General features: G+C 68.7%; 34 protein-coding genes and 3 pseudogenes. 16 read left to right on the top strand and 21 right to left on the bottom strand.

The annotated features are described in order from the left end of the window. Positions 1-40: 40 nt before the first annotated feature. Positions 41-1,549, top strand: a complete 1,509-nt coding sequence (locus ACFWN1_RS09120) for an MFS transporter (RefSeq protein WP_384359474.1) — start codon at positions 41-43, stop codon at positions 1,547-1,549. Positions 1,550-1,565: 16 nt separating this feature from the next. On the opposite strand, the gene ACFWN1_RS09115 is transcribed toward ACFWN1_RS09120, so the two are convergent. From ACFWN1_RS09115 to ACFWN1_RS09100, 4 genes are all read right to left on the bottom strand, one after another. Further along, positions 1,566-2,411: a calcium-binding protein gene (locus ACFWN1_RS09115; protein ID WP_384359471.1), complete on the bottom strand. Its 846-nt coding sequence runs from the start codon at positions 2,409-2,411 to the stop codon at positions 1,566-1,568. 426 nt (positions 2,412-2,837) lie between these two features. After that, on the bottom strand, positions 2,838-3,485 hold the full coding sequence (locus ACFWN1_RS09110) for a YitT family protein (protein ID WP_384359470.1): 648 nt from the start codon (positions 3,483-3,485) through the stop codon (positions 2,838-2,840). Further along, positions 3,472-4,062 carry a TetR/AcrR family transcriptional regulator gene (locus ACFWN1_RS09105; RefSeq protein WP_384359469.1) on the bottom strand — a complete coding sequence of 197 codons (591 nt, stop codon included), beginning with the start codon at positions 4,060-4,062 and terminating at the stop codon, positions 3,472-3,474. Before ACFWN1_RS09105 ends, ACFWN1_RS09110 begins: the two co-directional genes overlap by 14 nt. Positions 4,063-4,308: 246 nt before the next feature. Beyond that, entirely contained in the window at positions 4,309-5,796 is a 1,488-nt protein-coding gene (locus tag ACFWN1_RS09100) for an alpha/beta hydrolase (RefSeq protein ID WP_384359473.1), read from the bottom strand. 375 nt (positions 5,797-6,171) lie between these two features. On the opposite strand from ACFWN1_RS09100, the pseudogene ACFWN1_RS09095 reads away from it, so the two are divergent. Beyond that, positions 6,172-6,299, top strand: a pseudogene (locus ACFWN1_RS09095) (IS5/IS1182 family transposase); the annotation flags it as partial. 55 nt (positions 6,300-6,354) lie between these two features. Here ACFWN1_RS09095 and ACFWN1_RS09090 read toward each other — a convergent pair. Continuing rightward, positions 6,355-7,248, bottom strand: coding sequence for a LysR family transcriptional regulator (locus ACFWN1_RS09090; protein WP_384359468.1), 894 nt, complete (start codon positions 7,246-7,248; stop codon positions 6,355-6,357). Between the two features lie 100 nt (positions 7,249-7,348). Between ACFWN1_RS09090 and ACFWN1_RS09085 the strand changes: the two genes are divergently transcribed. Both ACFWN1_RS09085 and ACFWN1_RS09080 read left to right on the top strand, forming a co-directional pair. After that, positions 7,349-8,437, top strand: coding sequence for an alcohol dehydrogenase catalytic domain-containing protein (locus tag ACFWN1_RS09085; RefSeq protein ID WP_384359467.1), 1,089 nt, complete (start codon positions 7,349-7,351; stop codon positions 8,435-8,437). A 212-nt stretch (positions 8,438-8,649) separates the two neighbouring features. Beyond that, positions 8,650-8,781: pseudogene (locus ACFWN1_RS09080) on the top strand (IS5/IS1182 family transposase); the annotation flags it as partial. Between the two features lie 26 nt (positions 8,782-8,807). On the opposite strand, the gene ACFWN1_RS09075 reads toward ACFWN1_RS09080, so the two are convergent. Next, positions 8,808-9,386, bottom strand: coding sequence for a TetR/AcrR family transcriptional regulator (locus ACFWN1_RS09075; RefSeq protein ID WP_384359466.1), 579 nt, complete (start codon positions 9,384-9,386; stop codon positions 8,808-8,810). A gap of 70 nt (positions 9,387-9,456) precedes the next feature. Between ACFWN1_RS09075 and ACFWN1_RS09070 the strand changes: the two genes are divergently transcribed. Further along, a complete protein-coding gene (locus tag ACFWN1_RS09070; protein ID WP_384359465.1) occupies positions 9,457-10,074 on the top strand; it encodes an NAD(P)H-dependent oxidoreductase in 618 nt (205 codons plus the stop codon). 18 nt (positions 10,075-10,092) lie between these two features. On the opposite strand, the gene ACFWN1_RS09065 is transcribed toward ACFWN1_RS09070, so the two are convergent. Further along, a complete protein-coding gene (locus ACFWN1_RS09065; protein WP_384359464.1) occupies positions 10,093-11,046 on the bottom strand; it encodes a cupin domain-containing protein in 954 nt (317 codons plus the stop codon). Positions 11,047-11,234: 188 nt separating this feature from the next. On the opposite strand from ACFWN1_RS09065, the gene ACFWN1_RS09060 reads away from it, so the two are divergent. From ACFWN1_RS09060 to ACFWN1_RS09050, 3 genes are all read left to right on the top strand, one after another. Beyond that, a complete protein-coding gene (locus tag ACFWN1_RS09060) occupies positions 11,235-12,260 on the top strand; it encodes an ankyrin repeat domain-containing protein (RefSeq protein WP_384359463.1) in 1,026 nt (341 codons plus the stop codon). A 100-nt stretch (positions 12,261-12,360) separates the two neighbouring features. Then, positions 12,361-13,500: an epoxide hydrolase family protein gene (locus ACFWN1_RS09055; RefSeq protein ID WP_384359462.1), complete on the top strand. Its 1,140-nt coding sequence runs from the start codon at positions 12,361-12,363 to the stop codon at positions 13,498-13,500. Positions 13,501-13,847: 347 nt separating this feature from the next. Then, on the top strand, positions 13,848-14,777 hold the full coding sequence (locus tag ACFWN1_RS09050) for a zinc-binding dehydrogenase (protein ID WP_384359461.1): 930 nt from the start codon (positions 13,848-13,850) through the stop codon (positions 14,775-14,777). A gap of 270 nt (positions 14,778-15,047) precedes the next feature. Here the strand turns inward: ACFWN1_RS09050 and ACFWN1_RS09045 are convergent, their stop codons facing one another. Beyond that, positions 15,048-16,016, bottom strand: coding sequence for a helix-turn-helix domain-containing protein (locus ACFWN1_RS09045; protein ID WP_384359460.1), 969 nt, complete (start codon positions 16,014-16,016; stop codon positions 15,048-15,050). 275 nt (positions 16,017-16,291) lie between these two features. Here ACFWN1_RS09045 and ACFWN1_RS09040 point away from each other — a divergent pair, with 275 nt between their 5' ends. After that, positions 16,292-20,032 (top strand): S8 family serine peptidase, encoded by a 3,741-nt coding sequence (locus ACFWN1_RS09040; RefSeq protein WP_384359459.1) that lies wholly within the window; start codon positions 16,292-16,294, stop codon positions 20,030-20,032. 494 nt (positions 20,033-20,526) lie between these two features. Here the strand turns inward: ACFWN1_RS09040 and ACFWN1_RS09035 are convergent, their stop codons facing one another. From ACFWN1_RS09035 to ACFWN1_RS09005, 7 genes are all read right to left on the bottom strand, one after another. Further along, positions 20,527-22,434, bottom strand: coding sequence for a family 20 glycosylhydrolase (locus tag ACFWN1_RS09035; protein WP_384359458.1), 1,908 nt, complete (start codon positions 22,432-22,434; stop codon positions 20,527-20,529). Between the two features lie 400 nt (positions 22,435-22,834). Further along, on the bottom strand, positions 22,835-24,277 hold the full coding sequence (locus ACFWN1_RS09030) for a glycoside hydrolase family 3 protein (protein WP_384359457.1): 1,443 nt from the start codon (positions 24,275-24,277) through the stop codon (positions 22,835-22,837). Beyond that, the gene (locus ACFWN1_RS09025) at positions 24,274-25,119 is read right to left on the bottom strand and encodes a carbohydrate ABC transporter permease (RefSeq protein ID WP_384359456.1); all 846 of its coding nucleotides are present in this window, start codon (positions 25,117-25,119) and stop codon (positions 24,274-24,276) included. The genes ACFWN1_RS09030 and ACFWN1_RS09025 overlap by 4 nt, the downstream gene beginning before the upstream one ends. Then, a complete protein-coding gene (locus ACFWN1_RS09020; protein WP_384359455.1) occupies positions 25,116-25,955 on the bottom strand; it encodes a carbohydrate ABC transporter permease in 840 nt (279 codons plus the stop codon). The genes ACFWN1_RS09025 and ACFWN1_RS09020 overlap by 4 nt, the downstream gene beginning before the upstream one ends. 77 nt (positions 25,956-26,032) lie before the next feature. After that, positions 26,033-27,322, bottom strand: coding sequence for an extracellular solute-binding protein (locus ACFWN1_RS09015; protein ID WP_384359454.1), 1,290 nt, complete (start codon positions 27,320-27,322; stop codon positions 26,033-26,035). A gap of 133 nt (positions 27,323-27,455) precedes the next feature. Beyond that, positions 27,456-28,607: an ROK family transcriptional regulator gene (locus ACFWN1_RS09010; protein WP_384359453.1), complete on the bottom strand. Its 1,152-nt coding sequence runs from the start codon at positions 28,605-28,607 to the stop codon at positions 27,456-27,458. 801 nt (positions 28,608-29,408) lie between these two features. Continuing rightward, positions 29,409-29,915: a YceI family protein gene (locus ACFWN1_RS09005; protein WP_384359452.1), complete on the bottom strand. Its 507-nt coding sequence runs from the start codon at positions 29,913-29,915 to the stop codon at positions 29,409-29,411. A gap of 121 nt (positions 29,916-30,036) precedes the next feature. Between ACFWN1_RS09005 and ACFWN1_RS09000 the strand changes: the two genes are divergently transcribed. The 4 genes from ACFWN1_RS09000 to ACFWN1_RS08985 all read left to right on the top strand — a co-directional run bounded on the left by ACFWN1_RS09000 (position 30,037) and on the right by ACFWN1_RS08985 (position 33,941). Then, entirely contained in the window at positions 30,037-30,552 is a 516-nt protein-coding gene (locus ACFWN1_RS09000) for a MarR family winged helix-turn-helix transcriptional regulator (RefSeq protein WP_384359451.1), read from the top strand. Positions 30,553-31,484: 932 nt separating this feature from the next. Then, positions 31,485-32,150 (top strand): winged helix-turn-helix transcriptional regulator, encoded by a 666-nt coding sequence (locus ACFWN1_RS08995; RefSeq protein WP_384359450.1) that lies wholly within the window; start codon positions 31,485-31,487, stop codon positions 32,148-32,150. Positions 32,151-32,218: 68 nt separating this feature from the next. Further along, the gene (locus ACFWN1_RS08990; RefSeq protein ID WP_384359449.1) at positions 32,219-33,094 is read left to right on the top strand and encodes an NmrA family NAD(P)-binding protein; all 876 of its coding nucleotides are present in this window, start codon (positions 32,219-32,221) and stop codon (positions 33,092-33,094) included. A gap of 16 nt (positions 33,095-33,110) precedes the next feature. Next, complete coding sequence (locus ACFWN1_RS08985) at positions 33,111-33,941, top strand: oxidoreductase (RefSeq protein WP_384359448.1); 831 nt, start codon at positions 33,111-33,113, stop codon at positions 33,939-33,941. A 271-nt stretch (positions 33,942-34,212) separates the two neighbouring features. Here the strand turns inward: ACFWN1_RS08985 and ACFWN1_RS08980 are convergent, their stop codons facing one another. Next, the gene (locus ACFWN1_RS08980; protein WP_384359447.1) at positions 34,213-35,160 is read right to left on the bottom strand and encodes an SDR family NAD(P)-dependent oxidoreductase; all 948 of its coding nucleotides are present in this window, start codon (positions 35,158-35,160) and stop codon (positions 34,213-34,215) included. A 108-nt stretch (positions 35,161-35,268) separates the two neighbouring features. Here ACFWN1_RS08980 and ACFWN1_RS08975 point away from each other — a divergent pair, with 108 nt between their 5' ends. After that, positions 35,269-35,934: a TetR/AcrR family transcriptional regulator gene (locus ACFWN1_RS08975; RefSeq protein ID WP_384359472.1), complete on the top strand. Its 666-nt coding sequence runs from the start codon at positions 35,269-35,271 to the stop codon at positions 35,932-35,934. A gap of 165 nt (positions 35,935-36,099) precedes the next feature. Here ACFWN1_RS08975 and ACFWN1_RS08970 read toward each other — a convergent pair whose 3' ends face one another. Further along, positions 36,100-36,702 carry a response regulator gene (locus tag ACFWN1_RS08970; RefSeq protein ID WP_384359446.1) on the bottom strand — a complete coding sequence of 201 codons (603 nt, stop codon included), beginning with the start codon at positions 36,700-36,702 and terminating at the stop codon, positions 36,100-36,102. Further along, the gene (locus ACFWN1_RS08965) at positions 36,699-37,754 is read right to left on the bottom strand and encodes a sensor histidine kinase (RefSeq protein WP_384359445.1); all 1,056 of its coding nucleotides are present in this window, start codon (positions 37,752-37,754) and stop codon (positions 36,699-36,701) included. Before ACFWN1_RS08965 ends, ACFWN1_RS08970 begins: the two co-directional genes overlap by 4 nt. Positions 37,755-38,222: 468 nt before the next feature. Here ACFWN1_RS08965 and ACFWN1_RS08960 point away from each other — a divergent pair, with 468 nt between their 5' ends. Both ACFWN1_RS08960 and ACFWN1_RS08955 read left to right on the top strand, forming a co-directional pair. Continuing rightward, positions 38,223-39,110 (top strand): ABC transporter ATP-binding protein, encoded by an 888-nt coding sequence (locus ACFWN1_RS08960; protein ID WP_384359444.1) that lies wholly within the window; start codon positions 38,223-38,225, stop codon positions 39,108-39,110. Between the two features lie 100 nt (positions 39,111-39,210). Beyond that, positions 39,211-39,930 (top strand): ABC transporter permease, encoded by a 720-nt coding sequence (locus ACFWN1_RS08955; RefSeq protein WP_384359443.1) that lies wholly within the window; start codon positions 39,211-39,213, stop codon positions 39,928-39,930. A 71-nt stretch (positions 39,931-40,001) separates the two neighbouring features. On the opposite strand, the pseudogene ACFWN1_RS08950 reads toward ACFWN1_RS08955, so the two are convergent. The 3 genes and pseudogenes from ACFWN1_RS08950 to ACFWN1_RS08940 form a co-directional block, all read right to left on the bottom strand. Beyond that, positions 40,002-40,379: pseudogene (locus tag ACFWN1_RS08950) on the bottom strand (transposase family protein); the annotation flags it as partial. Between the two features lie 359 nt (positions 40,380-40,738). Next, positions 40,739-42,112, bottom strand: a complete 1,374-nt coding sequence (locus ACFWN1_RS08945; protein ID WP_384359442.1) for a tryptophanase — start codon at positions 42,110-42,112, stop codon at positions 40,739-40,741. Then, on the bottom strand, positions 42,085-43,344 hold the full coding sequence (locus ACFWN1_RS08940) for a tryptophan dimethylallyltransferase family protein (RefSeq protein WP_384359441.1): 1,260 nt from the start codon (positions 43,342-43,344) through the stop codon (positions 42,085-42,087). Before ACFWN1_RS08940 ends, ACFWN1_RS08945 begins: the two co-directional genes overlap by 28 nt. Between the last annotated feature and the right edge of the window lie 79 nt (positions 43,345-43,423).

The raw sequence follows: 43,423 nt of genomic DNA, 5'->3' as shown, positions 1-43,423 counted from the left end.
GCACGGAACCACCCACCCCTCGGCCTGGAGGCTGTTCCTCATGACGCACACGTCGACCGACCGGCCTACGTCCAGAGCGAGCGGAGCCCTCGTCCCGGTGCTCGCCTTCGTGGGCATCGTGGTCGCGGCGATGCAGACCCTGCTCGTCCCGGTGATCAAGGATCTGCCGCAGTTGCTGGGCACCGAGCCCGGCAACGCGACCTGGGTCATCACCTCGACCCTGCTGTCCGGCGCCGTCGCCACGCCGATCATGGGCCGCCTCGGCGACCTCTACGGCAAGCGCGGCATGCTGATCCTCAGCCTCATGGTGATGGTCGTCGGCGCGCTGGTCAGCGCCCTGACCAGCGACCTGCTCACCATGACAGCGGGCCGGGCCCTCCAGGGCTTCGCCATGAGCGCGATACCCCTCGGCATCGGCCTGATGCGCGACGTGCTCCCCCGCGAGAAGCTCGGCTCGGCGATGGCCCTGATGAGCTCCTCCATGGGCGTCGGCGGCAGCCTCGCCCTGCCCGCCGCGGCCCTGGTCGCCCAGCGCACCGACTGGCACGTCCTCTTCTACGGGGCCGCCGGCCTCGGCGTCCTCTGCATCGCCCTCACCCTCCTCGTCGTCCCCGAGTCCCCGACCCGCACGCAGGGCACCTTCGATGTCCTCGGTGCGACCGGGCTGTCCGCCGGTCTCGTCCTCTTCCTGCTGCCGATCACCAAGGCCGGCGACTGGGGCTGGACCTCCGGCACCACCCTGGCACTGTTCGCCGCGGCGGCCGTCGTACTCGTCCTGTGGGCCGTGACGGAGCTACGGCGTGAGGCACCGCTGGTGGACCTGCGCACCACGGTCCGCCCCGCGGTGCTCTTCACCAACCTCGCCTCGATCATGGTCGGCGTCTCCTATCTGGTCGTCTCGCTGGTCCTGCCCCAGTTGCTCCAGCTGCCCGAGTCCACCGGCTACGGCCTCGGCCAGTCCATGGTGGTCGCGGGTCTGTTCATGGCGCCGCTCGGCCTGACCATGATGTTCGTGGCCCCCGTCTACGCCCGGCTGTCCGCGCGGCACGGTCCCAAGGCCACCCTGGTCCTCGGCATGGTGATCACCGCGATCGGCTACGGCGCGGGCCTCGGCCTGATGAGCGCTCCCTGGCAGAGCCTCGTCGTCGTGGTGATCCTGGGCGCGGGCATCGGCCTCACCTACTCCTCCCTCCCGGCCCTGATCGTCGGCTCGGTACCCCCGTCGGAGACAGGCGCGGCCAGTGGCCTCAACACCTTGATGCGCTCGATCGGCGCCTCGATCTCCAGCGCTGTCATAGGCGGGGTCCTCGCCGACACCGCGCATCATGGGAACGGCGTCACCGTCCCGACCATGCATGGTTTCCGCGTCTCCTTCCTGATCGCGACCAGCGCGATGGCGATCGGCCTGCTCCTGGCCCTCTTCCTGCCCCGAGCCCGCCCGCGTCGCCACCTCCCGCGACAACTGCCCGGCGGACCCGACCGGACGCCCCCACAAGGGAGTCAGGGTGACGCCGCCCGTGCCCGCCGCGAAACGACCACAGGACATTAAGTCACCAGCATCGGGGCTAGTCCTGGTGGACCTTGTTGCGGCCGGGGCCGCCGGAGAGCTTGTCGGTGCCGGGGCCGCCCCACAGGACGTCGTCGCCGCTGTTGCCCCACAGCACGTCGTCGCCCGCCTCGCCGTACAGCGTGTCGTCGCCCTTGCCGCCGTAGAGGACGTCGGCGCCGCCACCGCCGTGCAGGATGTCGGCGCCGTCGTCGCCGTGCAGGGTGTTCTCCTCGTCGGTGCCGGTCAGGGAGTCGTTCCCGGCCCCGCCGAAGCAGTCCTGCCCGCAGTGGGTGAGAACGTCGTTCCCGGCGTCGCCGTACGAGCCGAAGCCGAACGGCCCGCCGCCGCCGTCGAGCCGGTCGTCACCGTCGCCGCCGTGGAGGATGGCGGACGCGGAACCCCGGAGCACGTCATTGCCCGGACCGCCGCTGACCCGGGCGTACGCGTCGCTGTCCGGGCCGAGCGTGGCCGTGTCGTCCAGGTCGCCGAGGTCGACGTCGTAGTCGTCCGAGTCGTCGGAGTTCACCGGGATGTGTACCGCGCAGCGGACGGTGGTGTGGTCGGCCTGCGCCGGGTACGCGCACTCGTTGTACTTCACCGCGCTCGCGTCCAGCGCGATGTCGTACCGGTCATGGAAGGTGAGGACGTAGTACGAGTCGGACTCGCCCCGCCGCTCGATCTCTTCGCCGACCGTCAGCGCGTTGCGCTGCCCGGGAGCGGCCTTGTACCAGAGTTCGCTGTCCTCGTGGACGATGGTCGCCGTGGACACCGCCGCGTGCGCGGCCGGCAACGCTAGGGCGCTGCCGCCGAGGGCGAGCGTGAGGGTGCCGGCGGCCGCGGCGAGGGTGCGGAACGTGTGCATGCGAGGTGCCTCTCCGGTGTCGGCGCGCGTGGTGCGCGCTGTCATCCGGTCAGACCGAGGCGCGAGTCGCCGAGTTGTACCGTCGATCATGAACAGTGGCGTAACGGGCGGGGCCGGGACGGAGCACAGCGGGCGGGGGAGGGGCGCCGGCACCGTTGCCCGCGCCTGGCGGACGCCGAGCCCTTCGACGGCTGACGGCACCTCTCCCGAGCGGGGTGGCGCTCGACCCGACGCCGGACTTGGTCGTCACGACGGGGCCTCAAGCAGGTGAACAGCTCCGGCGTGTTCGACCCCCGCTGCTCTGTCCGCGGGCCGATGCGGACTGTCCGGGCGGCTTGTTTTCTGCGGGCCGTTCGGCAGGGCGGCTCGGTCGGGACAGGTGCGATGACATCGTGATCGAGCGGGGCGCCCGGCGGCAGGCAGGTTTCACCGTGGACCGCCGGACAGGTGTGTGCCGATGTGATCGCTGTCGCCTCGCGGCGTGGACGGCAGTGTGAGCCTGGGCAGTGCGTAGCCGACCAGTGGTCCGATGCTGACGGCGAAGATGATGGTGGCCACGCCCACGCTGCCGCCGAGCAGCCAGCCGACGGCCAGCACGGTCATCTCTATGCCGGCGCGGGCCGCGATCAAGGGGATACCGTGGCGCGCGAGCCCGGTCATCAGCCCGTCGCGGGGCCCGGGACCCCAGCCGGCTCCGACGTACAGTCCCGTCGCCACAGCGATACCGGACAAGGACACAGCCACGAACGCGAACCGCGGGCCCCAGTGCTCAGGGGCGGGAATCAAGGTGATTCCCAGGTCCACGAACGGGCCAACCATCAGCGCGTTCGCGGCAGTTCCGAGTCCAGGCCGCTCGCGCAGCGGTACCCACAGAAGCAGTAGAGCCAACGACAGGATGACGGTGGTCTGACCGAGGGTCAGCTCCATGACCTTCGCAAGACCTTGTGTGAATACAGTCCACGGGTCGGTGCCGAGGCGGGCTTTCACGAGCAGCGCCTGGCTCATCCCGAACAGCGCCAGACCGACCACGATTCGCAGCGAGCGCTGTCCGGGACGGTCGTCAGGGCGCGCCATGGCCGTCGATGGCAGACGCGAGGAGGACTGCGGCGGCGTTCGCCGCGGCGGACGTGGCCGCGCCGGCTTCACCGCTGCCGTGCACGAGGACCCGAGCGGCAACTCCGTCGATCAGTAGGAGCAGCTGGGAGGCGAGCTGGTCCGGTCGATCGCACCCGGCCTCCACGCACAGTTCCCGCAACGCCCGCAGCAGCCACAGTTTCTCGGCCCGTACGGCAGCGGCCACCTCCTCGTCGGCCGCGGACTCGGCGGCGGCGTTGAGGAAGGCACAGCCTCGGCCGTTGCCGTCCTGGTACCAGGAGCCAAGCCAGTCGAAGAGAGCGATCAAACGCGGCGCTCCAGGTTGCACCTCCGCAAGGCGAGCGTCGAGGCCGGCGGTGATGCGCCGCTGTCGCGCTTCCAGCGCGCCGGCGGCAAGCGCGGACTTGGAGGCGAAGTGCGCGTAGACGGTCGGCTTGGTCACGTTGGCCGCTTGAGCGATGGCATCGATGTTCGTGCGTGCGATGCCACGCTCGTAGAAGACCTGCTCTGCGGCGGCCAGCACCCGAGCTTGTGAGGTCGTGTTGCGTCTTCCCATTATTTTAACTTACCAGACAGTTAAAATAAGGTGGTGGCGGCGTGTGTGGTGACAGCACGGCGCCCGGTGGCCTGAAGGCGAGACGAGGCGAGGCGGGGCCGGGGGAGAGCTGGTACTCGCCCCGCCGGACCCGCCACCCTGCCATCCGCTTCTGTGAGCTGGAGGTGTGGCGGCGCCCTGAAGGGAAGCTGTCACCAGCGCAACCGCTTCAGGGGCCGCCCTCCTCCGAGCGTCGTTGCCTCCAGGTCAGTTGGCGGGCTCGGCAGCGCAGGCCAGATCCCGCGCGGGCCGCTGCCCGCTGGTCAGGTACTGCGTCACCGCGGAGTTGGCGCAGGTGTTGCGGCCGAACGGGTAGGCGCCGTGACCGCCTTGGTCGGCGGTGACCATCACGGCGCGTTTGCCGAGCGCGCGCCGCATCTGCCGTGCTCCGGCAAGGGGTGTCCCCGGATCGCGCTCGTTCTGCACCATGAGAACGTTCGACGGCCCATGGTCACTGATCCGCACGGGCTTCTTGACCCACTCGCCGGGCCAGTAGGCGCAGGGTGTGATGTTGGCCGAGGACCCGCCCAGCATGGGGTACCGCTTGCGGTCGATGGCGACGTTGCGCTGGTACTCCCTGATTGTCCGAGGCCAGGTGGTGTCTCCGCAGATCACCGCGAACCGCGCGGACATGATCTGCTCGACACCCGGGTAGGGCGGTTCCGCTGGCAGGGGCCGACCGCTGTTCAGCGCCTGCCAGCTCTTCGCCAGCGCCGGCATGCTGGCGTCGGCGTAGAGGCGGTCGAAGGTGAGACCACGGAAGGCCATGCCGTCGACGCCCTCGACTGGCTTCTTCTCCAGTCGCCGAGCCAGCTTGAAGTATGTGGCACGGACCTGCCGCGGCGTTTTCCCCAGCCCGTACTCGGGGTGGGAGGCCACGTACTTCGCGAAGTCCGGGAACCTCTTTTCGAGCCCGGGACCGAACAGCCGCATGGCCCGCACGTCATAACCGCCGGGGCCCAGATTGCTGTCGAGCACGATCCGGTCACCACGGGCGGGGAACATCGAGGCGTACGCGGCGCCCAGATGCGTGCCGTAGGAGGTACCCATGTAGGACAGCCGGCGTTCGCCGAGGGCCACCCTGATCCGGTCCATGTCCCGGGCCGTGTTAGCGGTGCCGATATGCGGCAGTAGGGACGCGGACTTGGAGTCGGCACATCGGCTGGCGATCTGACGTGCCCGGTTCGCTTCGCGTACGACGTCACCGGCCGTATGGGCGTACGAGGGAAGGTTGCCGCGGTCCTGCTGCTTCTGAGTCAGTCCGCAGCTCACCGGGGTGCTGCGGCCGATGCCCCGCGGGTCGAAACCGATAATGTCGTAAGAGTCGCGCACCTCCTGGGGCAGCCCGGACGCGGCGAGGATGGCGGGGTAGGTCAGCCCGGAAATTCCGGGCCCGCCGGGGTTGGTCAGAAGCACCCCTCGGCGCTTTGCCGGCGCCTTGCTCGCCAGGCGGGAGACCGCAATGTCGATCTTACGGCCGTTGGGGTCGCCGTAGTCCAGTGGGACCTTGAGCGTCGCACATTCCAGTGCGGGCAGCTGAGGGGCCGCGTCAGCCTTCGCCTTGGCCGCCGGATTCTCCGCGCACGACTTCCACTGCAGCGCTTCTGGTATCTGGGTCGCCGAGGCCCCGGGAAGGGCGGCCAGCGTCACTCCGGTGGCCGAAAGGGCGATGACCACGGACAGAACTCTGCGCATTCGATGTCCTCCTGTGGGGTGGGGGAACTGCCTGCCAGCCGATCTTGGCCGCATCGTGCCGTCGCGCACATCTGCCTGAGGGGCGGGGACGCCTTCGACTGGAGTCGAAGGGCTCTGCGACTTCAGGTGGGGGGTGTCCCTCTGAGGTACTGCTGTGTGCCGCACCGGGACCGTTGGAGCCGGGACCCCCTTCGTTCTGCGCAGCCTTCAAGCACATCTCGCTCGCCCATGTGACCTTCGGTTTGGACAGTCGATGGTCGGGGCGTCGGAACACGTCAGTCGCGGCCGTGGTGGTGGAGGACAGACCTCAGCTCCCGGACCGGCAGGCCTTACCGTGTTCGTGCCGCACTCCGGCATCCGGTGGGAGTACCCGCCCTGGACTGGTCGCGTGCGGTGATCGACTCCTCCCGCGTGCGGGCTCCCCGGCGGGGCCCAGAAGCGGACCCGGCCCGGTCGACCGCGCACCGCCGGGCAGCAAGCACCACGTCGTCACCGACACCCGCCTCATCACCCACCGTCACGTCCGACGCCTTTGTCAGGTCCTCTTGAGCCGGAAGTTCAGGCAGCTGAAGCGATCGCCCTGGCGACACGGTCGATGACCGTTGCGCGATTTCCGGGGAGGCGGGCCAGAAGGAGCCGACGGACCTCGGCCGGTGCACCCTCGACGCGCAGCAGGCTGACTCCGGGCGGTAGCACCCGGGCGAGCCGGACCGGCACTGTTGTCACGCCGAAGCCGCCCGCGACCAGTTGGAGCTTTGCCAGCCAGTCGTTCGTAAAGTGCATGATGCGAGGCCGTCCCGGCAGGCCGGGCCAGACGCCGAGCAGCGGCTCGGATTTCGGGGCCTGGGAGGCGATCCACCGGGCGTCCACGAGTTCGTCGATGTGCACCGCGGTGCGGCCGGAAAATTCTCCGGTCGAGGAAGCTGCCACGACCAGCTCTGTGTCCGCGATCGGCTCCAGGTGCAAGCGCGGTGACTCACTGTCGAACGGTCGATGGGGTGGCCTGGACGTGAGAACGGCAAGATCCAGTGAGCCGGCCCGTAGCGCCCGGATCAGCCTCGGCGTGGTCCCTTCGCTGGTGATGACCCTGATCTGCGGGCTTACGGAATCGAGGAGCGCGAGCGCGTCGGGGAGGAGAGCCGCGCTCGCGCTCACGATCAGGCCCAGGCGCACCGATTCGGTCTGCGGCACGGTGCCTGCGAGCTCTCGTTCTGCTGCGGCAAGGGAATTCAAGACGGTATGCGCGTGCCGGAGCATCGTCAAGCCTGCTGGCGTGAGCCTCACACCGTCCGGGCGGCGTTCGAACAGCGTGGCATCAGCGCTCCGCTCCAGGGCGGCGGCCTGGCGTGAGACGGCCGACTGCGTGTAACCAAGTTTGGCGGCGGCCGACGTGAAGCTGCCGGACTCAGCGATCTGCCGCAGCACTCTCAGTCCTGTGCTGGAAAGGTCCATGCTCATTAGGCATACCACACATGCCAAGTCCTCGCTTCCAGCATGCCCCGGCAGGTTCTAGCGTGGAGGAAACGTATGAGACGAGAGTGCAGGTCAGGCTATGAAGGCAGCGGTTCTCACACAGTTCGGCGCGCCACTTGAGGTGCGAGACGTTCCCGATCCCGTGGCCGGAAGCGGTGAGGTTCTGGTCGAAGTCCTTGCCGCCGGTGTGGCTCCCTACGCGGCCGAAGTCTTCAGCGGCAAAAGGCAGTACCCCCTCGTTCCGCCTGTCATACCGGGTATCGGCGGCGTGGGGCGCGTCGTACAGGTCGGCCCCGACTCCACCAGGTTGCGCGTCGGTGACCTGGTGTGGTGCGACTCGACGGTGCGCTCCCGTGACGACGCTCTCACTCCCGACATCACACTCCAGGGCTGGAGTTCCCGCGGTGAAGGTGGCGCACGGCTCGCCCGTTACATGCACGACGGATCATTTGCCGAGCTCATGCGAGTGCCGACGGAGAACGTCTTCCCGCTACCCGCCACAGCGGGCGAGAACCCTGCCCGCTGGGCGGCTGTCACCGTGCACGCCATTTCCTACGGGGGGCTGTTGGCAGGCGGGCTTGCCGCAGGCGAGACGCTCCTCGTCAGCGGAGCCACGGGAAATCTTGGCAGCAGCGCGGTTGCCGTCGCGTTTGCCCTGGGAGCGGGTCGCGTGATCGCCCCGGGTCGCAATCAGGCCATGCTCGAACTCCTCGCCGACCGGTTCGGCCCCAGGCTGTGTCCGGTGACGTTGACCGGAGATGAGGCCGGCGACCGCGCGGCGATGTCCGTTGCCGCAGATTGCCCGATCGACATGGTGATCGATCTACTCCCGCCGAGCGCGCCCAGCTCGGCGTCGCGCGCTGCGGCCATGACCGTGCGTGAAGGGGGCCGCGTTGTCCTCATGGGTGGTGTGGGCATGCTGGGCGGTGACGATCTCGCCCTTCCCTATCCATGGATCATGCGCAACTCGATCACGGTGCGCGGACAGTGGATGTACCCCCGCTCAGCCAATGTCGGCATCATCCGGCTCATCGGCTCAGGCACCCTGGATCTCGCGCCGGAACGGACCACGAGTTTCAGCCTCGCCGCTGTCAATGACGCCATAGCCCACGCTGCCGCGCACGGTAGCCCGTTCGACCGGACCAGCATCACGCCGGTCGATGACTGATCGGCATCTGTGCCGACACCACGACACACATCGTTGCGGTCGATGTACTCGGTCACAGCCGTCACGCCGGCCGTCGGCGCTGTGCCACCCAGCTGAGGCTCCCTCCGCAGCCGATGATCCGCAGTGTCGGCTGGAACTTCGGCGCGTTCACGGCCTGCTGGAGTCCGGGGCGACGAGCCTGTCGGGGATCGCCAGGGAGACCGCGCTGAGGTCCTGATGAGACGCTGTTCGCTGCGATCATCTACGTACTGGTCAGCGGCTGTTCCTGGCGGCGGGCGAGTGTGTGGGGCCAACTGTACGACGTACCCTGCGGGCGGTCCGGTGGCAGTGACGACAGCGGGCTCCGCTGCGAGCTGTTGTCCGCGGTCGTTCAGTCGCCGCAGGTGACCATGCTGAGCAGCACGGTGGTGATGGTCGACTGGGCGAGTTCAGGGCTGATCGTTCCGTGCGCGGCCGCGTGGGCGAGTGCGTCCGCGGCGCCCAGGAACGCGATCGCTGACTCCGTGCTGAACTCCGCGGAGTCGTCGGCTTCGCGCATGGACTGTCGGCAGATGTCCACGTAGCGGCGTTCGGATTCCTGACGGGCTTCCTCAAGGGCCGGTGAGCCCGCCAGCGCGGCCATCACTCCGCTGAGTTCGACACCTTGGGCGACGATGCACTCGACATGAGCCGTCGCAATCGCTTCGAGCCGGTGCCGCAGATCGGACGGGGCGTGCGCTGTCGCGGCTCGCAGGTCGGCCAGGTGCTGCTGGTCGAAGTCCTGATACAGCGAGAGCAGGAGCGCCGAGCGCGAGGAGAAGTGGTCGTAGACGACCGGCTTGGAGATGCCCGCGCGGCTCGCCAGGTGCGCGAGCGTGAGCGCGTCCGTACCTTCGGTGGCGATGACATCGCGGGCGATGGCGACCAGTTGGGCTCGGCGGGCGGCGCTGGAAAGTCTCCGCTCAGGCATTTTCCGGCAGTCCTTCTCCACATGTGTAACCTACTGCTAGTAGGTTACACATGTGTGAGAGGAGTTGTCGATGCACACCTTGCTGGTCGCCACGAATCCGGACCCCCAGTCCCTGACGCACGACGTGCTGGGAAAACTGCGGGCAGCGCTCCATCCCGGGTCTTCCGAGGTCGCCGACCTGTCGAAGGAGCGGTTCGACCCCGTGTACACACTGGCGGATCGCCGTGCGTACCGCGAGGGCGGCGATTATCCGGCCGAGATCGTCCAGGAGCACCGTCGTCTTGAGCGCGCCACCGATCTGGTTCTGGTCTTTCCGGTGTACTGGTGGTCGATGCCTGCCCTGCTGAAGGGGTGGATCGACCGTGTCTTCGTCAACGGCTGGGCCTTCGAGCACTCCCCGACCTCGGGTCTGCGGCCGAAGCTTCAGGCCCTCACCATCCATCTTGTGCCCATCGCCGGTGACAACTCCGGCACCTATGAGCGCCACGGCTACGAGCAGGCGCTGCGGACGCAGATCGAGCACGGCATCGTCGACTACTGCGGGAGCCGGCGCGGCGCCACCGCGTTCATTCACGAGTCCGAGCAGCCGTCCGCCGAGGCCACGGCGCGGTGTGTGGACGACGCGGTGCGCACCATCAGCGAAGCCGTTCTCGCCGGCTCGCGGACACCGTCCGACCCGGCTGGGTAGGCAGGTCGAGCAGGCAGGTCAGGTGCGTTGTGCGGACAGAGCCCGGTGCTGGCTCGGCCGGACGTCGTATTCGCGGGTGAAGGCCGCGCTCAGTGCGAAGGCGCTGGAGTAGCCGACCTGCTGGGCGATGCGGTCGATGGTGTCATCTGTGCGCTGCAGCAGGTCCGACGCCAGGCACAACCGCCATCCGGTGAGGTAGGAGATGGGCGGTTCGCCGAGCAGGTCGGCGAACCTGCGGGCGAACGTCGCCCGCGACACCTGGGCCTCGGCTGCCAGAGTTCCGACGGTCCAGGACCGAGCCGGTTCGTCGTGGATCGCCCTGAGGGCGGGGCCCACGACGGGATCACGCGTGGCGTGGTACCACCGGGGCGCGGACGCCTCGGGCAGGGCGAACCAGTCGCGCAGAGTCTCGATCAGAACGAGATCCAGAAGCCGGTCCAGCATGGCCTGTTGGCCAGGTTCGTCGCGGGCGATCTCGGATTGCAGCAACTCCATCGCTGCAGAACGTCGTTGGCTGTAAGGCACCACCAGGAGGCGCGGCAAGGCGCTCAAGAGACGCTCGGCGATCCGGCCTGCCGTGGTGAAGGAGCCGGTGAGCAGTGCGTGCTCGGCTTCGAGATGGGTGCCGCAGGTCCGGACACCGAGTTGGATGCTCTCATCGGTGAGGACGTTGCCCGCCTCGTCGGTGCAGGTGCCTGCGGCGGTGACGACGTACAGGGGTGCGGTCTGCATGTCGGGGGCGCTGGTGACGCTGAACGGGTGTGGCCCGGTCACGATCGCCACGTCGCGGTTTCGTAGCCGGACGGGCCGGCCTCCGTCAGGAACGATCCACGCGTCGCCGCACAGCATGGTCACGAGAGTCATCGACGCGCCTTCGTCGAACCTGATCGACCAAGGCGGTGACATCAGGTTCTGTCCGATCAGCGCACCGGCCGAGCGGATGTGCTCCAAGACGTCGGTCAGCGTATCCATGACCTCATGCTAGACGATGGCGCATGAAACGTGGAGTTCTGAACCATTCTCCGTCTCATGATGCTGAGGCTCAATGGACATGTGAACGAGCCAGGCCACAGCGGATCTGTTGGCCGACGGCGACCCGACGACCCGTTCGCACGCCACGGACAGATGGCGGCACGGGTCCGACCACTGGAGGTACCGCAATGTCCGACGACCCCCTCTCGCTCGATGCGTCGATCCGCGCCGGCGATCTCGCGGCAGCAGTCGAGCTGCTGCGCTCAGGTGCGGACGCCAACCGCCGCGGCCCCGAAGGTCTGACACCGCTGATGATCGCTTCCGGCCTCGGCCAGCCGCAGATGGTGGAGCTTCTGCTGACGTCCGGTGCGGACGTGCTCGCGGTCGAGCCGCGCATGGGAGCGACGGCGATCCACAAGGCGGCTCAGTCGGGCAACACCGATGTCACGGGTCTGCTCCTTGACCACGGGTCGTTCGTCGACCAGCAGTCTCCCGTGCTCGGGAACACGGCACTCATGGATGCGGTCCTGCACAAGCAGGAGAGTGTGGTTCGACTGCTCCTGGAACGCGGAGCCAGGACACCGATCAGGAACCACTGGCAGCAGACGGCGCTTGAGCTCGCAAAGGACGACGGACTCGACGCGATCGCGCGACTGATCGAGGCGCGAAACGAGGCCGACGCGGCGCACATCGAGAATCTGACACTGATCACGGCGATCAAGTCGGGCGACCTCGGCGAAGTGAGGCGGCTCATCTCATCCGGAGTTCCGGTCAACGAGCGAGCCCCGGTCGTGGGGGGCTTCGACGACGACTACACCCCGCTCGGCATCGCCACCCGTGAGGGGAACGCCGACATCGTGCGCGTGCTGCTCGACGCGGGGGCGGACCCTCGCCGGGTGATCGGACTGATGAGGGGCACGCCTGTGCACGAGGCCGGCTACTTCGGGCATACCGAGGTGCTGCGGTCACTCACTGAGAAGAGCGGAAGCGCTGGTACGCCCACGATCGAGCTGGACGCGCAAGGTCCGTACAACGGTTTGACGGCGCTGCACGACGCGGTCTGGCACGGACATCTGGCAGCGGCGCGGGTGCTGGTCGGCGCCGGAGCCCGTCTGGACCTGCTGACGCATGCGGGCCTGACGCCCCGAGGGCTTGCGCACCTCTACGGCTACGACGACCTCGCCGCATTTCTCGCCGAAGCCGAACAGAACTGATCCGGACCGGTGATCCCCGGTCCTCGATCGCCTCGCATCACCGACACCGACTTGCCCGCAACTCAATGGCCTTGACCTCACCACGAAAAGGAAGCCCGTCATGACCGACGCCATCACACCTCACCCCTTCGCCTTCCCCGACGCTGCGCTCGAAGATCTGCGGGACCGGCTGTCGCGTACCCGCTGGCCCGACCGGGAGACGGTGGACGACTGGAGCCAGGGTGCGCCGCTGGCCCGGATGCAGGGGCTGATCGACTACTGGCGCGACGCCTACGACTGGCACGCGGCCGAAGCACGGCTCAACGCACTCGATCCGTCCACGACGCGGATCGACGGACTCGACATCCACTTCCTGCACCTGCGCTCGCCCGAACCCGACGCGGTGCCGCTGGTGCTCACACACGGCTGGCCCGGTTCGGTCTTCGAGTTCATGCAGGCCGCGCCGCTTCTCGCCGATCCGCGCGCACACGGTGGCGACCCGCGCGACGCCTTCCACGTCGTCATACCCTCCCTGCCCGGCTTCGGCCTGACGGAGAAGCCGACGGAGACCGGCTGGACCCCGGAGCGGACCGCGCACGCATGGGTCGAACTGATGCGGCGGCTCGGCTACGACCGCTTCGTCGCACAGGGCGGCGACTGGGGCTACGCCATCACGAACGAGCTGGGCGGGATCGGTGCGCCTGCGGTTCAGGCCGTCCACTTCAACATGTTCCCCGTCTTCGAGACGATGGAGGCCGTCGATGCTCAGGAAGAGCGCGCCCTGAAGCGGCTGCGGGACTTCAAGGAGAACGAGTCGGGCTACCAGATCGAGCAGACCCAGAGTCCCCAGACGATCGGCTACGGACTCAACGACTCCCCGGTGGGGCTGGCGGCGTGGTTCTACGAGAAGTACGAGCAGTGGACCGACCACGGGGGCGATCCGGAGAGCCTGCTGAGCCGCGACGAGATGCTGGACAACATCACGCTGTACTGGCTGACGGCGACGGCGACCTCTTCGGCACGCATCTACTGGCAGAGCATGGCCAACTGGCAGGAACGTGAGATCGAGGTGCCGGTCGGTTTCACTCTGTTCCCCCGCGACATCCACGAGACCAGCGAGCGTTGGGTGAAGGAACGCTATCCCACCCTGGTCCACTACAACGAGGCTCCGAAGGGCGGCCATTTCGCCGCATGGGAGCAGCCGGAGTCGTTCACCGAAGAGGTCCGCGCAAGCTTCCGCCACACGCGTCAGCCACTGTGAGTACGCCCTGATACCGAGACCCCGCTCAAACTGAGGCGGGAAAGGGCTTTCTCACGGCCCCTACGGAAGCTGCGCCCGCGTGCGGATTCCGGCTGTGGTGCGCGGTCGCCGACATCGGCTCGGCGGCTAGGGGGGCCTTCGCCCTGAGTGGAGGGTGGTCTACGACTCAAGGCGGAAGCCCTCCGCTTCAGGTATCGGTGTGCACCCCTCGCCGTGGCGGGACGATTGGAGGATGACGATGACAGCGGCGGCCTCGGAGGGCTGCCTGGTGGTGCTCGCCCGCCGGCGACGCCTTGCTTCGACGGTTACCTGTGGCGCTATGCGGTCACCCCTACGGAAGGCATCTGATGCGCGCTCTGCTCGTTGACCATAATGTTGCGTCCGGTCTTCGCCTCGGCGAGACCGCGGAGCCGCTACCCGGCCCGAACCAAGCCCTGATCCGGGTAGCGGCGACGTCTCTCAACTTCGGCGAGATCACGCACGCCGTGTCTCAGGCACCGGACGGCGCGGTGTTGGGCTGGGACGCGGCAGGAGTGGTCGAACGGGCTGCCGCGGACGGTTCGGGCCCGGCGGCCGGTACTCAGGTCCTCACCCTCGGAGACACCGGAGGCTGGGCAGAGTTCAGGGCGGTGGACACCGGTCAGCTCGGCGTCGCCCCCGCCGGCTCGGACCCCGGAGCGCTCAGCACGCTGCCGGTCACGGCGACCACCGCCCTGCGCGCCCTGCGCAAATTCGGCTCGCTGAACGGCAAACGCGTTCTCATCACGGGCTCCACCGGTGGCGTCGGACAGTACGCGGTGCAGCTCGCGCACCTCGGCGGCGCGCACGTGATCGCTTCGACCAGCAACCCCGCCGCGCAGGGCAACCGTCTACGCTCCTTGGGCGCCGACGAGGTGATCTCGGGGCCAGAACATGTCTCCACGTCCCTCGACGGCGTAGTGGACTGCGTGGGAGGCCCGCAGCTTGCGCAAGCTTTCGACAAACTGGCATCCCATGGAACGCTGGTTGCCGTGGGTGACGTCACGATGCAGCCCGTGGAGTTCCCGCCCGGCGCGTTCCTGGGCAACAACGGGCGTCACGGACGGTCCATCGTCACCTTCCACCTCGCGGACGGGCCTCTCCCCGGCGAGGATCTGACCTGGCTCGCGGAACGCCTGGCCGCGAAAGACTTCATGCCGCACATCTCCTGGCGTGGCGACTGGGACCAGGCCGACGAAGCCGTGGCCGCCGTCTTGGATCGCAACCTCCGCGGTAAGGCCGTTCTGGACATCTCGTAGGTTCCTGGCAGAAGCTGTCGGGCATGTGGCCTTTCGGCTCGGGGCGGCCCTCGGTCCGGTGGTGGGGCCCATGGCGGTCACCTCATGACTCTGGTGGAGGCGGCTGGGGGGGAAGAGCTGCGCCCTCTGCTCCAGCCGTACCGGACCCGCTACAACGACGCCGTTGTGTCGGGCCGCCTGACCTCCAGGCGTGCCCACTCCGCGTCTGCCGGAACTCCGCGAGCCGGCCGGAGCCCGTACCGCAGCGAAGATCAGCGTCTCGGACGCCCGTCAGATCCAGCCTCTCTTGGCCGCCTCCACTCCCACCTGGAAGCGGGTTTCGAGGCCGAGGCCGGCCGCGATCGCCCCGATCCGGCGAGTCACCGTGCGCGCGCTCGTGCCCAACTGCCGTGCGATGGCGTGGTCCTTGTAGCCCGCCTGCATCATCTTCAGCAGCAGGAGGTCCTGCGGGTTCGGCCCGTCGGGCGTCGCCGGAGTGGTCGCGACGAGGGACTGCGCACGCTGCCAGTAGGAGTCGAACAACTCCACGAGCGCGTCGAGCAAACCCGACTGGTGGACGACGGCGATCCTGTCGTAGCGGCCCGGGACCAGTGCCACCAGCGCGACACGCCGGTCCATGATGCGCAGCCGGAACGGCAGGGCCGGCAGGATGCGGGCCTGCTCGCCGATCCCGGCGAGGTGGGTGATCAGCTCGAAGCGGCCCGGCTGCGCCAGCGCCTCCTGGGTGTACACCGACCGTATGTCGACACCGCGGCCCAGCAGGTCCATCGTCAGGGCCTCCTCCAACTCGGTGCTGTAGGGGCCGAGATAGGGAGGCCGGTCGAGCACCCAGAAATGGGTGCGGACCGACTGCATCAGTTCGGCGACGCGCACCGTGATCTCCGCCTCGCCGGTGATCACCTCCACCAGTCCGGTCGGGTCCTCCTGCAGCCGATGCGCACGGTACTCGTCCGCCAGGTCGTCGACGGTGCCCCACACGGCGGTGAACGCCGCCTCGGTCTCGGCCCGGCGTCTGGCGAGCAGTGCCCGGAGCGCGGTGTGCGGGCTGACCGGCCGGTACTGGCCGGGCCCTTCCTTTCTCAGCATGCCCAGTTCCACCAGCCGGGAGACGGTGCGTCTGATCCGGCTGGGTGTGGTGCCCAGGATCGCGGCGATCTCGGTGGCCGACCGGTCCGACGCGGTGAGGTAGGCGCGGTAGACCTGTTCGTCGAACTCGCTGATCCCCAGGGTCCTCAGCACCGGTCTCCCCCTCAGCGATCACCGTCTGTCCAGCAGTTGGGACGGTCGTGGCGCGAATCGCCATCTGGCGATGTACGACACAAGTTTGATCTAGACATTCGTGGTTCACAAGCTTTCACTCTGAACGTTCACGCCACCTGTGGACGGGTTCCGGGCACCCTCGGGGCCTACGACCGGTCAGGCGGCGCCATCTGGGGGGCAGAGGACGAACGTGCTCGGCCCGCCCGCAAGCCGGAAGAGACCCTGTGAGAGCGCACCACCGCATACGCTGGAGTGTGCCGGTTACCGCCGGCGCCCTGGTGTTGGCGCTGGCCGGCCCCTACGACGCGACGGCCTTCGCGTCCTCGGCGGCCCGTCCCGACGCCGCCGGCCACCCGTCCACCGCGTTGTCGTCCACCCCATCCTTGTCCACGGCCTCCACATCCGACCGGGTGCCCGCGGGCGACCACTCCGTAACGCTGATCACCGGCGACGTGGTCACCACCCGGCAGAGCCCCGGCAACGGTCCCGGAGGCGTCGTCAGCGTCCGCGGCGCCGACGGACGTCCGGCGCAGACCCACATCCTGACGTCGGGCGACGACCTCTACGTGTTCCCCGAGTCGGCGCTGCCGTTCGTGGCCGGGGGCGTCCTGGACCGGCAGCTGTTCAACGTCACGGCCATGATCGCCGACGGGTACGACGACGCGCACCGCGACCGGCTGCCGCTCATCGTCTCCTACGCGCACACCGCCGACGCCCGCAGGAGCGCCGCGGCTCTGCCCAAGGGCGCGACCCGCGTCCGTGCCCTCGACGGCATCGGCGGCGCCGCCGTCACCGCGGACCGCGCGCACGCCGCGGACTTCTGGAAGTCCGTGACCGCTGCGGCGCCGGCCGACGGGGGCCGCGAGCAGTCCGCGGCACCGGCCTTCGCGGACGGGATAGCGCACATCTGGCTGGACGGCCTCGTCCATGCCGACCTCGCCGAGAGCACGGCGCAGATCGGCGCCCCCCGGCTCTGGGCGGACGGCAACACCGGTCAGGGCGTGGACGTGGCCGTCCTGGACACCGGCGTCGACGCGGAACACCCCGACCTCGCAGACCGCGTGGCGGACCGCCGGAGCTTCGTACCGGACGAGAACACGGACGACCACTTCGGTCACGGTACGCACGTCGCGTCCATCATCGCCGGTACCGGCGCGGCCTCCGGCGGCAAGGAGAAGGGCGTCGCTCCCGGCGCCCGCCTCGATATCGGCAAGGTGCTGGACGACACCGGGTCCGGTCAGACCTCCTGGATCCTGGCGGGCATGGAGTGGGCCGCCGTCGACCGGCACGCCAAGGTCATCAACATGAGCCTCGGTAGCGATGCGCCGTCCGACGGGACCGACCCCCTCAGCCAGGCCGTCAACACCCTCAGCGCCCGGACCGGCGCGCTGTTCGTGGTCTCCGCCGGCAACTCCGGGGCACCCGGCACCGTCAGCGCACCGGGCGTGGCGAGCGACGCGCTGACGGTGGGAGCCGTCGACTCGGCCGACACGCTGGCCGAGTTCTCCAGCCAGGGCCCCCGCGTGGACGGGGCGCTGAAGCCGGAGATCACCGCCCCCGGCGTCGGCATCCTCGCTGCCAACTCCCGGTTCGTCGGCAACGGCCAGGGCGCCTACCAGACCCTGAGCGGCACCTCCATGGCCGCGCCCCACGTGGCGGGAGCCGCCGCGCTGACAGCCGCCGCCCACCCCGGCCTGACCGGAAGCCAGCTGAAGGACCTACTGGCCAGCAGCTCCCGGCAGACCCCCAAGTACGACGCCTTCCAGGCGGGCAGCGGCCGTCTCGACGTCGCCGCGGCCTCGCACGCCGGTGTCTTCGCGACGGCGACCGCGTACGCCGCGCAGGTCAAGCAGACTCCCGCCGGTGGTGTGCGGCGCCCGGTTACCTACACCAACATCACGGACAAGCCCGTCACCCTGGCACTGAGCGTCGAGGCGGCGCACGACGCCCCCGGCAAGATCTTCCAGCTCTCCGCCTCCCGGGTGACCGTGCCGGCGCACGGCACCGCCGGTGTCACCGTGACCATCGACGGCTCCGGCGTCACCACCGGCGGCCGGTACACCGGCCAGGTGCTTGCGAAGACCGCGGACGGCGAGGTGGCGGCGCACACCGCCGTCTCCCTCGGGGACGTCCAGCACAAGCTGACCATGCGGTTCAAGGACGCCCAGGGCCGGCCGATGTCCGGCGTGGTCGAACTTCTCAGGTCCGGAGAGGACGCCCCGGCGTTCGTCCTGATCGACGGCTCCGGCATGGCCGAGTGGTACCTGCCGGACGACGTGTACTCGGTGCTGTCCTTCAAGACGGTGCAGGGCGTGCACGGCCCCCACTCCTGGGGCATGGCGCTGCTCGGCGACCCCGACGTCCGCATGGACCGCGACCACACGGTCACGCTCGACGCGTCCAAGGTCCACCGCATCGACATGACGACCCCCCAGCGCTCCGAGACGACCTACCAGCGGCTGGACTACACCCGCCTGATGGGTGGCCAGATCTGGCGCGACTTCATGGAGACGCAGACCAACTACGACAGCCTGTGGGCCCAGCCGACCACCCACAAGGTCACCCACGGCGACTTCTACCTGGCGGCTCGCTGGCGCAAGGAAAAGCCCGCGCTCTCCGTCTCGACCAAGGCCACCGACTTCACCGACGTGCTGCGCCAGGACGGCGTCACCCCCCTGCCGGGGGGCACCGCCAAGCTCCCGCTGGTGTTCGCCGGCCAGGGCGCGACCACCGACTACGCCCACCTCGACGCGCGCGGCAAGGCCGTGGTGGTGCGCCGTAACGACGACGTGTCCGACATGGACCAGGCGGCCGCCGCGGTGGCCGCGGGCGCGAAGCTCATGCTGGTCGTGAACAACGTGGACGGCCGGGGCTTCCGCCACTACAACGCGCCGTTCAGCTCGACGCCCGTCCGGCTCGACGTGGGCCTGCTCAGCACCGACGAGGGCGAGAAGCTCGTACGGCAGGCCGGGACCCGGGGCGCCACGGTCACGGTCGGGTCCGCCCCCGTGAGCCCGTTCGTCTACGACCTCGACCGGACCTGGCACAACGAGATCCCCGCCCGTCTCGTGGTGCGGGGCAGTGCCAAGAACCTCGCCCGGATCGACGAGACCTTCGCCAGCCCCGCCCCGGGCAGCGACGGCGGCGAGTTCCGGTTCGACTGGCCCGACTACAACAACTGGGCGGTCGGCTTGACGATGCCGGAACCGGTCCGGGGCAAGCGCACCGACTGGGTCTCCACCGGCGGCCTCAACAGCTGGAGCCAGGACGCCTACGCTGTGGGCCTGGTCTTCGAGACCGGGGCCAAGACCTCCTACCGGCCGGGCAGCAGGCAGTCGGAGGAGTGGTTCAAGCCGATCGAACGGCCCTACCTGAACGACGCCTTCAGCTTGCCCAGGCGCACGGGTGACCACCTGTACCTCGACACCCCGGCCTTCGGCAGCCGGACCCACGTCGGCGTGGACCAGGGCGCGGGGGAACAGCGCCAGACCCTCTACCAGGGCACCACGCAGCTGGGTACGGGAACGTTCACGAACGTCTCGGGCGAAGCACCCGGTGCCGGAAGGCTGCCGTACCGGCTGGTCGTCACCAGCAAGCGCGACGTGGCGTTCACTCCGTACTCCTCCCGTACACGCACCGAGTGGGCCTTCACCTCGAAGGCGCCGGCGGACGGCTCCGCCGCCGTGCTGCCTCTCGTGCAGATCGACTACGAGGTCGGCACCGACGCGGCCGGGCGGGCCGGACGCCACGACCTCCTGTCCGCCACAGCGGGCCGGCTGCCGGGCGCCGTCGGCACCGGCCGACTCGGCGCGGTCACCCTGGAGCTGTCCTACGACGACGGCACGACGTGGCACCGGACCACCGGTGACCATGCCGGGCGGTTCCGCCTGGACGCGCCGAAGAAGGCGTCCTACGTGTCGCTCAGGGCGAGCGCCCGGGACTCGGCGGGCAACGCGGTGCACCAGACGGTGATCCGGGCGTTCGGCCTGCGCTGACGCACCGCCACGGTTCGCAGACGGGCCGTCCGGGGGTCACACGCCCCCGGACGGCCCGTTCGCACGACCCCGCCGGTGCCGACGCCGGTGATGGAGTCGACGGGGATGACCGTCACGACCCCGGGGCGGTCGGCGACCAGGCGGAGGACCGCGCGGGCGAGGTCACTGGCGCCGGCTTCGGCTCGTCCCGCGCAGGATCGTCGGTCTCCGGCCGCCGCTCCCGCCCCTGCTCCGCCTCGCACTCCGTGAGGAGACCGTTCCGTCTCCACGGGTCCGGAACGGCCGTTGCGGCCGGCGCGGGGTGCGCCGTGGACGCCGATCGTGGGCGCCGACCTGGCCCTGACCCGCGGCACCGGGACGGCGCTCTACGGAAGGGACGTTGCTCCACCGGGGGCGCCCTTCGAGCGCACCCGGTGGAGGGGCCTGCCCGCCGTGTGCCGGTGATGCGGCCTGGCCCGATGGTCCGTGTCCGGCCGCATCACCGGCTCGGTCCGTCAGGTGGTGACGCTGAACTCGTCGACCAGGAGCCATTCGTCCTGGGCGGCGGTGGAGCGGTAGCGGACGTAGCGGGCGGTGACGGCGGAGCCCGATGTCACCCGCGCCCGGGTCGAACTGCCGAGCGATGTCCACGTCGAACCATCCGTGGAGGCCTCGAGAACGCCCCGGTGGATGTAGTCCGACGAATGGGCGCTGTTGCCCATCGACAGATCCACCCCCGTGACGCGCTTGACCTGCCCGAGGTCGACCTGAACCCATGCACCTGTCGTGGCGGCGTCATCGGACCAGTAGAACGTCGACTGATCGCCGTCGACCATGTTCGCCGGTGCGTACGACTGGTAGGTCCCCAGGGACGAGGAGGCCACGACGCCCCCGGTCGGAGGAGGCGTGGTGTGACCTCCGGTGGGGGCGTCACCGACGGCGTTGATGATCGTCTCGAAGCCGCTGTAGGTGCCGGCGGGCTTCGGCGAGCCCCAGGTGGTCTGGATCAGGGACCGCAGCGGTGCCTTGAGGTGGTCGGCGATGCTGCCTTCGTCCTCGTCCTGGCCGGGCTCGCCCCACAGGCTCAGCTGCGTACCGAGCAGGTGCGGGTCGGAGGCGGGGATGGTGGTGCTTCCCGAGCCGAAGGCGAACTGGTTGGGTGCGAAGTTCTCGTAGATGTGCTGGGCGCTGGGGCGGCTGATGCCGATGATGTAGTACAGCTCGTTCCAGTTGGCGTTGATCAGGTCGTGGCCCTGGCTGGAGAGCGTCTGCGGGGTCATGTCGGTGGAACCGAACCAGTGGGCGACCTGGACGCTGGGGTCGACCTGGACGACAGTGCCGGGAACGAGCTGGTCGTTCCATATGCGCAGTGTCCTGCCGGAGCCGCGCACCAACGTGTTGATCTTGTTGATGAAGCCGTACTCCAGGTCACGGCCGGTGGCCTTGGAGCCGTACAGCTGCTGGGCACGGGACTTCAGTCCCGGCCACTGCGACAGCTCAGCGGTGCCGAGCCACTCGTCCGCCCCGAGCTGCCAGTACGGGCTGGGGAACAGCGGCAGGTACTCGTTGATGAAGTCGGCCGCGAAGCTGTAGGCAGCCGTGTCCTGGGACAGGTCCAGCACACGCGAGCCGTTGGACCTCAGCAGGCTCAGGCTCTGGTGGCTGTCGAGCATGGCGGTCATGTGACCGGGCATGTTGATCTCGGGCACGATGGTGACCTGGTACTGGGCCGCGTAGGCGACCAGGTCACGGATCTCCTGCTTGCTGTAGTGCTGGGAGGAGACGACCTCGGGGTGGGTGCTGCTCTCCAGGCGGAATGCCTGGTCGTCGCTGAAGTGCAGGTGCAGTCGGTTGTACTTGAGGTAGCCCAGCTCGCGTACCAGGTCGCGCAGCCAGCCGACGGAGTAGTACTTGCGGGCGAGGTCGACCATGATGCCGCGGTCGGGGTAGGCGGGCGAGTCGTTGACGGTGCCCTGCGGCAGGGTGAGGTTCTGCTTGAGCATCTGCAGCAGGGTCTGCGTGCCGTGGAGCACTCCCGCCGTGGTGCCCGAGATCGTGGCGGTGCTGCCGACACTGAGCCGGTAGCCCTCGGCTCCGTACGATCCACTGGCCAGGACGATGTCACCGGCGGCGGCTGTGCCGGTGCTCAGGGGTACGGCGTGCCCGGTGACCGACTCCAGGTCGCCGGCCAGCAGTTCGGCAGTGGTCCGCAGCGACGACGTGTTCACGATCACGCGTGAGGTGCCGGTGAAGCTGTAGCTGCCGGATCCGGCACTCCACTGCTGGACGGCGGGGATGGTGGCAGGCGGGGTGGTCGCGGCGTGTGCCGTGGCGGGGACCAGTGCGGCGGTGCAGGTGGTGATCAGTGCGGTGGCCACCGCGGCGGCGGCCGCTCTGAGGGACAGCAGACGTCTTGGACGCATGGCGTGAAGCCTTTCCGTACGCATGGGGGTGCCCTGAGGGGGCAGGCCGCCGGCCGATGTGCGTGAGGGCTCGGCCTGCACGGAGCGGAGCGATCCGGCGCTGACGCGTGATCGCTTCGCTGAGGCCGAACCGTGCGTCCCGGACCGGGTGCGACAGGCAGGCCGCATCCGGGTGCAGGTTCGGGGCTGTGCGTGTGCGGTGGGGGGCGGGCGCCGCGCCGCACGGCACGGGCGGTCCACGGCTCTTGGGCATGGCGGGTTCGCCTTCCGGCTCGGATGTCGGTGTGCGGTGCCCACGGGCGGGCCGAAGGCCGGGCGTCACCCGCCGCGTCGACAGGGTGGCGGCGGGGGCGTGGCGCCCGTGGGACGTGGTCGCAGGGGGGCCGTCGGCCCACGGGAATCAGGCGGGGTCGACGGCCGTGCCCAGCAGGAGCTCCACGGCGGCTGCGGCACTCACACGGGAGGCGCCGTTGGTCGCGATGTAGTGGTGGTGGGTCGGGGCATGGGGGGCTCCCATCTCGATCAGTACGGCGTCCGGATGGGCGGGCAGCAGCCGCGACAGCGCCGCGGCGATCCAGGGATGCCGGTGTGCGTCGCGTACGACGAGTACCGGCTGGTGGTCGGCGGAGATCAGTGCCGGGGGCGGGGCTTCTTCCTCGGTCAGGCGCAGGACCCGCGTCGCGGGGATCTGCCGGGCCAGCAACTGGCCGATCCCCCAGCCGGTCTCGCCCACGATCTCGGAGGTCGACGGGCTGAGCTCGATGACCGCGGCGGGCCGGGACAGCCGCACCGTGCCAGTGACCGTGAGGGCACGCCGGGCCGCGTCGATGCCGATGGCCGGCTCCACGGCCCCGGGGGCTTGCGCGGTCGCCCACGCCGCGAGCCGGGCGACGCGCTGTGCTGCTTCGTGCAGCCGCTGCTCCGGCAACCGTCCGCCGGTGACGGCGTCGCGCAAGGCGGTGTGGATGCGACCGGTGCGTGAGTCGCCGTTGGAGGCACCGACGCACAGGGCGTCAGCACCGGCCGCGATCGCCCGCTCGGCGGCCTCCACCACGCCGTACCGCCCGTAGACGGCCTGCATCTCCAGTGAGTCGGTGATCACCACACCGTCGTAACCGAGCTCCTGGCGCAGCAGTCCGGTCAGCACAGCCGGGTTGACGGTGGCCGGCAGGTCTCCGTAGGCGTCGACGACGATGTGCGCGGTCATGACACTGGCCGTGCCCGCCGCGATCGCGGCTCTGAAGGGCGGCAGGGCGTCGGCCTCGAAGGCGGCCCGATCCTGGTGGATGCGCGGCAGTTCCAGGTGCGAGTCGGTGAGTGTGTTGCCGTGGCCGGGGAAGTGCTTGGCGCAGGCAGCGACCCTTCGGTCCTGCAGACCCGTGACGAACGCCGCGGTGTGACGCGACACCAGGTCCGGGTCTGCTCCGAACGCCCGCGTGCCGATGACCGGGTTGCCGGCGGCGGTGTTGACGTCCGCGACGGGGGCCAGGTTCCAGTTCACTCCCGCGTTGGCGAGTTCCGCACCGATCTGCTGGGCGACGGCGTGGGTGACGGAGGTGTCGTCGACGGCCCCCAGAGCCAGTCCGCCGGGCCAGCGACTGCCCTGGACGATGTCCAGGCGGGTCACATCCCCGCCCTCCTCATCGATGGCGATCAGCAACTGCGGGTTCTCCGAGCGTAGTTGCGCGGTCAGCTCCGCCAGTTGTTCGCGGTCACGCACGTTGCCGTGATAGAGCACCACACCGGCGAGTCCCTCGGCGATGCGTCGTCTCACCCAGTCGGGGGCGGTCCAGCCCGCGAAGCCCGGCAGCACGCAGGCCATGGCCATGTGGTCGAGTTTCATCCTTTGACAGCTCCTGCGGTCAGGCCTGCGGCGATCTTGCGGTGGATGGCGACGAAGAAGACGACGACCGGCAGGGCGGTGAGGGTCGACGCAGCCATCAGCGGTCCCCACGCGGTGCCGTTCCGTGTGGTGAAGGCGGCCAGCCAGACGGTCAGGGTGCGGTTCTCGGGACTGGACAGGAGCACGTACGCCAGGAGGTACTCGTTCCAGGCCTGGATGAACGCGAAGATCGACGTGGCGACCAGCCCGGGTGCGACGAGGGGGAAGATGATCCTGCGCAGGGCCCCGACCCGCGTGCAGCCGTCCACCATCGCCGCCTCCTCCAGTTCGGGCGGGATGTTGACGATGAACCCGCGCAGGGTCCAGATCGCGAACGGCAGTACGAAGGTGAGGTAGGTGATGACCACGCCCGGCAACTTGTTCGTCTGGCCGGCGTCGTTGAGCAGCAGATAGATCGGGATGATCATCGCCGTGAGCGGGATCATCTGCACGATCAGGAGCATCAGCAGGAAGGCCTTGCGACCGAAGAAGGAGAAGCGGGCGACGGCGATGGCTGCGAAGAACGCGACGGTGAGCGAGATCGCCACGGTGGCGAGGACGATGATCACGCTGTTGCGTACGGCGTCGATGAACTGAGGGCGGTGGACCGCGCTGGTGAAGTTGTCGAACGTCGGCCGCCGCGGAATCCACTGCGGGTGCACCGAGAGGATGTCGGTCCCCGATTTGAACGCGGTGATGATCATCCAGTAGATGGGGAAGAACAACATCGCCGCGACGACGACGGCACTGGTGTTCGCCAGTATCAGCCGCAGGTGCCTGGTACGGACGGGACCGTTGCTCATGTGACCTCTCCCGCTCTGGTCATGCGCCGTACGTAGACCATGCTCGCGCCCATCAGCATCAGGACCATGACCACGGCTATGGCGGCCCCGGTGCCGTAGCTGCTGCCGCCGAAGGACTGGATGTAGGAGTAGACCCCGAGCAGGTAGTAGCTCTCACCGGGCTGGTTCCCGTTCATGACCCAGACCTGGTTGAAGACCTGGAAGTCCCAGATGACCGACAGGACGGTCAGCAGAGTGAGGACGGGCGCGACGGCTGGAAGGGTGACGTGGCGAAATGCCTGCCGGCCGTTCGCCCCGTCGATGCGCGCCGCTTCGAGCAGCTCGGACGGGACCTGGCTGATCGCGGCATGCAGGGTGATGGTCACGAACGGCAGGGCGCCCCACACGACGACGGCCGTGATGACACCGAACCCGGACCAGGGGTTGTCGAACCAGTTGTGGTTCCCCAGCCCGAACAGGCTGTTGACGATGCCGTACTGATAGTCCACCAACCACAGCCAGATGGTGACGGCCACGATGCCCGGGGTGGCCCACACGAACACCAGCACCGTGGTCAGCACCATGCGGGCCCAGTGACTGACGCGGTGCATGAGCTGGGCCAGTGCCAGCCCGATGCCGATGGTGAGCGCCACGTTCACCGCGGCGAACACCACCGTGCGCAACGTGACTTGCCAGAAGAAAGAGTCCGACAGGATGGTCGAGTAGTTGTCGAATCCGACCCACTGGCTCTCACCGGTGAGCAGTTGCCGCAGTCCGTACTGCTGGAACGACACTTCCAGCAGTCGCAGCAGCGGATAGCCGAGGATCAACAGCATCACGGCCACAGCAGGCGCCATCAGCAGGTAGGGAAGTCCTTGACCATGGTGTCGCCGCCGCCAGTCGGCGACATGCTGGGCGCGACGTGTACGGGCGTTCACCGGCCCGCGTTGAGGGTCGTGCTGATCTCACCACTGGACTTGCGCGCGGCCTCCTGGACGTTCGCACCGTTCAGGATGTCGACCACCATGTTGGTGAGGATGCCGCGCTGTTCCACCGATCCCCAGCCTTCGGCGACGGGCACGAACCAGCTCGACTTCGCCGACTCGGCGAACGGGCGGGCCGCTGAGGGGACCTGACTGATCAGCGTGGTGCTGTTGGGCACCAGGTTCTTGCGCGCTATCTGCGTCTCGTTGGCATCGTTGGTGAAAATGGCCATCCAGGCACGGGCCAGGTCCTGATGACCGCCCTTGGCCGGCGCGGCCAGGTTCGAGCCGCCGATGAAAGCCGGCATGGGCTGCCCCTCCTTGACGCCGGGCATCGGGAAGGCGCCCAGCTTCCCGGAGAGCGCCGGATCACCGCCCTGCTCCGGGTCGGTGATGGCGTTCACCTCACGGCCCAGACCGTAGAGCATGGCGGCGTTGCCCTGTGCGAACGTCTGGTCCTGGGTGCTGTCGTCACCGCGGCGGTCGGCCTTGGACAGCTCGGTGACCAGCTCCTTGAACTTCGTCAGACCCGCGACTGCCTGCGGCGAATCCAGCGTGCCCTTCCACTTCCCGCCGGACTTCACCGCCACATGACCGCCGAAGTTCTCCACGAACGCTCCGGGACCGGCCCAGTTGTAGCGGCCGGGCATGTAGAACGCGGAGAAGTTCTGCTTCTTCGCGTTGGCAGCAGCCAGCTTCCGTCCGTCGGCGATCAGCTCGTCGATGGTCTTCGGCAGCGTGGTGATGCCGGCCTTGGCGAACAGGTCCTTGTTGTAGATCACCGCGCGGCTGCCGCCGTAGTAGGGGACCCCGTACAGCTTTCCCTCGTAGGTCGCCGAGTCGGTGAGGGACCGCACCCAGTGCGCCGAGTTCGGGAACTGCTGCTTGTGCGCGGTGAGATCCGCGAAGGCACCTGCCGCCATGTAGCGCGCCATCTCGGTGTTTCCCAGCTCCACCACGTCCGGCGGAGTGGAGCCGGCCAGTGCGGTGTCCAGTTTCGTGAGGTGGTCGGTCCAGGTCTGGGTCTCCACCTTCACGTCGACGCCGTACTTCGCCTTGAACGCCTTGTTGGCTGCCGCGAGCATCTGCGGCCACGTCTGCGACGCCTCCGGCTGCAACCACACAGTGATCGACGAGGGCTTGGACGACGTCTGGTCCTTCGCGCCGGAGCATCCCGCTATGGCGCCGGCCGTCAGCCCCAGCGCTGTGGCAGCCGCTACCGCTCTACATCTCTTGCTCATGGAGTTCCTCCTGATGCGGTGCCGCCCTGTTTTCGGGTACGGCGAAGCACGACTGTGGGAAGTAGGTGTGTCTCACCCAGAACCGGCCTGGGTGGTGGTGTGCGGCGCAGGGGTACGCCGTCAGGACGGGCTGTCAGCCCGACGTGTCAGTCCCCGGCACCGGCACCCGGGCCAGACGGCTCGACACCAGCCGTGCGGCGCAGTCCCGGACGCCGACCGCGAGTGCCCCCGTCAGCACGGAGGTGTCGCCCAGTGCGGAGATCTCCAGCCGAGGGGGATAGTGCACGCGCTCACGCAGGTGGCGGCGGATGTCGTCCACGACGTCCTGGCAGTGCACACCGATGCCACCGCCCAGGACCACCAGTTCGACGTCGTTGATCCGTGCGATGGGAATGAGGTATTCCGCGATCCTGCGCGCCTCTTCAGCGACCACGGCCTGCGCCACGGCGTCCCCTGCCCTGGCTGCGGTGAAGATCTCCTCCGGCGAGGAGACGACCAGACCATGTCGTTGCGCGAAGTTCAGCAGCGCGTGAGCCGCCGGGCTCTCGGAGTCCCCTGGCATGTCGACCTCCCCGGCTGCGCCATGACGCCCCCGGTAGAGCTCCCCACGCAGTACGAGTCCCGCGCCGACGCCGGTACCGATGGACAGGAACACGAAGTCGTCGCAGTCGTCCGCCAGTCCCCGCCACTGTTCTCCGATCGCGGCGAGATTGACGTCGTTCTCCACCCGGACCGGGTGTCCGAGCGACGCCTCCAGCGACTCCACGATCTGGTAGCTCTCGACACGCTCGGGGTTGAGCCGCCACACCCGGCCGTTGTCCGGGTTGACGACGCCGGGAACACCGACGACTGCGGCTTCCAGTCGTTCGGCGGCCACACCCGCCTTGTCCAGCAGACGGTCCCGCAACTCGGCTACCGCGTGCGGAAGTTCCGCTGATCCCAGGCCGGTGTGCAGGACACCTTCCCGGGCACGGACCTCACCGTCGAGGTCCACCAGTGCGCCCCGCAGATGCAGTCCGCCGACATCGAGCCCGAAGACGAAAGCGGCTTCGGGAATGGTCTCGAAGGCGTTTCCGCGCTGCCGTGGTCTGCCGTCGGCGGGCTCCACCTCCCGTACGAGTCCCACGTCCAGCAGGTCCTGGAGGACGTTCGACACGGTCGGCTTCGCCATGCCGGTCACCCGCGCCACCTCGGCACGCGTCACCGGCCGAAGCCGGCGCACCGTCTCCAGCACCGTCTGGGCGTTCATCAGCCGCAGCAGCGGCGCACTCGCACTCTGTGTCACAACGCGACCGTAGTAATACTGAGTTACAACCGCAAGGGTCGGTTCGAAAGTACCTACCAGTAACTTCGAGTGGCCGTGAATCCCTCCATACGACCTCGGCCGTTCACGACGGGCCGGCAGCAGACAGCACGCCACCGGCGCCCGGGACCCCGGAACCGACTGCCGCCGTCCTGACGCCCCGGCTCCAGCTCCCGACAGCGCGCGCGAACCGGGCCGCAGCCGGCTCCGTCGAACAGTCCCGAAGGCTCGCAGGAGAACCTTGTCGATCTCCGCCCTGGGGGGTCGTGCCCCTCGTCGTGGTGTCCGGGGTCGACGGGACGGTCTTGCCTGCCCGCAGAACTGCGCCGCCGAGCACAGGCGACGTTCGACACGTGGGACAGCCGGAGTCTGATCGAGGAACGCAGAAGGTCGCCCCCGCCGATCAGGCCGGGGCGACCTCGCCGTGCGTCGTGTGACGCTGGGAGCGGCGATGTAGTTGAACCGAGCCGCTTCGGCGGTGGCGGCGCCGGGACGAGACGGGCAAGATCACACGTGGGCGCCGCTGCCTGTACGGCGTGCGGCTCCAGGCAGCAGCTTCAGCTCGCAGGCGGTCGGCCCCTCCGCGCTGGGGGAACCTCCATGTCCTTCGTCAAGCGTGAGGGCACGTGCGACGGCCGGTTCGAGGACTCGTGGCGCAGGTGCAGCGACTGAGAACCGGCCCGGCGCTTGAACGCGATCGTGCCGATCACCTGTCGACGGTCACGCCACCGCCCACCCCCCTTCGGCGACCGGTCCGCGATCAGCGGATCCAGACGAAACGCCTTAGGCGTGCGTGAAGCGCAGGCTGGCGACGAGCGTGGTCCGCGCGCCCATCATGCCGAGCTGGTTGCCTCCGACGCCGAAGTCGGCGCGGTCGACGGCGAACTCGGCGTCCAGCGTCAGCGCTCCGGCCTCCTCGGTCAGGCGCGCCGTGACGGCCTGCGGACGGGTGATGCCGTGCGCGGTCAGCTCGCCCTTGATCTCCGCGGCGTCGGGCCGACCGCGCTCCACGGAGCGGACGACGAACGCGATCTCGGGGTACTGGGCCACGTCGAGGAAGTCGGCCGACCGCAGGTGCTCGTCTCGCTTGGCGTTCTTCGTGTCGAGGGTGGCGGCGTCGAGGGAGAGCGTCCCGGTGACGGTTCCGTCGGGCAGCACCTCACCCTGTCCGCGGACGACTCCGAAGGTGCCCTTCACGGTGACAAGACCCCACATCGTCTTGTTTCGGAGGGCGACGGTGGAGGAGCCCGCGTCGAGCTGCCACAGGCCGGTTTCCGCAGCTATGGACATGAATGTTCTCCCGATTTCGCTATCGCTTCAGTGCTTCAAATTTGGACGATTTCACGTTAGCCCATCATCCAAATCTGGACAACGTTTTGTTCAAAGTTGGACAACAGGTATACTTCGCGTCATGTCCGACGCCGAGGAGCATCACGCTGACCTGCCCCCTTGCCCGTCCCTGCAGGGCGGCGGGCTGCTGCCGCAGGAACTGCGCGCGTGGATGCTCCTGCTCGCGGTGACGGGAGGGGTGGAGCAGCACATGCGCACCGCCGTCAAGGAACGGCTCGACGTCTCCCACGACGAGTTCCTGATCCTGTGTGTGCTGGCCGACCAGTCCGACGCCAGTCTGCGCATGACCCGCATCGCTGAACTGCTCGGCCGCCCCAAGACCCGGCTCACCTATCAGATCGCCTGCCTTCAGCACGCGGGGCTGGTCGCCCGCAAGCCGGTCTCCGGCGATCGGCGGGGAATTCAGGTCACGCTCACCGAGCGGGGCCACAACGCCCTGGACGAGGCGTCCCGCCCCCTCGCCGAGACGGTTGTCGCCACACTCGGGCGGTACGTGGGACCGGCCCAGCGCGAAGCGATCGAGCGACTGCTGCCGGCCCTCGCCCAGGAGCCCGGCAGCGGCGCGGACGCCGACTGAGCGACGGCGAACGGAGGCACCCGCTCAGGTACGGGTGCCCCTGAGGACTGGACGTGCTCTGCGCGGCCGGCGGGGTCCGGTGGAGGAGTGTCCGTCGGACTCCTCGTCCGGAAGAGGTCCGGCGGCCGATCCGCCGTCGAGGTCAGGCGAGCGTCGATATGAGGAGCGCCATCGGCAGTCCGCAGACGATCACGATGGTCTGCGCGGTGGTATGCGACTTCGCCGCCCTCACACCTCACGCCACGCTCACCGGATTCGAACACGCCTGGTCGGTCCGGGCCGGAGCCGCCCTGGCCGCCGGTGCCGCCATGGAGCGCTTCCCCGAGCGCCTCCACCCGGTCCTACGCGGCCGGGGGCCAGGCAAGAGGGCTTGGTGCGGACCGGAGAGCCGGGGTCGCCCGATCGGTGTGGAGGCGGGACGCGGCAGGACCGGCCGACTGTGTTCGCGTGGACCGGGGTAGCGCGAAAGCCCGATTTCCCCGCACTCCGAACCCCATCGTCCGAGAGCCGCCGGGACATCCTGAGCCGACCTGAGCAGCCCTCCTGACGCGGTGCACCTCCCGCGCGAACGTTCGCCGGCGCCGCAAACGGCCTCCCGTCCGCCTCGCCGTGGACCAAACCAAAATTCTTCTGCCCTACCGGGAAGACCTTGACGCCCCTCATGGTTCTAAATCAAGTAGCGATAACTACATGTTCTTGAAGTAATATGGTCGTCGCTGCTTCGAAGGTGTGTAGGTGCGATCAGGAAGGAGAAGGTCTATGAGGGAGAATGAGTGGATGGTCGGATTCCGCCGACGCTCTGCGGTGGGAGTGATCATTGAGCACCGCTGTCTGGTGGACGGCGTAGCGGACAGCGCCGGAGCACGCCGCACTGCTGTCCGGATGGCAATGCCCTCCGCGTGTTCGGTGATGTCGCCGGTGGGGGTGGCGCGATGAGCCGCTCCTACGAACAGACCTGCTTCATCGCCCGCTCGCTTGACGTGCTGGGTGAGAGATGGACGCTGCTGATCGTGCGGGAACTTGTCCTGGGGCCCCGCCGCTATGGCGACCTTCTGTCGGCGTTGCCGGGCATGGGGACCAGCCTGTTGGCCACACGCCTCAAGCACCTCGAGCAGCATGACGTGCTGCGTCGCACCACGCTGGCGAGCCCGAGCCGCGTCGCCGCCTATGAACTGACCGACCGCGGCGAAGCGTTGATGCCGGTCCTCGCCGGCCTCGCCGGATGGGGCGCAGGCCTCGAAGACCCGCCGCCCAGCTACACCGATCGCGCCGCCTGGTCCGTGGTGGCGATGCGCCTCACGGCTACAGGAGAGGCGGCGCACTTCGACGCGCTCACGGAGTTGGTCGTCGGCGAGGAGACGCTGTGGCTGCACAGCGACAGTGAGCGGGTGCGAGCGGAGACCGGCCCGGCTCCTGTGAAGCCCGATCTGCGCCTGATATGCGGCAAGGAAACCTTCTACGCCCTCGCGAAAGGGCAGGTCGCCGTTGATGACGCGGTGGCCTCAGGGCAACTCGTCGTGGACGGCGCACCAGACGCCGCCCGGTTGTTCTTCAACCTGTTCCACCTGCCCGACGGACATCACGCGACTTCTGACTGAGCCTGTGCGGCGCCCGCCGAAGGACTCAGCTCCCACACTGGCACTTCTCTGGAAACGGACAAATCCTCATGGAACGCAATCTGCTCGTGATCGGGGCGACCGGCAAGACCGGTGGCCGCACCGCCGAGCTGCTGCTTCAACGCGGCCACCATGTCCGCGCGCTCGTCCGCCGAGTCGACGAGCGCTCCGAAAGGCTCGCCGGCCTCGGGGCGCAGATCGTGGAAGGCGATGTCCAGGATCTCAACTCCCTGGCGGAGGCGACGAAGGGGATCGACGCCCTGTACTTCACCTACCCGATCGTTCCGGGCCTGATGGACGCGACGGCGAACGTGGCCCTGGCGGCGGAGGAGAACGGGGTACAGGCGATGGTGAACATGTCGCAGGTCTCCGCCCGCCGTGAATCCGCCAGCGACGCGGCACGCCAGCACTGGGTCGCCGAGCGCGTCCTGGACCGCTTCCCGGTGGCCGTCACCCACATCCGTCCGACCTTCTTCGCCCAGTGGCTGATCGATACCTGGTCCGACGGGACCGGCGAACTGCGGCTGCCCTTCGCCGACGGACGCCATGCCCCGATCGCTGAGAGCGACCAGGCACGGGTGATCGCGGCCATCCTGGAGGACCCCGCCCCGCACGCCGGCAAGATCTACCCCCTCTACGGGCCGGTGGAACTCAACCACCACGAGATCGCCGAGAGGATGTCGCGGGCGCTCGGCCGTCAGGTCACCTATGTGCCCATCAGCCTCGACGAGTTCAGGACCATCCTCGAAAACCGCGGAGCGCCGGAGCACCTGATCCAGCACCTTCTCGCCGTCGCGGTCGACTACCGCAACGGCATCTTCGCCGGCACGAACGATCTCGTGAAGAAGATCGGCGGCACCGACCCCCTCGATGTCGAGAACTTCGTCGCCCAGAACCGGGCGGCCTTCGGCCTGCCCACCACCTAAGACCTTGGAGAAGACAGTGAGTGTCTGGTTCATCACGGGATCGTCCCGTGGACTCGGCCTGGAGATCACGCGCGCGGCGCTCCTGGCAGGACATCAGGTAGTGGCAACCGCACGGAACGCGGAAGCCGTCCGTGAGCAGCTTCCCGACGCCGGCGACGCGCTGCTGGCCGTGCCGTCGGACGTGACCCGCCCCGAGAGCATCCGGGCGGCTGTCGACGCAGCGGTCGAGCGGTTCGGCCGTATCGACGTCCTGGTCAACAACGCCGGCACCGGACTGCTCGCCGCAGTCGAAGAGCCCGACGACGCCGCGGTCCGCGCCGTGTACGAAACCAACGTATTCGGCCCGCTCGCCGTCCAACGCGCCGTACTGCCGGTACTGCGGCGCCAGCGCTCCGGCCACGTGATCAACATCAGCTCCATCGTGGGCTTCGCCACCGCGCCGGGCTGGGGCATCTACGCCTCCACGAAGTTCGCCGTCGAAGGCTTCACCGAGACCCTCCACACCGAACTGGCTCCTCTCGGCATCCACGTGACGCTCGTGGAACCCGGCTTCTTCCGTACCGACTTCCTCGACCCCTCCAGCCTTCACACAGGCCCCGGCATCATCGACGACTACGCGCCCACCGTCGGCGCGATGCGTGCGGCCGCCGCGAGCCTGAACCACGCGCAGCCCGGTGACCCGGCCAAGGCCGCGCGCGCCATCGTCGAGATCTCCGCCGCCCCCGAGCCGCCCCTGCGCCTCCCGCTCGGAGCCGACACCCTGCAGGCCTTCGACGCCAAACTGGACACCTTCCGCAAGGAGCTGCACGCCTGGCGGCACGTCGCCCTCTCCACCGATCACGACTAGTGTCCTGCGCCGGAGATCCGTCGGCGGAAACAGGCGAGGGAGTCGAGGATCTCCTCGGCTGTCCTGGTCCAGATGAATGGCCTGGGGTCCTCTGGAACCGGGGGTGGCTGCCCAGCCACGTCCTGATCGCGGGAGTCTGATGAGTGCCGTGGTTGTCCACGACCAGGTGGACCCGACCCGATGGTCGCCCTCGACCGGAGTGGCCGCGCCTCGTGGGATTCGGGTCCGCCCGCTTGGCTTGCGGCGGGTCTGCGGCTGTTATCAGCGCGGGCTACGGGGTGGTGGCCGATCCGGACTGAAACGGCCTCTGCTTGGACCCGGCGATGGGGAACTCCACGCTGGTGAGGTCTTCGGAGACGGTCCACAGCCGCTGCTGGACGGCTGCGTCGTACGACTGCGGGCTGGAGGTGACCAGCCGGGGGTGGCCCTTGACCTCGTTGCGTCCGCCGGGGCCGTAGTACTGGCCGCCGAGCGCGGCGGGGTCGGTGGCGGCGCGCAGGGTCGGCAGCGCGCCCATCGCCGGCGTCTGGGTGATCAGTGGCGCGAGCCAGGTGAGCGGAAGCCGGAGGATCGCGGGGCTGTTGCGGGCGAGCTCGGTGCTGGACAGGCCGGGGTGTGCTGCCACCGCAATGGTGGTGCCGTGCGTGGCGAGCCGGCGCTGCAGCTCGTAGGTGAACATGAGGTTGGCCAGTTTGGACTGACCATAGGCGGCGGCCCGGCTGTAGGACCGCTCCCATTGCAGGTCGTCGAAGTGGATGGCGGCCCGGATGCGGTGGCCGGTGCTGCTGACCGTCACCACGCGCGAGCCGGGCACCGGCAGCATCAGGTCCAGCAGCAGCCCGGTGAGCGCGAAGTGGCCGAGGTGGTTGGTGCCGAACTGCATCTCGAAGCCGTCCGGGGTGGTCTGCCTCGGGGTGTACATCATACCTGCGTTGTTGATCAGCAGGTCGAGCCGGTCGAGCCGGGACCGCAGCGCCGCAGCCGCGGTCCGGACCGAGTGGAGCGAGGTCAGGTCCAGCGCCTGCACGGTCACGTTGCCGGTCATGCGCGCTGCGGCCTGTTCGCCCTTCTCGACGTTGCGCACGGCGAGCACCACGGAAGCCCCGCGCTCGGCGAGCGCCTTGGCGGTCTCGTACCCCAGCCCGGTGTTGGCACCGGTCACCACGGCCACCCGCCCGCGCTGGTCCGGAATGTCCGCCGTCGTCCACTTTTCACTCATGCTGAACTCCCGTCCAATTAAATACCGAAGGTATCTTGTGTCAGCGACGTTAAAGTACCCCCGGTACATTGTCAACGTACCGGGGGTACTTAAGTTAGGCTGGTGAGCGTGACTTTCCAGCGGGCGCGAACCGAAGAGCAGCGGGAGATCCGCCGACGGGCGATCCTCGACATGGCGTCGGCGATGCTCGATGAGATGTCCGTGGCCGCGGTCACCCTGAATGAGCTCAGCCGCCGTGTAGGGCTGGCGAAGCCGAACGTGCTGCGCTACTTCGAGTCTCGCGAGGCGGTGCTGCTCGAACTGCTGGACCGCCTCCTTCAGGAGTGGCTGACGGAACTGGCGGACGAGTTGGCCGCCGGCGTCGACGAGAAACTGCCCATGGCCGAGCGAGCGGCAGCGGTGGCCGAGATTCTCAGCCGCTCGCTCTCCGGCCGAGTGGTGTTGTGCGACCTCTTCGGTGCGCAGAGCGGCGTCCTGGAACACAACGTCTCCGTCGAGGTCGTCGCACGCTACAAGCGCGCCTCGTTGGACCGCCTGACCACCATGACCACCATGATCAAGAAGTACCTGCCGGAGCTGGGCGAGAACGCGACGCTGTTCAGCCTGCAAACCATGCTCACGGCCGGCGCGCTGCCGGCGTACAGCACACCCCCACCCAGCCTGCAGGCCGCCTACCAGGCCGAACCCGACCTCGCCCGCTTCCACCTGGAGCTGAAGGACTACTTGAGGCTGGCCCTGACAACAACCCTCCTGGGCGCGCTACCCCGCGGCTGACGCGCGTCGCATGGAAAGGTCGCAAATCCTCTGCCTTCTCAGCCTCATCTCCGCCGCCCCCATCTTGTACACCCCCCAGCGCCTCACCCGGTCTCGGAAGAGACGGCGCCGGTCTGAGCTTCCACCAGTCGCCGGCGAACTCCAGCTACTCCCGTCCGGGACGTTCTACAGCCAGTCGTGTGTCCACGCGTAGCGGGCCGCTTCGTGGCGGGTGCGCGTCTGGGTCTTCTGCATAGCGTTCGAGAGGTAGTTGCGTACGGTGCCTTCCGCCAGGTGCAGGCGGGCAGCGATGTCGGCGACGGCGTAGCCGTCGCGGGTGACGCGCAGCACGTCCAGCTCACGCTCGGTGAGAGGGCAGTCGTCAACGACGGCGAGGGCAGAGACATCAGGGTCGATCCACCGCTTGCCCGCGTGCAGGGCGGTGATCACGAAGGTGATGTGTGCGGGTTCCGCCGACTTGCTGACGAAGCCCTGAACTCCGAGTTTCAGAGCCTTGCGCAGCACACCGGGGCGGGCGTGCCGGGTCAGCATGAGGATTACTTGTTCCGGCCGTGCCCGGCGGATCTCGGCGACCGCGCCCAGGCCGTCCACGCCGGGCATTTCCAGGTCGATGACGAGCACGTCGGGCCGATGTTCGAGCGTGGCCAGGACCGCGGATTCGCCGTCATGCGCTTCGGCAAGCACGGTGACAGCACCCTCCAGGGTCAGCAACGCCGCAAGCGCCTTGCGCAGGAGTGCTTCGTCGTCGGCCAGAACCACGGTTGTCATTGGTCGATCCTCCCGGACGGGAACCGCGCGAGTGTGAGGAATCGGCCGCCCCTTTTCTCCACTCTCAGCTCGCCTCCGTTGTCAGCCACACGCTCCCTGAGGGTGGACAGTCCACCGAGACTGGACAGGGGCGTGGTTCCCGCGCCGTCGTTGAGAACAGAGATACCGGTCGCGGAGAGCGTGATCTTCACATAGGTGGCCTGCGCGTGGCGCAGGATGTTGGTCGTCGTCTCGCGCAGCACCTGGCCGAGCAATTCGGTGGCTCGCTCGTCGACCTCGGCCTCGCGTTCGACCCGTACATGGATACCAGCCGCCTCGAACAGGTTTTTCGCATTCTCCAGCTCGGCGGGCAGGTTGAGCCGCCGCTGTGCGTAGGCGAGTTCCTTCGTCTGGGCGATCGTGTCGCCGACGAGGGCACGCACCTCCTTCAACTCGTTCCGGGCGCGCTCGATGTCCACGCCCAGCAGCCTCTCGGCCAATGTGATCTTCAGTTTCACCACGTGCAGAGTGTGCCCCTGGATGTCATGAAGATCGCTGGCGAACCGCATCCGTTCCTGGACGACGGCCAGCTCGGCTTCGTGCTCGCGCGTGTCCTCCAATTCCTCGACAAGGTTGTAGAAGACCTGGCCGACGAACATGCTGCCGGTCACCACCACCGTGACGCCTGTCGGGACAAGGACGTAGAAAGTAAGGATCTCCCTCACGTCCGTCGGCGCGAGCAGCAGCCTGGCCGCGCCGACGAGGGCGACGAAGACGACCAGTGCGCCGGCGGCCAGGACGCGATGGCGCGGCAGCTTGGGGGCGTAGAGCGAGCCGACGACGGAGACGCCGTAGAACGCGGTGTGGGCGTCCAGTACCAGCGCCCCAACGACCCACACGGCCGCGGCGACGATCAGGCAAGGGCGTACGACGCGCGGGATGCCGACCGCCGCCCACTGCACGGAGGCGACGAAGGCGGCTGTCACGCCGGTACTCAGGATGACCGCCTGCCACCAGGTCCGGGCGTCGACTGCGATCAGCAGCGCCCCCACCGACAGGGTGACGACCACCATCGTGACGACGTTGAGCCGGCGCATCCGTTCGCGGGTCTCGTGCCGGCGCTCGGCGCGGTCGGTACCGGTCCCGCTGGGCCTCATCGCCGGGCCCACGAGGCGAGCACGGGCACCGCCGGACTGCTCGGCACGACGATGTCCGCGGCCGTCCACATCAGGAGCCACCGGTTGCCTTCGGGCCAGGGCTCTCCACGACACAGGGGCAGAGGCCAGCCCCCAGGTGATGGAGGAGGACGGCGCAGGCCATGGTGGAGGTGGCAGTGCTGGAGGCCAGCAGGGTGCGCAGGGGCCGTGTGTCCATATGCGGCGCCTCTCCAGGATTGAACAGGGGGTCCGCCCGGAAGTGTTCCGGCAGCCTCCGGGCGTGACCAGTGACACCACGTCATGCTCTCACCCTCGGAAACGTCACGCAGTGGTAGTGACATCACGCCACTGCCGGACTGGCGTGACCTCGGCTGAGATCGGTGCATGACCTCGACACCCGTCATCGACGTTGACCGTCTGAACCTCAGCTACGGCGGTTTTCACGCCGTGAAGGACCTGTCCTTCCAGGTGGAGAAGGGAGAGCTGTACGCGCTGCTCGGGACGAACGGGGCTGGCAAGACCTCGACCCTGGAGACCGTCGAAGGCCACCGGAGTCCCGACTCGGGCAGCGTGCGCGTCTTCGGCCGTAGCCCTCGGGACCGGCGAGCTGTGCGCTCCCGGATGGGCATCATGCTGCAGGAGAGCGGCTTCTCGCCCGACCTCACGGTGAAGGAGTCCGTCCATCTCATCGGCAAGCTCTCCGGGCGCACCGACAGGGTCGAACGCGTACTGGACATCGTCGATCTCAGGAGCAAGGCAGACACCAAGGTGGCCCAGCTCTCCGGCGGCGAGAAACGGCGTCTGGACTTCGCGACCGCCGTCTACGGCACACCTGCGCTGATCTTCCTCGACGAGCCGACCACCGGTCTGGACATCCAGTCCCGGGACGACTTGTGGCGCGCGGTGGACAAGCTGCGCGAGGACGGCTCTACGGTCGTGCTCACCACGCACTACCTGGAAGAGGCACAGCAGCACGCCGACCGCATCGGGCTCATGCACAAAGGCGTCTTCCACCAGGAAGGGACCGTCTCGGAGCTGACCCGGTCCCTGCCGGCCACCATTCGCTTCTCTCTCGGGGCTCCCCCTTCCACACCGCTGCCGCTGATCGGCGGGAGCGACAGCGGCGGGAAGTTCCTGATCGAGACCTTCGATCTGCCGCAGGACCTCTACATCCTGCTCGGCTGGGCGCACGCCAACGGAGCCGAGCTGCGCGACCTGGAAGCTGGTCCGACCCGGCTGGACGACGTATTCCGTGCCATCAGCGACACGTGACATCTCCAGATGCGCCTCGGTAATTCGCCGGCACCTTGCCGCAACCGGTCTCACACTCGACGCCCATCCGCGGCAACCTCACAGGAAAGAACCCTCGACCATGCTCTCGATTGCTCTCAGTGAGCTGATGCAAGTCTTCCGCAACCGGCTGATACTGCTGACCAGCTTCGTCATCCCCGTCGCGCCGTGCGCGTTCTTCGTCTACCGGCACGAGATCTTCGCCGAACTGGGCAGCCTGGGTTACGTCGCCGCCGTGGTGATGTTCACTGTGACAGCTTTCGGGCTCTACACGACCACGGTGACCTCTCTGGCCTCACGCCGCCAGAATCTTTTCCTCAAGCGGCTGCGCTCCACCGCGGTCAGCGACGCCGGGATCCTCGTCGGGCTGATACTTCCGGTCACCGTTCTCGCCATGGTGCAGATCGCCGTGATCCTCGCCGTCTTGGCGGTGGTCGCCGGCGCGCCGGCCAGCGTCCCGCTGCTGGTGGCGGCGATCGTCTCGACGGTGACCATGATGCTCGCCCTGGGCCTGGCCACGGCGGGCTTCACGAACTCCCCGGAGCACGCTCAGGTGACCACCCTGCCCGTCAGCCTCGGCGCCATCGGCGTCTCTACCTGGGTGGGAATCACCGGCACCGAGGAGTTCACCCAGCTCAAGCGACTCCTCCCGGGCGGCTCAGCCACCGAACTCGTCCTCAACGCCTGGAACGGCGGCGTTCCCGTGGCGGACTCGCTGCCGCTGCTGCTGCCCACCCTTGCCTGGGTCGTCATCGCCGTCACGCTGGCTCACCGCATGTTCCGCTGGGAACCGCGCCGCTGACCTTCCCGCGCCCGTCCCGGCCACGCCAGCCGGCAGGAGAAATGGGAACCCATGGCCATCTTCATTCCGGTTCAGCCTGTGATGCGGGTGGTGCCGCACCGGAGCTTGCGCAGGTGCCGCCCGGTCGTGAGGGTGGCGATGGCGGGTTCGACGAGGGCTCGGATCTTGGCGTGCGAGCGGTCCACGGCCCGCTGGCCCCCGGACAGGTTCTCCCAGCGGCCTCGGTACGGCACGCGGGCAGCCGGGCCGGCGCCCTGGTAGCCCTTGCCCGTCCTGCGGTCGGTGTCTGCTGAGGTGAGGGCGTCGAGAATGCCGTGTTCGCCTGCGGCGCGGATGTCATGGACGGCTCCGGGCAGGGCGGGTGAGGCTTACCGGAGACGTCCGGCCGGGTCGGCGAGGACCCGGACGTTCATGCCGTGCTTTCTGTGTCTGCCCGAACTCAACCGGCGCCATCGGCTGCCGATCGCACGGCGATGCTCGCGGACACGAGCGGTGAGACGTCGGTGACCGCGTCGGCGTACGTCTGGAAGCCGGGCCCGTACGGGGGCCTTCGCGCGGACGGTCGGGCGGGTTCGGTGAAACCGCGCTGCCAGGCCCCACTGCCGGGAAGGTGCCGGCGAGCACGGTGTCGTCACCGTGGTCGGCCCGGCGGTACGGATGTCGGTGGACCCAGATGATCGAGCCGCGGGAGGGCTCCAGAGGCAGGTACCGGGAAGTTGATCGTCGTGTCGGCGGGGAGCGGGGTGACCTGACGAGCAGCGGGCCGTCGGACCACCCGACGCCCGCCTTCTCTCGGTATTCGCGGAAATCAGCCGTTGAGCTGTGCGGGCTCCAGTCTGATGCTGAAGTGACGGAGAATCGGCGACTGGCCCGTGACCCGGTAGCCGCTTACAGACTCGGGATGCTTCGCGATCTCCGCCAGGGTGGCGGCGACGTGGTCGTAGTGGCTGCGGGTGTAGACCCGGCGGGGGAGCGCGAGCCGTACGAGTTCGTACGGAGCCGACTTGACGGGGTTGCCGTGCTCGTCCTCTTCCCCGAGGTACAGCGATCCCAGCTCGGCGGAGCGGATGCCGCCGCGCAGGTAGAGCTCGCAGACGAGGGCGGTGCCCGGGTACTGGTGCGGGGGAATGTGAGGCAGAAGCCGGCCGGCGTTGACGTAGAGGGCGTGCAGCCCGACAGGTTCCACGATGTCGACCCCGGCCTCGCCGATCCGTGCGGCCAGATAGGCGGCTATGTCGGCACGCTCGGCGAGGTAGGACGGCTCGGTGACTTCGAGGAGGCCACGGGCCATCATTTCGAGATCACGGCCGGACAGGCCGCCGTAGGTGGTGAATCCCTCCTTGGCGATGAGCAGGCCCGCGCACCGCTCGGCGAGCTCGGGGTCCTTCAGGCCGATGAATCCGCCGATGTGGACAATGCCGTCCTTCTTCGCGCTCATGACGCAGCCGTCCGCGATGCGGAAGGCTTCCTCGGCGACCTGGCGCGGGGTGCGGTCGGCGTAGCCGGGCTCGCGCCGGGTCACGAGCCAGGCGTTCTCCGCGAACCGGGCCGCGTCCAGGATCATCGGCACATGGTGACGACGGCAGAGTTCGGCGGTGCGGTGCAGGTTCTCCATGCTGACCGGCTGACCGCCGCCACCGTTGTTGGTGATGGTCATCAGCACGGCCCCCACGGGCGCGTGGTCCGCGTTCTTCAGCGCGTCCTCAAGGGCGTCCAGGTCGATGTTGCCCTTGAAGGGATAGTCGCTGTCCAGGTCCTTCGCCTCGGCGCAGGGCATGTCGAGTGCCTGGCAGCCGGTGAGTTCGACGTTGGCGCGGGTGGTGTCGAAGTGCGTGTTGGACAGCACGCGGTCGCCGGGCTTGAGCAGCGCGGAGAACAGGATGTGCTCGGCGGCGCGGCCCTGGTGGGCCGGAAGGATGTGGGGGTAGCCCGTCAGCTCGGAGACAACCTCGTGCCAGCGGTAGAAGCTGCGGCTGCCGGCGTAGCTCTCGTCACCCTGCATGCCCGCGGCCAACTGGTCCGCGGATATGGCGCCGGTTCCCGAGTCGCTCAGCAGGTCGATGGTGACCTCGTCGGCCTTCAGGTCGAAGGGGTTGTAGGCCGTCCGCTTCAACGCGGCCTCGCGCTGTTCTCGGGTGGTGAAGGCGATCGGTTCTACGACCTTGATGCGGTAGGGCTCCATGTGTCTTCCTTCTGTGCGGTGTGCGGGCTGACCTGGCCGAGCGCCTGGTGCCCGGGGTCCGGGACGCTCCGGGTGCGTGGCGCATGCGTCCAAGTGCCCCGCGGGTACTGCTCCTGCGGCGGCCGGACGCGGTAGGCCTCGGAGCTGAGGTAGGCGGTGAGCCGGGGCGGCCGGTGGCGTTCGTACACCAGAGCCAGGTAGGCGATCAGCCCCGCGCCGTCGGAGAGGGGACGCTGTGTGAGCGCTCCCAGGCACCGGGTCAGGACACTGGAGTCGACGCCGGCCCGGGTCAGCAGGGCTGTCGCGCGGGCGAGGGCCTCTTCGTCGTCGCGCACGTAGTCGCGTACGGGTATGTGAAGTGTGAAGCCGCTCGGGGTACTGTCGCCCTCGGTGAAGGAGTGGCAGGTGAGCGCAGGCCGCCGCACCAGCCGCAGGGTGCCGTCCTGGCCGCTCCCGGACTGCGCGGGGGAGCCCGCGGCCGCGTGGAAGAAGGCGCGGACGTCGGACGATGCGGCTCCGGAGCTGCTGCTGAGCGCGCAGGCGTCATCGGCCGACATCCGCGGGTGTCGCACGTAGACCTTGACGCGCGGGGACTTCCAGGCGCCCAGGTCCAGGGCCAGGAACGGATAGCCGGCCGCCGCCGGGGGTAATTGCGCGAAGGCCTCCCCGTACCCGAGCCGCCGCAGTGCCTCGTGCACGGTGCGGGCCGCGTGGTGCGGGCCGGAGGCGGAGGGGTTCAGATAGACCTTGACCCCGGGAACTCCTCCGGCTCGCAGGTCGAGCGCATACCACAGGGCCAAGGGGCCCTGTGCGTCGGCAGGCAGGAACAGGTCGGCGAGGGAGTCCAGTCGGTCGGTGGAGAAGCCCCAGCGGGTGGCCATCGCCCGGATGGCCTCAAGCCCGGCGCGACCGCTCTCACCCATGTCGTTGTGGGCCCACCCGGGCTCCACGAGCACCCGCAGCGCCGGGGCGGCGTCCGGAGTGCCGGCCAGTGAGAATTCCACGGGGGTGTGGTCATCGCTCAAGAAGGTGGGCGAGGCCGGGGGCAGGGAAAGCTGCCGGTGGGCAGCGCCCCCGAGAGAGGTGAGCAGGATCTGGCCGTACAGCTCGGTGTCCGCCTCACTCAGGCCCACCGTGGCGCCCAGGCGCAGCAGTTGACCGAGTACGTGGTTGCCCAGCGTTGTCTCGCCGGGGCCGGTGGCCGGTATGCCGGGGCCCGGCCGGGAGGTCATCGCGTGCCTCGCATGTCGGCGTGCAGCGGGCGTCCGGCGGGTGCGTGGGTACGGGAACGTGTCCCGGCGGCCTGGAAGG

Source organism: Streptomyces sp. NPDC058459 (genome assembly GCF_042721685.1).
Classification (GTDB): domain Bacteria; phylum Actinomycetota; class Actinomycetes; order Streptomycetales; family Streptomycetaceae; genus Streptomyces.
This window is presented reverse-complemented; position numbering and strand designations above follow the sequence as displayed.

Coding starts and splice junctions, on each gene's coding strand:
- ACFWN1_RS09120 (WP_384359474.1), top strand. CDS start 41: ATGACGCACACGTCGACCGACCGGCCTACGTCCAGAGCGAGCGGAGCC.
- ACFWN1_RS09115 (WP_384359471.1), bottom strand. CDS start 2,411: ATGCACACGTTCCGCACCCTCGCCGCGGCCGCCGGCACCCTCACGCTC.
- ACFWN1_RS09110 (WP_384359470.1), bottom strand. CDS start 3,485: ATGGCGCGCCCTGACGACCGTCCCGGACAGCGCTCGCTGCGAATCGTG.
- ACFWN1_RS09105 (WP_384359469.1), bottom strand. CDS start 4,062: ATGGGAAGACGCAACACGACCTCACAAGCTCGGGTGCTGGCCGCCGCA.
- ACFWN1_RS09100 (WP_384359473.1), bottom strand. CDS start 5,796: ATGCGCAGAGTTCTGTCCGTGGTCATCGCCCTTTCGGCCACCGGAGTG.
- ACFWN1_RS09090 (WP_384359468.1), bottom strand. CDS start 7,248: ATGGACCTTTCCAGCACAGGACTGAGAGTGCTGCGGCAGATCGCTGAG.
- ACFWN1_RS09085 (WP_384359467.1), top strand. CDS start 7,349: ATGAAGGCAGCGGTTCTCACACAGTTCGGCGCGCCACTTGAGGTGCGA.
- ACFWN1_RS09075 (WP_384359466.1), bottom strand. CDS start 9,386: ATGCCTGAGCGGAGACTTTCCAGCGCCGCCCGCCGAGCCCAACTGGTC.
- ACFWN1_RS09070 (WP_384359465.1), top strand. CDS start 9,457: ATGCACACCTTGCTGGTCGCCACGAATCCGGACCCCCAGTCCCTGACG.
- ACFWN1_RS09065 (WP_384359464.1), bottom strand. CDS start 11,046: ATGGATACGCTGACCGACGTCTTGGAGCACATCCGCTCGGCCGGTGCG.
- ACFWN1_RS09060 (WP_384359463.1), top strand. CDS start 11,235: ATGTCCGACGACCCCCTCTCGCTCGATGCGTCGATCCGCGCCGGCGAT.
- ACFWN1_RS09055 (WP_384359462.1), top strand. CDS start 12,361: ATGACCGACGCCATCACACCTCACCCCTTCGCCTTCCCCGACGCTGCG.
- ACFWN1_RS09050 (WP_384359461.1), top strand. CDS start 13,848: ATGCGCGCTCTGCTCGTTGACCATAATGTTGCGTCCGGTCTTCGCCTC.
- ACFWN1_RS09035 (WP_384359458.1), bottom strand. CDS start 22,434: ATGCGTCCAAGACGTCTGCTGTCCCTCAGAGCGGCCGCCGCCGCGGTG.
- ACFWN1_RS09030 (WP_384359457.1), bottom strand. CDS start 24,277: ATGAAACTCGACCACATGGCCATGGCCTGCGTGCTGCCGGGCTTCGCG.
- ACFWN1_RS09025 (WP_384359456.1), bottom strand. CDS start 25,119: ATGAGCAACGGTCCCGTCCGTACCAGGCACCTGCGGCTGATACTGGCG.
- ACFWN1_RS09020 (WP_384359455.1), bottom strand. CDS start 25,955: ATGGCGCCTGCTGTGGCCGTGATGCTGTTGATCCTCGGCTATCCGCTG.
- ACFWN1_RS09015 (WP_384359454.1), bottom strand. CDS start 27,322: ATGAGCAAGAGATGTAGAGCGGTAGCGGCTGCCACAGCGCTGGGGCTG.
- ACFWN1_RS09005 (WP_384359452.1), bottom strand. CDS start 29,915: ATGTCCATAGCTGCGGAAACCGGCCTGTGGCAGCTCGACGCGGGCTCC.
- ACFWN1_RS09000 (WP_384359451.1), top strand. CDS start 30,037: ATGTCCGACGCCGAGGAGCATCACGCTGACCTGCCCCCTTGCCCGTCC.
- ACFWN1_RS08995 (WP_384359450.1), top strand. CDS start 31,485: ATGAGCCGCTCCTACGAACAGACCTGCTTCATCGCCCGCTCGCTTGAC.
- ACFWN1_RS08990 (WP_384359449.1), top strand. CDS start 32,219: ATGGAACGCAATCTGCTCGTGATCGGGGCGACCGGCAAGACCGGTGGC.
- ACFWN1_RS08980 (WP_384359447.1), bottom strand. CDS start 35,160: ATGAGTGAAAAGTGGACGACGGCGGACATTCCGGACCAGCGCGGGCGG.
- ACFWN1_RS08970 (WP_384359446.1), bottom strand. CDS start 36,702: ATGACAACCGTGGTTCTGGCCGACGACGAAGCACTCCTGCGCAAGGCG.
- ACFWN1_RS08965 (WP_384359445.1), bottom strand. CDS start 37,754: ATGGTGGTCGTCACCCTGTCGGTGGGGGCGCTGCTGATCGCAGTCGAC.
- ACFWN1_RS08960 (WP_384359444.1), top strand. CDS start 38,223: ATGACCTCGACACCCGTCATCGACGTTGACCGTCTGAACCTCAGCTAC.
- ACFWN1_RS08955 (WP_384359443.1), top strand. CDS start 39,211: ATGCTCTCGATTGCTCTCAGTGAGCTGATGCAAGTCTTCCGCAACCGG.
- ACFWN1_RS08945 (WP_384359442.1), bottom strand. CDS start 42,112: ATGGAGCCCTACCGCATCAAGGTCGTAGAACCGATCGCCTTCACCACC.
- ACFWN1_RS08940 (WP_384359441.1), bottom strand. CDS start 43,344: ATGACCTCCCGGCCGGGCCCCGGCATACCGGCCACCGGCCCCGGCGAG.